The organism is Myroides sp. C15-4 (genome assembly GCF_050522745.1).
Taxonomy (GTDB): domain Bacteria; phylum Bacteroidota; class Bacteroidia; order Flavobacteriales; family Flavobacteriaceae; genus Flavobacterium.
Genome location: NZ_JBMVQX010000004.1, coordinates 115,343 through 172,291, shown reverse-complemented (window position 1 = coordinate 172,291; position 56,949 = coordinate 115,343). Strand labels below are relative to the sequence as shown.

Sequence of the window (56,949 nt, the reverse complement as noted above, 5' to 3'; positions counted from 1 at the left end):
TACATCAAAGACGATGGAACCGAAGGTACGATTGATTGGTCTTCCATCAACACCACCAACACTAGCTTTACGTTAGACGGTGATATGTTGACGGTAACAGATTCTGACGGAAACAAAGTACAGTTAGACGCAAAAGAAATTGCGGGTAACACAGCGTTTATTACAGAAGTAATTAATCAGTTAAAAGATAAATACGGAAACGTGTACTACGATGTAACGAATAACAAATATTATTACATCAAAGATGACGGAACGAAAGAAGAAGTTGATTTAGGTGGAGCAACCTTAGCTGGAGATGTAACGGGAGCAACAGGAGCAACAATTTTATCTAAAATTCAAGGAAATCCAGTAGTTGCCACAACAGTTACAGATGGACAAGCCTTGGTGTTTGATGGAACTTCTTGGGTACCAGGCACACCAGATGTTGATGTAACTAAGGTTATATCTGGTAAAGAGTTGAAATCTGATACATCAATTACAGTAACAGATGGCCCTGCGACTTTATTAAAAGAAGCAAGTATTAAAGTGGCAGATGGAGGAGTAACATCGACACATATCAAAGATGGAACAATACTTCCAGAAGATATTGCCGATTCTCCAGAACCAAATCAAGTATTGGTAACAAACGCTAGTAATGTTCCAGGTTGGGCAGATAAATCGACAGTAGCTGCTTCGCCATGGTTGGTACAAGGATCAACTACAGTTGCAACGTTGAATACACAAAACATTTACCAAACGGGTACAGTAGCGATTGGAGCAAGTCAGATTCCAGCTACAGACCCAACGGCAAAATTATTTGTGGCAGGAGATGTAGTGACAACAGGTAAATTCTTCACCACCAACTCAGTATATGCGGATTATGTGTTTGAGAAATATTTTACAGGAAGCTCAGATATCAAATTGACGTACGAGTTTAATACGTTAACAGATATAGCTCGATTTGTAAAAGAGAACCATCACTTGCCAGGGGTAACTCCAATTAGTGATTTACGCCAAAATGAGGGAGGCTATGGTTTTGACTTAACTAATTTATCTGTTGAATTATTAGAAAAAGTAGAAGAATTGTTCTTGCATACAATTGAGCAACAAGAACAAATTGATCAGTTGAAAAAAGAACAAGAAGCAGTTGCAAAACGCTTAGAGCTTATAGAAAAATTGATCGAAAAAAAATAATCAACTTGAGTAATTAACTTCTTCCTGAAAATTGCTTTTCAGGAAGAATTAAATGGAACAGCTATATGAGAAAATTATATATACTAGTATTTTTCCTGAGCGCTATGTTGGTTATAGGGCAAACACCAGGAGGAGTTACAGGAGTAAACATAGAATATTGGTTATCTGCTGATGAAGTGTTGAGCTCAACAGCTACCATCGCTGATGGAGCTAATGTTACAGCTTGGATGGATAAATCAGGTAATACGAGACATTTTGGTAATACAACAGGGTCTTATCCTCGTTATATTAAATCAGCGATGAACTTTCATGGTTCTGTTGAATTCTATAAGGATGAAGATGCTACGGATGAGACTAATGAAAGAAGAAAATTAGAATCACTTACCAATTTTCAAGTGGATGGGAATCGTTCGTATTTTGTTATTTGGGTTTCTCGTTTAGATAATGATGCTTATACAGGATCATCAAATAATGCAACTGTTTTTACCCTAGCCAGTGGTGGTGGGGATAATTATGGTTGGATTGGAGGAACGGGTTCCAATGCAACTAAATTATGGCATAGAACACGAGGTGGCGCAAATCTTTTTCATACCCAAACCAATGGCTATGGAATTGGAATAGCGATGATGCCTAACAAGACGGGAACCAACCAACGACAATACCTGAACGGATTGGCAAGTACAACAACAATGACAGGTCGTACAATGTATGGTACAGCACGTAAAAGTGTAATTGGAAATACTTCAGATGGAACATCACGTACGGATAACTACTATGGAGAGATTATGGAAGTCATTGTTTTATCTAAACCTGCAGGTTCTTCCGGTGTGTTTTTAACAAACGATGAATTAATAAAAATTAACACCCATCTAGCCATTAAGTATGGAGTCAGTTTAAATTCGACACAAAATTATGTGTTGTCTAATGGAACGTTAGTTTACAGTGGAATTCTACCAGGCTATACAGAATATAATACTGATATTTTCGGAATTGCTAGAGATGATAGCAGTGGATTGTATCAGAAACAAGCCATGAGTACAGACAATCCTGCTTTATCTATTTCGTTGGGTGATTTTCATGAAGTTAATGCGGAAAACCTCGCTACATTTCCTGATAAAAATGCACTGATGTTCGGTGGAAATGGAATGGATGGAAGTACCTCGTATAGTTATACAACTGGAACGAATTTTATGAACTATACGTTGCAAGTCCATACAGATCCAGTAACTGGAGTGGTGAAACAAGAAAAATTAACGACTTTATTTAATTATAAATTAAGAGCCAAAGCAACTGGTCAATCTTCTTTCACTGTTAATGCAAGGATTGGAATAGGAACGTGGTTATTAGTGAGTACGAATCCCAATTTTCCACCAAGCCAATCGCGCATTTATAAAGTAGTGGATGGAGTGGCGAAAGATGTGGTTATCAACGATGGAGATTACATCGGTTTTACCTCTGAATTTGTTGCACCAGGTGGGGTAAGTAATGGGTTGAGAATGTGGTTGAATGCGTCAAAGAAAAACACGCTGACTCTTGATAATAGAGGAGAGGTGGTAAACTGGGTAGACCACTCAGGTATGGGAACGACGTATAGAAAAAGAGGAGCAAATGGCTCTGCACCGTTGTACTTGGAATATGAAGAGCGAACAAACTTCCACCCAACACCTTACTTTAGAAAATGGGAAGATTATATGATCACTGATAAAGCTGCTATGTCAAAAGCAGTACCCAATGATGTCGCTTTCTATGCTGTAGTGAATCATAACTTTGAAAGTTCTACACGATCCTATTTTATTGGTTTTGGTCAGCAAACAATCGCAACAAACGCAAGAAGACCTTCTTTTGGGGTGTATAGAGGAAGTGCAAATAACATTGACGGATTAGGCCGCATTGGATCAACAGGTTTGAGTAATAGCCCAAGTCGATTGTTTAATACAGGCGCTACGACTATTGCAGGATATCATTGGAATGTGGGGAACTCCGTAACCTTTGAGTTCGATGGAGGGCATTCAGAGACTGTGTCGCATAGATACAATAACGTATTGATGAATGGACCCGGTATGTTAGGTTTAGGAAGTTCATCCAAGACCTATACTTTACAAGGGGTAATGCCAGAAGTAATTTTATATGAAGGAGTCTTAACTGCAAACGAAAAGTCAAGAATTAATTCTTACTTGGGAATTAAATATGCAATTACAATTAAATTAGGGAATCCAGGGGCTCAAAATTTTAACTATCTCCTGTCTAATAATACATCCATTTGGAATGGAAATAGTGCTGCAAACAGTAACTTCCACTATAATGTAGCTTCGGTCGTACGAGATGATGATGCGGATTTGTACAACTACCAAGCAAAATCAACTGATATCGGATCTATAGTACATATGGGGGTAGGAACTAAATTGGGAAGCGATCCTGCTTTAGGAGTAATTATCAAAGATAAGACTGCCATCACTTGGGGACATAATAATGCTTCTTTATCTCGATTTTCATTCGCCGGAAACCAACAAATTTGTGGAGAGCTAGATTCAAAAATAAGTGGAAGAATTTGGATGGTTGAAAACACAGACTTTGATCAAAGTATTCTAGTTCGTGCTGCTGATTCCAATTTCCCTTACAATGGTCCAAACTGGCAAGTATTCCTATTAGTTGCTGATTCACCAACAAAAATTATGGCCAATAATTGGGATCAAGTAATTCCAATGGACTTTATCTACGATGGACATCAGGCCAATTATAAATTCCCTAAAGATCGTTATACCTATTTTACTTTTGCTGCAAAAGCCTTACCTGGAATTTGTGAATCTTGTGATTTTCAAGGCGTAAAACGATTGGAATTTACTAAAAATAGTTGGGCAAAAGGGGCTACAGCACAAGTATTCAATTTAGGAGATGGTTTTACTGCTGATGTAAAAGTGAGTGTAGAATCACCTTCATCCTTGAGAAGCCGTTACCCTCGTCCTTCTACCTATCGCTCCTTGAGAGAATACAGACGTAGAGGAACAGGGGATAAAAAAATGGTGACAGAGGTTACCCTCAAACAAAATGGATCGTTAAAAGCAGCAGCTAGTACATTCGAAATATTTGAAGTAGATCGATATGGAAATCGATTCTCCAATATTGAAGTCTACGGTGTTTGTGGAAGTGGAATTATCCAGCCTAATTTGAGTTATGTTCATGCCAAACCGACTTATCGCATTGAAGGAGATCATGCAAGAGGAAATAAGTCCTCTAGCTATGCTTCACCAAAAGGTAGAATGTATGTGGAATTTGATGTACCTGTAGAGAAAATCTATGTTGTACACACCTTTACAGGAAGAGCTGGAGCAGGTAATATGCGCATGGGTATTGGACCAATGGATTTTTATTGTCTACCACCTGCGCCCGAACCAAATGAAGAAGGATTAATCTTTACAAAACAAGGCCCACCAGAAATGTTACTATGTGAAGAGGCTACGTATACGTTCCGCATTTCAAACGTGAATTGTGCACCTTATAAAGTGAACTTCTCCGATGTTTTACCAGCGGGAATGAAATGGGTAGGAGAATCTTTATCTATTGATGATTCAGCAGTAACAGAGGCAACAATTAATAATTATGCCCAGGGAAGTACCTTGAAAATCGACAACCTAGAGGTGCCAGGAACTTCCACGCTAACGTTCAGAGCAAAAGCTATTTTTGATTTGGATGCTGTAGAAGGAGTTTATGAAAATCGCGGTAAATTATCTTATCAACCAGTGGATGGTCCACCTCGAACAGTAGAACTATTGAGTTGTGATCGTTTATCAACGGGTTGTGAACCGACGAGAACCTTAGCAACAGGTGATCCAACAGAAAGACCTTTACCAGTTGAAGTGGTAAGTGCTCTCACAGATAAAGGATGTTATGTTGAAAACGATGTGGTTACAGTATCAGTTAAAGTAAAGAACCCTAATGCGTTTACTATTAGCGATATGATGGCTGAGTTTAATTACAATGAAGAGTTTACGTACGTAAATAATTCCCTGACTTCAGCCTCTCTTAACTTTGGTGGTTCCGTAATCGTGGATACGTCAGAGGTAGGTAGTTTGATTATTGAAGAGTTTGTATTACCTCCAGGTGAACATACCCTTACGTTTAAAGTAAAAGCACCAAATCAAGCTGGAATTGTAATGGAAGATATAGATCCGTCAAATCCTGCACTCGGACAGAAAGAAACCGCTTTGTACATTGATTTTGAATTGTTGAATGAATCAGATGATTTGTGTTTGAATGCAACAACATCAGAAGTGTATGGATCATTAGAGGTTGAATACTGTACTGTTTGTTATTACGATCCTGTAGAAGGAGATGGAGGAGATATCTTAGATTCAACAGGGTATTTGGCTGTAACAACACTACAACGACCAGATAAAACATGGATACCAAATCGCGGAAATGCGTTTGTTGTATTAGAATCAAAAACAAAAGGATTGGTAATCACGCGCTTAACAACAGTGCAAATTGAAAGATTGAACCCAGTTGAAGGAATGCTTGTTTACGATACAACAATAAACTGTCTGAAGATGTATAACGGAACCCAATGGGGCTGTTTAGATCAAGGATGTGTGGATGAATAGTTAATCAAAGTGGAAAAAAGAAGAGGCAATAACCCACGCTTTTTTCCACTAAACTAAATTAAAATTGCTATGACAAATATGAGATATAAACACTTTATTTTCCTCACCTTATTTTCGTGCTTTGGTATTTTTTCAGCTGTAGGACAGACGTCAATAGGAAAAAAAACAGTGGAAGGAACGGATGTTATCCTAGACTTTAAAGCCAATGAAAATAGAGGAATTATTTTACCTTGGGTGACCAAAGAATCGGATGTTACTGCACCTGTTGGAGGAACATTGATCTTTGACTCTAACGATAAAAAAGTAAAGTACTACAAAGCAGGAACAGAGGCCACTTGGGTGGATCTATCCATTAATACAGGAAATGTGGATTTGAGTATTCAACAAGCCTTTGGTGAAAATGCAGAGGCAAAACCAACCGTTATAGGAAGTCGTACATCAACCGCATCAGGTGTATTAGTTTTAGAATCAACTACAAAAGCAATGGTCTTGCCTAAAATGGAAAGTCCGCACCTGAATATTTTAAGTCCAAAAGCAGGAACGATGGCATTTGATACGGAATCCAAAATGTTGTGTGTTTTTAATGGCACAGAATGGTCCTTTTGGAAAGTAAATTAAAATTCCAAAAATCAAATAAAATGATTAATTTACAGGTTAAAAAAATTAGAAAAATGAAACATACACATTATACTATATGCCTCGTTATTGGTCTTTCTGGATTTATTGGACAAGCGCAAGATACAGGACAGCAAGTACTTGCAAACACAGGAGTCCTGTTCGTTTCTCCCAATGAAATTGTATCGACTCACTTTGATTTTACCAATACAGAAAGTGCTGAATTGATTAATGATGGAACCGTCTATTATTTTCGAAATTTTAACAATGACGGTTTTTATTCCTTTACAAGTCATCGAAAAACGAGTAAGGCAATTTTTACACGTTTGGGAAAAGAAGAAGGTAAGCAGTTGATCAGTGGCCAAGCGCTTTCCGATTTTTTCGATGTAGAATTGAATAATTCGACACCTATTTTGGCTTTTGATCTAAAAAATAATATAGGCGTTTTTGGAACACTAGATTTTCAAGATGGAATTATACGAATAGACGAAACGATTGATCCGATTCACCAATCATCAGTGGGGATGTTGAGTTTTCAACAGGGTGCTAAAACGATGAATGTTAGCGATCAGTCTCATGCTGAAGGAATGGTGGAAAAAATAGGAAAAGAACATTTTGAGTATCCCATCGGGGATGAGGCCCTTTTTCGTCCAGCGATTATCAGTGCACCGAAAGACATAAAAGATGCCATTGTGGCACAATATCGAGTAAAAGATGAGGCATTTTTTGCTACGCGCAAAAATACAACGGGGGTGATCAAGCAAGTCAATGATAAAGAATATTGGAAGTTAGATGCAAAACTAAAAGGGTCGGAAACGGTGATTTTGAGCCTTACTTGGGATGATCGTACCACACCGCCAGATTTGGTAAAAGACCCAGAAGGAGAATTGCATATTGTTCGCTGGGATGATAAACAACAACTTTGGGTTGACGAAGGAGGAGTAGTCGACATGTCTACGCGAACGGTGACAACGCCAACGACTATAAAAGACTTTGGTTACTTCACCCTTGCAACAGTGAAAGAAGATTGGATTCACGATGGAGATGTGGTGATCTATAATTTGGTTACACCAGATGGCGATGGTAAAAACGATTATTTCATTATTGACAACATTCGAAAATACCCAAATAATCGCGTTGAAGTTTACAACCGTTGGGGAGTAAAAGTATACGAAACTACGGGATATGATCCGAATGGGGACGGAAGTAGCAATGTATTTACAGGTTATTCTGATGGTAAAATCACAGTGGATAAAAAGAAAAAATTACCAAGTGGAACTTATTACTATATCGTTACCTATGAATACACAGATGCTAACGGTAGTCGAATGATTAAGAAAGCGGCTAATTTACATTTAGAGACCAATTAAACCACAAGAAAATGAAAGTAAGAAACACAATAAAAATGATCGTTCTTGGTGGGATAGGTTTGTTTTGTACTACGCAAACGTATGGTCAACAAGATCCGCAGTACACCCAGTATATGTATAACCATTCTAATATAAATCCCGCTTATGCAGGGAGTAGAGAAGGACTCAATATTTTTGGACTTTATCGCACCCAATGGGTAGGCTTGGAAGGAGCTCCTAAAACAGCTACTATTTCCATGAATACACCGCTAGGGGAATCGGGATTAGGCTTAGGAGTTAACTTTACCAACGACCACTTAGGGGTGATGGATGACAATACGCTATCCGTTGATTTATCCTATGCTATTGATTTGAACTACAACTATAAGTTGGCGTTTGGATTAAAAGGGTCAGCCAATTTATTAGATGTAAATTACAGCAAATTACACATTTACAATCCAACAGATCCAGTGGCAGAGGAGGATATAAAGAATGAATTTACCCCAAATATTGGTGCTGGATTGTTCTTGTACTCAGACAAAGCTTATGTGGGATTATCCGCGCCTAATTTGCTGACTAGAACGCGTTATGATGACAATGATGTACAAACCCTTCGTCAAAAAATGCATTTATATTTAACAGGAGGATATGTATTTGAGCTGAATCCCAGTTTAAAATTTAAACCCGCCACTATGATCAAAATGGAACAAGGTTCTCCTCTACAAGTTGATGTTTCAGCAAACTTTATGTTTGTAGATAAGTTTACTGTGGGAGCAGCCTATCGTTGGGATGCATCTGTTAGTGGGATGGTTGGTTTTCAAGTGTCAGAAAGTATTTTTGTCGGATATAGTTATGATGCAGAAACAAGTAAGTTGGCCCGTTATAATTCAGGATCACACGAAATATTTCTGCGTTTTAGTTTGTTTAATGGCTTCAAGCGCGTTGCTGCGCCGAGGTTCTTCTAAAAGCGCTTATTATGATAAAACAATGGATACAAATAGGAATACTAACCCTAACGCTTAGTATAGGTAGTATCGGATACAGTCAGATTAAACAAGAAAAACAGGCTGATAAGAGCTTCGATCGAACGGCCTATGTCAATGCAATTGAAATCTATGAACGCATGGCCGCTAATGGTTATGTCAACGGTTCTATCCTACAAAATTTAGCTGATGCGTACTATTTTAATGGCAAATTAGTAGAGGCAAATAAATGGTATACCGAGCTTTTTGAGGGCAGTTATGAGAATAAGAATCTTGGACAATTGCCTTCGGAATACTACTATCGTTACAGTCAGACGCTTAGAGCTGTTCAAAACTACGAAAAAGCACAAGAATTGATGAATCAGTTTGCGCTGTTGGAAAAGGAAGATATACGCGTAGAAGAGTATAATAAGAATCGCGAGTACTTGGCGCATATTGACAATCACTCCAATCGATACGATATTCGACTGCTCAATATCAGTAGCCCCTATTCTGATTATGGAGGAGCCATACTTGGCAATCAGCTGGTCTTTACTTCTGCACGTGAAACGGCACACGAAAGCAAAAATAAAATTCACTCCTGGACCAATGAACGCTACACGCGTTTATATACGGCAGTAGTTGATAAAAATGGAGTAGCCACACCAGAACTACTTCCTATGGGAGAAAACCACGAGGTAAATGATGCCACAGCCGTTTTTACAAGCGATGGAAAAACCATGTTCTTTACGCGTAATAATAGTAAACCCAGTGGAAAGAGCAAACAAAATAAAGCACATAATTCTTCTCTAAAGATATATAAGGCTGTAAAGCAAACGGATGGGTTGTGGGGACAAGTAGAGGAATTACCGTTTAATTCGGATAATTTCAATACTGCCCATCCGGCTTTAACGCCTGATGAAAAATGGTTGTACTTCGCTTCAGATCGAAAGGGAACCTTTGGTCAGTCTGATTTATTTCGCGTTGCACTTTATCCCAATGGAGGATATGGTCCCGTAGAAAATTTAGGCAAAGGCATCAATACAGAAGGACGTGAGAGTTTTCCTTTTATTTCTGCAGAGAATAAGTTGTACTTTGCTTCTGATGGGCATCCGGGATTAGGTGGTATGGATGTGTTTGTTGCACAATTATATCCTAACGGAAGCTTTGGTCCAGTGATCAATATGGGAGAACCCATCAACAGTAGCATGGATGATTTTGCCTTCTACTTTGATCCGAAAGAGAAAAAAGGCTTTGTTAGCTCTAATCGCACAGGAGGTAAAGGAGCGGATGATATTTATCTATTGGCAGAAAAACAGTGTAATCAAGCCATTCAAGGAAAAGTGTATGACTTAGATACCAATGAAATTTTAGCTGATGCGCGTATTGTTTTCTCTGATGCATTGTATCAAAAAAGCGATACCCTGCGCACCAATAGCAAAGGAGAATACCAAATTACAGGCTTGGCTTGTGGGATGAAGTACCGCATTAAAGCAGAAAAAGAAAAATACAATACCGTAGAGCTCGCGTTTACTATCAAAGAACAAACTGCAACTAAAACGGTAGATATCGGATTAGAACGCACAGAAAGACCGCTACAGGTAAATGATGATCTATTTAAACGCCTACAACTACAGCCCATTTATTTTGACTTCGATAAAGCGATCATCCGACAAGACGCAGCCATAGAGCTGATGAAGATTGTTGAAGTAATGCGCGAATATCCAACGATGAAAATTGATGTGCGCTCACATACAGACAGTAGAGGAAATGACAAGTATAATTTAAGTTTATCCGATCGTCGTGTCAAAGCTACAATCCAATGGATGGAACAGCAAGGCATTGAGGCGACTCGTTTAGCAGGACGTGGCTATGGCGAAACCCAGTTACTCAATAACTGTAGTAATGGTGTCCGTTGTTCTGAAGCGGAACACCAAGTCAATCGACGCAGTGAATTTATCATTATCGCAATGTAATAATCACAACAAAATTAGCCAATAGTCGTGACGAAAATCTTTTTAAAAATCTATTTTAAAAAGAAAAAATTCAGCTGTTCTATTTCTTTGAACAGCTGAATTGTTTTTTTATAGCAGTTCATTTTGCCATTTCTTGCATGTCGATTATAGGTCGATTGTATGCAGTGGCCTTGTATTTGGACTCTTTTAGGGTGATATTTATCATGCTATATTATATTGTTTAACTTAAAAGCAATGTGTTTTGTGATTATTTTGTTTATAATTACAAATATTTTGTTTAAATTTATGTAAAAAATTGCTTTAAAATGAAAAATAACCCTTTTGATCATTATGCATTGTTTGATAGCTATGGTAATAAGTATGATTTTATACTAATGGAAATTGAACAAGCGATACAGCTGGGAAGCTCTTACATTGAAGAGCTGAGTAAACAAGATTTTCTCAAGGTAATCTACATTACAGAAGGGGAGGGTGTTTACTATGCCGACTTAGAAGCTTTTGAAGTTAAAAAAGGCGATGTTTGTTTCGTAAGTAATTTTCATCAACACCATTGGAATTTTAGCAAGAGTATTAAAGGATATATTATTAACTTCAAATCGGTTTTTCTTACTAAATTCATTACCAATCACCTGTTTCTACAAGAACTCTCCTTCTTTAATCGCTTCACTACGCACAATATCTTGGAGAACAATTTCTCCGGTAATCGTGTAGAAAGCGCCATCCAAAGTATTTTACATGAATTAAAAATTGAAATACACAAAGATGTCAATTTGATTCGCATTTATTTATTGGAGATACTTTTTATTTGCAAACGCAAAATGGACCGAAAAAATGAATGTAGAAATGAAAGTGTCAATTCCAATATCATCATTGATCAGTTTGAGCAACTAATTGAAAATCACTTTTACGAATACAAATTTCCAAAAGAATATGCCAAGCATCTTGTCGTAACACCCAACTACCTCAATAGCATTTGCAGAAAGATGAGGGGAAAGTCGGCAGGAGATTTAATTCGCGATCGCATTTTATTGGAGAGTAAACGCTTGTTAATTTCGACTAACTTATCCGCTAGTGAAATAGCCTTTCGGCTCAATTTTAAAGACAGCTCTTATTTCACTCGCTTTTTTAAAAAATATGTGCACACTACGCCAGATGAGTATAGACGAAATAATTGAGTATCCAATGAAATCTTTAAGATGAAACTTGCACAACATAAAAAAAGCGAAACGCATCTACATGCGTTTCGCTTTTTTTATTCCAATGACGTTATATTTCTTCTTCCTGATCTTCTTCTAAGAAGGCAAGAAGTAAGGCTTGCATCGTTGGAAGAGATACAATTTGTGTATCTGGGTGTTGTTTTAGCCAATTCGCATTTAACAGGATCAAATCTTCTGTCGGAAAGTTGGAATCTTCTAGCAATTGCGCAATTTCCTTTCCTTTTTCAAGGGGATTTGCTAAGAACTTAGCAAGCTTAACTTTGCTGAAGAGTTTCATTTGTCGCATTTGTTTTTCAAAATAAGCCAAGTGCTCTACGGCGTTAATCGCCAGTAAACCCGATTGAATGATCTCAATTAGATCCAAATCCCATTTCGTCTTGTGGATAAAAGAAGCTAATCCTTCTTCTTTTACTGTATTGTAATAGTAATCCACACAATAACTAGCAAAAGCATCAGGGTGTAATTCATCATCACCCACATCGGAATGGCGCAAGTAATTGACTACAGATATATTGGAATGAATCACAGCAAGCGCTGTATCAGTAGCTATCGCGTCTTCAGACAATAAAATAGAAGGAAATTCTCTCATATTTAGTCATATTAAGACACAAAGGTACAGCAATTGACAGGCATATCATAGCAGTTTACCTCGATTTTGGGGACTGTGGATGATTTCTACATGTTTTCTACACTATAAATGAGGGAATCAAAATTAAAAAACCGCTGTACGTGTGATTAATGGGTTTTTTTTGTTAAAATTTATGTTTTTGTGGTACAAAAGAATGGTTTTTGTTCTACTAGTAGTAACTTAAAAAACATAGTATGATGAGAAAAGAAACAAAAAACACCAGAAAAACAGCTGGACAAACCAGCGTAATGCGAACAGTGATGTCGGGGGTAAAAATGCTATTCGTAGCTAGTTTAATTGCCTTTGTATCCTTAGCCTGTAGTAAGGACGATGATCCTGCAGATAACGATCTTTTTGTTGGAAAGTACAAAGGGCACATTACCTATACGAAAGGGGAAACGCATATAGATGCCAAAGACGGCAAAGTGGAAGTAGTCAAGGTGGGAAAAGATTATAATTTTATTTTTTCAGATGACATTCCCAACCTAACAGGAGTTCGATTTGAAAAAGACGGCGATCACACCGTGATTAATATTGGCTCAGATGAAGCACATTTGATCAAAATAGACGCGAGTACCTTGTTCATCGCTTATACAAAAGACGGTGAAATCTGGTCGGCGAATTGTACGAGATAATGGCTTTTTTGTCTAGAAAATGAGGAGGGATACGGTTTTCGTATCCCTTTTTATTTTATGGGAAGTTGCCTGTTTTTTGATAAAGGAAGCACAATGAACCTGTTTCTAGAGCAGGAGGTAGGGGCAACGAAGTCTTGGTCTTTTCATAACGCCTAGGTAATGCTTGGGTAACAGGAAAGAGATTGCTTTGCAAGAAACCTTTAAAAAACAAGACAACATGCAAAAAGCAGTTTTATTATTTTTCTTGATCACTGCACTTTCTTGGGCGCAAACCCCGAAGTCAGTGGTCTATCATCCCGTCAACGAATCATTTGTTCGCTTGGATACGCTGGCGTATACCGATTTGCCTTTGGGTGTTAAGCGCAATGGTCAACACAGTGCGGGATTGTACGTGGATTTTAAGACGAATGCCAAACAAATTAAGGCGAAGTGGTGTGTGAAACCGTCGGGGGTGTTTTCTTACCTCAGTGAAGTCAATCGACGAGGATTGGATTTGTATGCCGATGTAAATGGAACCTATCAATATGTGCGTTCCGGGTTTCCGAGTGCAAATTCTTCTTGTTCAGAAACGACAATTATAGATCAAATGGCAGGAGAATCCACAACTTATCGCTTGTATTTTCCCCTATATAGTGAATTAGAGCAGTTGGAAATAGGTGTGGAAGAAGGCGCAACTTTTGAAAGAATAACAACAGTTGTAGACCGACGTATTTTAGTGTATGGCTCTAGTATTACGCAAGGCGCATCAGCTAGCAGACCAGGTATGGCATATCCCGCTCAGTTGGAACGCAAGTATGGCTATGCGTTTCTCAACTATGGGTTTGGAGGAAGCGCCAAGATGGAGGCAGCAGTTGCGCGTTTGTTAGCGGATATTCCTTCTGTTGATTTGCTGCTTATGGACTGTGTGCCGAATAGTTCCGTCGATGAAATCAAGCAACGCACAGCGACGTTTGTCAAGTTATATCGAGAAAAGAATCCGACTGTTCCCATTGTTATGATTCCTTCTATAGTACGTGAAGTAGGTTATTTTAACACCGTTATTGGCGCACGTGTCACAGCTCAAAACAAGCAATTTAAAGCAGAATACGAGGCCCTGGTTCAGGCAGGCGTAAAGAACATCCATTATTTGGATGTTACTAACCTATTGGGAACAGATCACGAGGGTACTTCAGATGGTGTACATCCAACAGATTTGGGGTTTGCGCGTTGGCTAGATGTCGTTGAACCTCATTTAGAAGACTTGTTTAACCGTTATTTTTAATTTCATGTACAACAATCGTTTTATATATTTTACCTTTTGTTTTTTGTGTGCTATTGCCTTGTCCCTGACAGGGTGTAAAAGTGTAGGAGACAGGAATTTTCAAACAAAGGTAAAGGAAGACCCCCGTTGGCAAATAGAAGCAATTGCTCCGGATTTAACGCTATATAGCTTTGTCGGTCAGTATTATGCGCCCTATGACGCACATCAAACAGTTCGCGTGTTAGCGATGCCTAAAAACAGTCAAAAACTTCGCCTTGCGCTTTTGGATATCTTGCCTCAAGATAGTTTGTCTCAAGCGGTAACTGTAGATCCTAGTATTATCGCTGCAGTTAACGGAACATACTTTGAAAAATCACTGACCAAAGGAAGTTCCACGGCCTATTTAAAAATTAACAACACCTTGATCGACAGCGTAGAAGTTGATCAACAGAACCAATTTTATTGGAAACACGAAGGTGCGCTGTTTTTCAGTCAAGATCAAATGCGAATCGCTAGGGGAACCAATGCAACGTATGGTCAAGCAGAGGAAGCGAATATTATGTCCGGTTCGCCTATACTCATTGAGAACGGCCATCCTGTTGGAGCGACCTTTGTAAAAACGCCAGATCGCGATTTAACGCGTTTGCATTATGAGGATCCAGAACGACATCAAGGCGTTCGTCATCCTCGCACTGCCCTTGCTTTAACCTCTACCCATATTTTGCTCGTTGCAGTGGATGGGCGAAGTACAGTTGCTGCAGGGATGAGTGCAAAAGAGTTGACCCTGTTTCTTCAGCACTATTTTCCTGTAGAAGATGCTTTAAACCTAGATGGAGGTGGATCAACAACGATGTGGGTTGATGTCGAGCAGTTGCCTAATGCCAAACAGCTACCGAATGCCCATGGTGTACTCAATTATCCTTCGGATAATCGAAAAGAAGATCACTTGGGGCAGCGTCAATTGCGCAATGCCATTGTTATCAAAAAAGTAAAGTAATAGAATGAAAAAAGGCGTATTTCCATAGAAATACGCCTTGATATGATCAAAAGACACCCTTATATTTTGCGTCTCTTCATTTCGGTTTCAATTAAATCTAACTCGCGGTTTGTTTGCCCTTTTACAGAGGTATTCTCTTGTGCACGGCGAATTAAGTAAGGAATTACGTCGCGAACAGGTCCAAATGGAAGGTATTTTGCAACGTTGTAGTTTGCTTTAGCCAAGTTGAAACTAATGTTATCACTCATACCGTACAATTGACCAAAGAAAAGTCGTTTATCGTGATGAGCAATCTGGTGTTTTTCCATTAGTTCCATCACTAATTTTGAACTGTTTTCATTGTGTGTACCAGCGAATAACGCCATGCAATCCATGTTTTCCAACATAAAGGTTACAGCTGCGTCATAATTGATGTCTGTGGCTGCTTTGTCTACGCAAATGGGTGATTTATACCCTTTTTGAGCAGCGCGTTCTCTTTCAATTTCCATGTAGGCCCCGCGTACTACTTTCATACCAATGTGAAAACCTTCTGCTTTTGCAATCACGTGTAAGTCTTTTAAGAACTGCAAACGATCCCAACGATATAGCTGAGCTGTATTGTAAATCAACGCTTTTTCTTTGTTGTATTTGCGCATCATATCCAATACAATCGCATCTGCTGCATCTTGCATCCAGCTGTGTTCAGCGTCAATCAACAACAATACATCGTGATCATAGGCAAATTTACACGCCATGTTAAAACGGTACACAATGCGTTCCCATTCTTTTTCTTCTTCAGCCGTAAAAGGTTTCCCTTCTCCTTTTTTGACAAACATATCAAAACGCCCAAATCCAGTTGGTTTAAAAACCGCAAATGGAATGGCATCAGGTCTTCCTTTTGCTAATTCAATTGTTTTGATTGTCATGTTTAAAGCGGCATCAAACTGCTCTTCCGTCTCTTTTCCCTCTACAGAATAGTCCAACACTGAGGCAACACCACCTTGTTTGTACATCTTGTCCACCACACTTAAACAATCCTCTTCGTTGATTCCACCACAAAAGTGGTCGAAAACCGTAGACCGAATTAATCCTGTTACAGGTAAATGGGTTTTGATGGCAAAATTAGCTAAGGATGATCCCATTTTTACAAGAACGGGTTTGCTAATCATTTTGAATAAAAAATGAGCTCTCTTCAACTCTTTATTATTCTTAAGTGCGAAGGCTACTTCTGTATTGTTAAATAAGTTTTTCATTATTTAGTAATAATAAATGTTAGGCAAATATACTGACTCTTTTACTTTTAATTCAATTTTTTCTCCTTTACTTTGTGTGGAAATTGAAAGTAAATGATAAAAGTAGAAACACCGGATTATCCTATTTATTTTGGCGTAGAAGGGTATGCTAGCTTAGGAGCGTATATCAATGAAAAACAGTACAGTAAGCTGCTGATTCTAACCGATTCAACGTGTAATGAACTTTGTTTGCCTCATTTTTTAGCTCACTTACCCACCACAGTTCCCTTTGAGATTGTTGAAATTGAACCTGGAGAAACAGCCAAAAACCTGACAACATGCGAAGGCGTATGGGCAGCCATGCTCGAGTTAGGACTAGACAGGTATAGCGCTGTAATTACTGTAGGTGGAGGCGTAGTCTCTGATTTAGGAGGATTTGTGGCTTCTGTTTACATGAGGGGTATTGATTGTTTTATTGTCCCTACTACCTTATTAGCTATGGTAGATGCTTCTATTGGTGGAAAAACAGGTGTTGACCTAGACGCTGCTAAAAACTGCATTGGATCTTTTGCGATGCCCAAAATGGTGGTTGTTGATGCACAATACCTAGAAACACTAGAGCCTCGAGAACTCAAATCAGGTTATGCGGAAATGTTGAAACACGGATTGATCTACGATGAAAGCTATTTCAATCACTTAAAAGATATCGCGCAAGTGGATTTTGGAGATATCGAAACGCTTATCTATCACGCCGTATCCATCAAAAGCCAAATCGTACAGGAAGATCCACAAGAACAAGGATTACGCAAGATATTGAACTTCGGACATAGCGTCGGACATGCTGTTGAAAGCTACTATTTGACAAATCCAAATAAAGAGCGTATGTTACATGGGGAAGCCATCGCAATCGGAATGGTCATTGAATCTTATATTTCAACTGTTATTTTGGGGTTAAATCAAACAATTTATCAAGGAATAAAAGAATCAATTCAGTATATTTATGGAAAACAAATATTCTCCAACTCAGAGGTAGAAGAAATCCTAACCTGGCTAAAGTTTGATAAGAAAAATAGAGCCGGTGAGATTCGAATGGTTTTATTGTCAAAAATAGGGGTTGCTTCTTATGATGTGGAGGTTACTAAAGAGTTGATAACGAAAGGGTTTGAAGATTATTTAAAATAGTCATGAATTTACGAATCTTTTTATTATTTGGATTTAATATTTTGTTACATTTGCCCTCGTGAAAATAGATGTTTTATATATTAGATTATGTGTTTCATCTCGAAGAAACATCAGGCGTTTTGTAAGAAAACAAAAGGCAAATTTTGTATATACGATTATTAAATATTCAAAGGAAGCTTTGAACTCATTTCGTTTTCGACATAAGCTACCCATTGTATTTGCCAATATTAGAGTTTGAAAAGCGGTTTCATCACCGTTTAGATTAAAAAAAATTAATAACTTTTAAAATTGACTTTTCAAATGAACACAAAATACGTTGATTTAATCAATCAAACTTTTTATTTCCCTCAAGAGGAGTTTAAATTAAATAAGGACAATCTTCAATTTCACAATATTGATTTAATGGGGCTAGTTGAAAAATACGGTACTCCTTTAAAATTTACTTATTTACCTAAGATTTCAGATAATATTGCTAAGGCTAAAGGCATCTTTAGAAAAGCAATGGAAAAAAATAAATACAAAGGCAATTATTACTACTGCTATTGTACGAAAAGCTCGCATTTTTCCTATGTGTTAAACGAAGCCTTCAAAAATGATATACACGTAGAAACTTCGTCTGCATTTGACGTGAATATTGTGGAGAATTTATTGGATACAGGTAAAATAAACAAAGATACTTTCGTGATTTGTAACGGATTCAAGCGTTCACAATACATTGATAATATTGCGAATTTGATCAACAACAAGCACGAGAAAACAATTCCAATTATCGACAACTACGAAGAATTGGAGCTATTGCAAGACCAAATTGAAAAGAAATTCAAAATCGGTATCCGCATCGCTTCAGAAGAATCGCCTAAGTTTGAATTCTATACGTCTCGTTTGGGAATTGGATATAAGAGTATTTTGCCTTTTTACAGAAAGCAAATTGCAGAAAATCCAAAAGTAGAATTGAAAATGCTTCACTTCTTCATTAATACTGGTATCCGCGATACGGCGTATTACTGGAATGAGCTAGTGAAATGTTTGAAAGTGTATATCACCCTCAAAAAAGAATGTCCTACATTAGACAGCTTGAATATTGGTGGTGGTTTCCCAATCAAAGACTCGTTGGCTTTTGAATTTGACTATCAGTATATGGTAGATGAAATCATCAATCAAATTAAAATTGTTTGTGAGGAAGCAGAAGTAGATGTGCCTAATATCTTTACTGAATTTGGATCCTATACCGTGGGAGAAAGTGGAGGAGCAATCTATGAAATTCTGTACCAAAAACAACAAAATGACAGAGAGAAATGGAATATGATTGACTCTTCATTCATTACAACATTACCGGATTCTTGGGCAATTAACAAAAGATTTATTATGTTGCCAATTAATCGCTGGAACGATGCTTATGAGCGCATTTTGTTAGGGGGATTAACGTGTGATAGCGATGATTATTACAACTCAGAACAAAACTTAAACGCGATCTATTTGCCAAAGTACAACAAAGAGAAGCCGCTGTATATCGGGTTCTTTAATACAGGAGCATACCAAGATACAATCGGAGGATTTGGTGGAATTCACCACTGTTTAATTCCACAGCCGAAACACATCTTAATTGATAAGGATGAAAATGGAATTATCGCTTCTGAATTGTTCTCTGAACAACAAACAGCAGAACAAGTATTAGAAATATTAGGTTACAACAGAAATAAATAAACAATAAAATATAAAAGATTAATAAAATGAGTAAAGGACCAATTAGTCAGTTTATTGAGCATCAATATAGACACTTTAATGCAGCTGCATTAGTAGATGCTGCAAAAGGATATGAATTGCATTTAGCAGAAGGTGGAAAAATGTTAATCTCTATGGGAGGAGCAATGAGTACTGCAGAATTAGGTATTTCATTAGCTGAAATGATCCGTCAAGATAAAGTTCATTTTATCTCTTGTACAGGAGCTAACTTAGAGGAAGACGTAATGAACTTAGTAGCGCATTCACACTACAAACGTGTGCCGAACTACAGAGACTTAACGCCAGAACAAGAAAGAGAATTATTAGACAATCACTATAACCGTGTAACAGATACGTGTATTCCTGAAGAAGAAGCATTCCGTCGTTTACAAAAACACTTAGAAGACGTATGGCATGCTGCTGAAGCAAAAGGAGAGCGCTATTTTCCACATGAATTCTTATATCAAGTAGTGAATTCAGGTGTGTTAGAGCAATACTACGAAATCGATCCTAAAGATTCTTGGATTGTGGCAGCGGCGGAGAAAAACTTGCCTATCGTTGTACCAGGATGGGAAGATTCAACTTGTGGTAATATCTTTACTTCAAACGTAATCAAAGGAAAGTTAAACGTTCATACCGTAAAATCAGGAATTGAGTACATGATCTACTTAACCGAGTGGTACCGTGCAAATTCAGGTGGTAAAGGTGTTGGTTTCTTCCAAATTGCAGGAGGTATCTCAGGAGATTTCCCTATTTGTGTCGTGCCAATGATGTACCAAGATTTAGAGTGGGAAGATGTTCCATTCTGGGCGTATTTCTGTCAAATCTCTGATTCTACAACTTCATATGGTTCTTACTCAGGTGCTGTGCCAAATGAGAAAATCACATGGGGTAAATTGGATGTAGACACACCAAAATATGTAATTGAGTCAGACGCAACAATTGTGGCTCCATTGGTATTTGCCTATATTCTAGGTCATTAATGAATAGAAAAAAATCTCAATAAAATATCCGTATTTTATTTGTTAATTAGGATTTAGCTATTACATTTGAAAACGAAATAAAGCAATAAATATAAAATGAAGAGAGTAATTGTTGATTATGCGAAATTAACAAACGAAATTTTGACACTTTTGGTGGAGAAATTTCCTGATGGTTATGACGACTCAGATATTATTCGTTTTAAAAATATTAAAAACGAAACTGTAGAAGCTGTAGAAGTAAGAACAGAAGACACTATCTATTTAGTTAAAGTAAGTACTAAGTTAGCCGATCGTATCGAAAATTTCGATGACGAAGATGAAGACGATTTTGTAGATCCTGCAGATGATTCTTTAGATGCATTGAAAGACTTAGAAATTGCTGACGAAGAAGATTAACAGTTTCAAGCAAAATAAAACATAAAAGCTATCGCATTGCGATAGCTTTTTTTTTGGAAAACCCTAAATTCAAAACCTATGATATTCAATACACTTGAAATTAAAAAGATTGAAAATAAGCAATATCCCATGGATTTATTGCTGTTAGCAGATGAAACTGTAGAGGCAATTGAGAAATACCTATATGATAGTGCTGTATACAGTGTTTGGAATGGAGGAGAAGAAATTGCCGTGTTCTGTTTGTATGCCCATGGACAAAAAACGATGGAAATTAAGAATATTGCAGTAAGTGTAGCCTATCAAAATAAAAGACTAGGGGGGTTTTTGATTCATGAAATAAAACAAATGGCCATGGAACAAGGCTTTACTGCTCTGATTGTTGGAACAGCTGATACAGGTGATGCCCAAATTCGATTTTATGAACGCAATGGATTTGTGCGCTATGATAAACGAGAAAACTTCTTTATTGATAATTATCCTGAACCTATTTTTGAGAATGGAAAACAGCTGGTGGATATGGTGTTGTTGAAAATAGAGTTGTGAGAGGTGAGAGGTGAGATGTGAGAGGTGAGTTGTGAGAGGTGAGTTGTGAGAGGTGAGAGGTGAGAGGTGAGTGAGAGGTGAGATGGCTGTGGTTTTGGTGAGAGAGCAAAGAGCAAACAACAATGAACAAAGAACAAAGAGCAAATCGAAGCGTAGCGTAGATTCATCGAACACCAAAACAAATATAAACTAGGTGAGATAAAGAACAAAGAGCAAAGAACAAAAAAGCCAAACAACGAAAAAAAGAGGGTTTCTGTAAAAAAATGAATATATTTGCAACCAGTTTAAAAAGACAATAAGTTACTAAAAATATGAAAGCAGGTATTGTAGGATTGCCTAATGTTGGAAAATCAACACTATTCAATTGTTTATCAAACGCTAAAGCGCAAAGTGCTAACTTCCCATTCTGTACAATTGAGCCCAATGTAGGGGTTGTAAACGTGCCAGACCCTCGTTTATTAAAATTAGAAGAATTGGTGAATCCAGAACGCGTTTTGCCCGCAACAGTTGAGATCGTAGATATCGCTGGATTGGTGAAAGGAGCAAGTAAAGGAGAAGGGTTAGGAAATCAATTCCTTGGAAATATCCGCGAGTGTAATGCGATTATCCATGTTTTGCGTTGTTTTGATAACGACAATATCGTTCACGTTGATGGAAAAGTAAATCCAATTCGCGACAAAGAAACCATTGATATTGAGTTGCAGTTGAAAGACTTAGAAACCGTTGAAAAACGCTTAGAAAAAGTAAAAAAAGCAGCTAAAACAGGAAATAAAGAAGCGCAAGTAGAGGCGGATTTATTAGATCGTATTAGAGAGACTTTGCTAGAGGGAAAATCAGCTCGTGTGGTAGAAGCTAAAAACCAAGACGAAGAAGAGTTGTTGGAAGCATTCCAATTGATTACAACTAAACCTGTATTGTATGTATGTAATGTAGATGAAGGAGCAGCAGTAAATGGAAATGCCTATGTAGAGCAAGTAAGAGAATTGGTGAAAGATGAAAATGCAGAGGTAATTGTATTGGCTGTTGGAACCGAAGCTGATATCACTGAACTTGAAACATTTGAAGAGCGCCAGATGTTCTTGGAAGACTTAGGTCTTGAAGAGCCTGGATCATCAAAACTAATCCGTTCAGCTTATAAATTGTTGAAATTACAAACGTATTTTACAGCAGGAGTAAAAGAAGTAAGAGCGTGGACGATTAACGTAGGAGATACAGCACCGCAAGCAGCAGGAGTGATCCATACCGATTTCGAAAAGGGATTCATTCGCGCAGAAGTTATTGCGTATGATGACTATGTAGCTTTTGGTTCAGAAGCAAAAGTGAAAGAAGCTGGAAAGCTTAGAGTAGAAGGAAAAGAATATATCGTAAAAGATGGAGATGTGATGCACTTCCGTTTTAACGTATAAAAAAATAAGAAATTAAATTTTAAAAAAGAGAGGTTCTATGAGCCTCTCTTTTTTTGTATATTTAAGGGTTAAATGATTTTATTTTTTAAAATATGCTACAAAAATTCGCACGTTTTTTAAAGGTGCTTGTGTTAGGTTTACTTATTTTTGTTGCAGTTTATGTCGGAGGTTTTTACGCCTTGTCTTTGGTGCCGTCAACAGGTTATTCCCTAGAAGAGCAGGAAAAAGAGCAGGACACAACAGAAAAAATTGTTGTTTATCTGTCTACCAATGGAGTACACACAGATTTTGTAGTGCCTGTTACGACGGAGGTATTGGATTGGCATACGCGAATTGCAGTGCCTTCAAAGGCTATTCGATGGTTGGCATTTGGTTGGGGAGATCGCGGGTTTTATATTGATACGCCTACATGGAGTGATCTGAGCGTTTCTACGGCTTTGACCGCACTTTCGGGCATTGGAGAATCAGCGATGCATGTCTCAGCCTATACGCAAATAGTAGAAGACGAAGATGTTGTTCCGTTGACTTTGACTCCAAAAGAATATCAAGCGCTGGTTCAGTATATTGATGCTAGTTTTGAAAAAAGCGAAAACAAATACCAACGCATTGAAGTAGAGGGGTATGGAGCTTATGATGCATTCTATCAAGCGCGAGGAAGCTACAGCTTGTTTTATACCTGTAATACTTGGGTAAACCAAGGATTGAAGCAAATTAATCAAAAAGCAGCCTTGTGGACCTTGCACGATCAAGGCATATTTAGGCATTATAAATAAGTATGATTCAAAATATACCGTTTAAAAAAATTGGCGAGTTGTTTAAAAAGTCGGTCATGGACTTCCTAGACGATCGCGCTACTAAATTTAGCGCAGCCTTGTCCTATTACACCATTTTTGCACTGCCACCTTTAATCATTTTAATTATTTCCGCTTCAGGTTTTTTTCTCGAAGAAAAAGACGTGGCTTCTTTTTTCTATGAACAGATCGCTGAGCTAGTAGGACCTAATACCGCCCAAGAAGTACAAAATGCAATGAATAACGTAACGCTAAATCGCTCTGGAGTTTTGCCAACGATTATTGGTGTGGCCATGTTGTTGTTTAGTGCCTCAGGTGTATTTGCAGAAATACAAAGTTCCATCAACTATATTTGGGGATTTATCGCCAAACCCGAGAAGAGTATTATCCGTCTGGTGAAAAATCGATTGCTTTCGTTTGCTATGATCGCCTCTGTAGGCTTCTTGTTGTTAGTCAGTCTATTAATTAATTCGCTGGCGAGTATTTTATACGACTATCTCGCTGAGTTTTTTGCAGAATCTACCATCTATCTCGTTAAGGTATTAAACAATGCGATTGTGTTTGTTATCATTACGTTACTTTTTACAACCATCTTCAAAACACTGCCAAACGGAATCATTCGCTTGAAAGATGCCTTTGTTGGTGCTGCCTTTACCGCAGTCTTATTTATGATTGGTAAATTTGGTATTGGTGTCTATCTAGGTACAACAGCAACGTCTTCCTTATACGGGGCCGCAGGATCTATTATAGTAATGTTAATGTGGGTCTACTATTCGGCTATGATTTTGTATTTTGGAGCAGAATTTACCAAAAATTATGCTTTGTTGTTTGGCGAGCGAATCAGACCAGGTCAGTTTTCTTTAGAAATTGACAAAAATGCCATCAAAAAGACGGAAGAATAGAAAGTTTAACATGCAAAAAAACGGTATTTACAAATTTTTATCATTTTTATTTTACCTTAAATAGTAGTATTTTAGCACAAATTCCAACAATTTATATGCAAAATCAAAATCAGTATACTGAAGACAATATTCGTTCTTTAGATTGGAAAGAACATATCCGTATGCGTCCGGGTATGTATATCGGTAAGCTTGGTGATGGATCGTCTCCTGATGATGGGATTTATATCCTGATTAAGGAGGTAATTGACAATAGTATTGATGAGTTTGTGATGGGCACAGGAAAAACTATTGAAGTTACCTTAAAAGACAAGATGGTAACGGTTCGTGACTTTGGACGCGGTATTCCACTGGGAAAGGTGATCGATGTGGTATCGAAAATGAACACAGGAGGAAAGTATGACTCAAAAGCATTTAAAAAATCAGTTGGTCTGAATGGTGTAGGTACAAAAGCAGTAAATGCACTGTCGACTTATTTCCGCGTGGTTTCTGTTCGTGATAATCAACAAAAAGCCGCTGATTTCTCAGCAGGGGACTTGGTGAGCGAAGAAGAACTTGTCGAAACAACCAAACGCAAGGGAACAAAAGTATCCTTTATTGCGGATGAGAAAATCTTTAAAAATTACAAGTACCGCAAGGAGTATATTGAGCGCATGCTCAAAAACTATTGTTACCTGAACAAAGGACTGACGATCATCTTCAATGGTGAGAAGTTCTTTTCAGAGAATGGATTAAAAGACTTACTAAACGAAAATATTAACGCAGAAGATCAAGTGTACCCAATCATTCACTTGACGGGTGATGATATTGAAGTGGCTATTACACATAGTAAAAGTCAGTATTCCGAAGAGTACTATTCGTTTGTCAATGGACAAAATACTACACAAGGTGGAACGCATCTAGGCGCATTTAGAGAAGCTGTAGTGCGTACATTAAAGGAATTCTACAACAAAAACTTTGAGGCGTCTGATATTCGTAAGTCTATCGTAGCGGCAATTTCTGTCAAGGTGGAAGAGCCTGTATTTGAATCCCAAACCAAAACCAAATTGGGATCAACCGATATGGGACCTGATTTGCCAACGGTGCGTACGTTTGTGAATGACTTTGTTAAAACACAGTTAGATAACTATTTACATAAGAATCCAGAAATTGCCGATGCTTTATTGCGCAAGATCTTGCAAGCCGAACGCGAACGCAAAGAATTATCTGGTATTCGAAAAATAGCCAAAGAACGCGCAAAAAAAGCGAGCTTACACAACCGTAAACTGCGCGATTGTCGCGTGCATTTTACCGATATCAAAAACCCACGATACCTAGAGAGTACGCTGTTTATTACAGAAGGGGATTCGGCATCGGGATCGATTACAAAATCTAGAGATGTCAACACACAAGCCGTATTTAGTTTGCGTGGTAAACCACTGAATTCCTACGGGATGACCAAAAAGATTGTGTACGAAAATGAAGAATTTAACTTGCTTCAAGCTGCACTGGATATTGAAGAGGATTTCGAAAGCTTGCGCTACAACAATATCGTTATCGCTACCGATGCCGATGTCGATGGAATGCACATTCGCTTGTTGTTGATTACGTTTTTTTTGCAATTTTTCCCTGAATTAATCAAAGAAGGCCATTTGTATATCCTACAAACACCTTTGTTTCGTGTAAGAAATAAAAAAGAAACCATCTATTGCTATAGCGAGGAAGAACGAGTTACAGCCATTGAAAAGCTGAAACCAAAACCTGAAATCACGCGATTCAAAGGATTAGGGGAAATTTCTCCTGATGAATTTCAACACTTTATCGGAGAGAGCATCCGCTTAGATCCAGTAATGTTAGATAAAGCCATGTCCATCGAAAAAATGTTGGAGTTTTATATGGGTAAAAATACCCCAGATAGACAGGAATTTATCATTGATAATTTGAAAGTTGAACTTGATGTTGTAGAAGAATAGACTATGAGCACTGAAGATAATTTGAATGACGATAATTTGAACGATGATATCCAATCAAATAACCTTGAAAACGGGGAGTTTGTAGAAGATCATACGGAATTACAAGAAGAGGAAGAAAAAGAGACGATTACCAAAGTTACAGGCATGTACAAAGAGTGGTTCTTGGACTATGCTTCGTACGTAATTTTAGAACGTGCTGTGCCGGCGATTGAGGATGGGTTTAAACCTGTGCAACGCCGTATTATGCACTCAATGAAAGAATTGGATGACGGTCGATACAATAAAGTTGCGAATGTTGTAGGGCATACGATGCAGTATCACCCACATGGAGATGCGAGTATCGGAGATGCTATGGTACAGCTGGGACAAAAAGAGTTGTTGATCGATATGCAAGGTAACTGGGGAAACATCCTAACAGGGGATGGGGCTGCAGCTTCGCGTTATATTGAAGCGCGTTTGAGTAAATTCGCACTCGAAGTCTTGTATTCTCCCAAAATTACCGAGTGGCAATCTTCCTATGATGGACGTCGAAATGAACCAATTAATCTACCTGTAAAGTTTCCCTTGCTCCTAGCACAAGGAGCTGAAGGTATTGCAGTGGGACTTTCAACCAAAGTATTACCCCATAACTTTATTGAATTAATCGACGCTTCAGTCAAAATATTAAAAGGAAAACCTTTTACCTTATATCCTGATTTTCCTACAGAGGGAATTGCTGATGTATCTGCTTATAACGATGGGTTGAGAGGTGGACGTGTACGTGTACGTGCGCGCATATCTCAGATGGATAAGAATACATTGGTTATTACGCAAATTCCTTTTTCAACAACTACGACTTCTTTGATCGATAGTATCTTAAAAGCCAATGAAAAAGGAAAACTGAAAATTAGAAAAATTGAAGATAATACCGCGGCTAGTGTTGAAATTTTAATTCACCTACCACCAGGAACATCGCCAGATAAAACGATTGACGCCCTCTATGCATTTACTGCTTGTGAAACGTCAATTGCGCCTTTGGCGTGTATTATTCAAGATAATAAGCCACTCTTCATCGGCGTTTCTGAGATGCTGAGACGTTCAACACATCAAACGGTTGACTTGCTGAGACAAGAGCTGGAAATTGAACTACAAGAGCTGGAAGAAAGATGGCATTTTCTCTCGTTAGAGCGCATTTTTATTGAAAATAGAATCTACCGTGCCATTGAAGAAGAAGAAACATGGGAAGGCGTTCTTAAGGCGATTGACGAAGGACTTAAACCGTTTGTTGTCAACCTGAAAAGAGCCGTTACACAAGAAGATATCGTCAAGCTGACAGAAATTCGAATCAAGCGTATTTCTCGTTTTGACATCGATAAAGCCAATCAGTTGATCGAAGCACTAGAAGCAGATATCGAAAAAGTAAAATACAACTTGGAACACCTTGTTGATTTTACTATTAAGTATTTCACTAGTTTGAAAGAAAAATACGGTAAAGGAAGAGAGCGCAAAACAGAGTTGAGAAGCTTTGATACGATTGAAGCGACTAAAGTGGTCTTGCGCAATACCAAGTTGTATGTCAATAGACAGGAGGGCTTCTTTGGAACTTCCTTGCGCAAAGATGAATATGTTTGCGACTGTTCGGATATTGACGATATTATCGTTTTCCTACGCGATGGATCTATGGTGATTTCTAAAGTAGAAGAGAAGCGCTTTGTCGGTAAGGATATTATTCACATTGATGTATTTGCCAAAAATGACAAACGCACCATTTATAACTTGATTTACCGCGATGGAAAATCAGGACCTTCCTATATTAAGCGCTTTAATGTGATGAGCATTACCCGTGATAAAGTATATGATTTAACACAGGGAAACACAGGATCACAGGTGTTGTATTTTTCTGCAAATCCAAATGGTGAAGCAGAGGTCGTGACCATTTTATTGCGCCAATTGAGCAACGTGAAAAAGCTAAAATTTGATCTTGATTTTGCCGATTTATTGATAAAAGGACGAATTGCTAAAGGAAATTTAGTAACAAAATACGCCATCAAGAAAATCGAATTGAAAGAAAAGGGAATCTCAACTTTGCGTCCGCGTAAAATCTGGTATGATGATACGGTTAGACGATTAAACGTAGAAGGTAGAGGAGAGCTCTTGGGCGAATTCAAACCAGAAGATCGCTTGATGATTATTACCCAAAGCGGAAAGATTAAAACAGTAGTTCCTGAATTGACTACGCATTTTGAAGAGGATATGATCGTCTTGGAAAAGTGGAAACCAACGAAACCTGTTTCTGCTATTTATTACGATGGAGAAAAAGCGAGATACTATGTAAAACGCTTTATGGTTGAGAATGAAAATAGGGAAGATAGCTTTATTTCTGAACACGAAAACTCAAAATTAGAATTGATTTCTACCGATTATCGTCCGGTAGTAGAGGTTGTTTTTGCTAAGGTAAAAGGAGTGCAAAAAGAAAATTTAGTTATTGATTTAGAGCAGTTTATAACGATTAAGGGAATTAAAGCTTTAGGTAATCAACTCACTGCGGATAAGGTGAAGCAAATTGACCATTTGGAATCATTGCCTTATGAAGAAGAAGAGGAAGCCGAAGAAGAAACAATAAATTACGATTTGGAAAATCTACCCGATGTCAATATTGATGAGGATGGTCAAAGTAGTTTGTTTTAGATCGTGATTAAAGGAATGCCTAAGGGTAAAAAGCAAATAAATAATAGGCAAAGTATATGAAGGAGAAAACGTTTAGACAAATTTTAGGATTAGCCCTGATCACTTCTTGTGGTGCTTATGCGCAATCCCCATCAAAAGACAATTTATTCGACAATGAAGAAATTCACTCCTTGTCTGAACGATGGGATTTAGATCCAGCAGCGAAGGGAAAAACCTTTGCGATTTCTCCGTATAAACCCATTTATGTATTACCTGCTCGCTGGTCTAATCGTCCCAATGATCAGCCGTTTAGCTACAGTGAACATATGGGAAGACCCGATGCCATTGATTATAATGAAACAGAAATCCGCTTCCAGCTAAGTTTTAAAACTAAAATAGTAGAGGGACTTTTATTTGGCAAAGGGGATATCTGGTTGGCTTTTACGCAAACGGCGAATTGGCAAGCGTATAACGAAAAAGTTTCAAGGCCCTTTCGCGAGTTGAACTATGAGCCAGAAGTGATTTTTAATTATCCATTGGATTTGTCCTTGCATAATTTAAAATTCAAAATGGCTGGATTGGCGTTTAATCACCAATCGAATGGAAAGAGTGAACCTACTTCCAGAAGTTGGAACCGCTTAGTTTTTCACCTAGGGATGGAGTATAAGGATTGGACTTTTATGGTTAAACCTTGGATGCGATTGAAAGAGAAAAACAAAAGTGATGATAATGCAAGTATTAGTGAATACTATGGAAAAGGGGAGCTAACAGTTGCGTATCAACGAAATGGACAAGTGTTTACGTTTATGATGCGAAATAATATGCGCTTGAATGACCATTACAAAGGATTTCACGAATTTACCTATACGTATCCCATTAAGAATAACTTAAAGGCTTTTTTTGTAATCAACAATGGGTATGGAGAGTCCTTGATTGACTACAATTGGAATCAAACGACAATAGGGGTAGGAATATCTTTAATGGAATGGTATTAAATAGATAAAAAAAGGAGCGCTTTTGAGCGCTCCTTTTTTTATCGGTATTTTAGGTTGAATATAGATTTGTTTGCGTTTAGCACTATTTTTATTTTTGCATATCCTGCTGTTTGGCTGCTTTTTTTAGGGAAAACACCAAGTAGCACAAGAAAATTAAAAAGGCTAGAAATGAAAACCAATTCACTTGTATCGACCAAAGGTGTTCGATATCTAACTGATAGATTCCGTAAACTAACAGAAAAAGAACAAGATAGGTGGTGATTTTTTCGAATTTTTTATTCATACTAGTAAAATTAAATCGTCATAGAAAATAAAGCGCGGTCTGGTTTGTTGCGTTGTAAACGCAAATCCAACGCCATACAGATGTTGCGAACAAAAGCACGTCCCAATTTGTTCACCGTAATGACGTGATCGTTGATGGTGATCAATTGGTCCTTTTCCATTTCTTTCAGTTCTTCCAACATAGGATCGAAATCAATTAAATGCAAATCGCTGGACAAATCTGTTTTTAGATCGCACATTAAATGTAGGATATGTTTTCTAATTATCAAATCTTCTTCATTTAAAATGTGACCTTTGACTACGGGAATTTCATTTTTTTCCAGTAAAGCATAGTAAGCCTCAATGTTTTTCTCATTTTGAGCAAAAGCGGTCCAACTATCACTAATTGAAGAAACTCCTAATCCGATCATAACATCGGTTTTAGATGATGTATACCCCATGAAATTACGGTGAATACTGTTGGTATTCATCGCTTTGTACAAGCTGTCTGTTTTAAGTGCAAAGTGATCCATACCAATTTCAATATACCCTTTTTCTTCTAAAAGGTTTTTGCCTATTTCATAGAGCTTTCTCTTTTCCTCATCTTTAGGTACATCCTCATCCTTAAACCCGCGTTGCCCATTGCCTTTAATCCAAGGTACATGCGCATAGCTGTAAAAAGCCAAGCGATCTGGAGATAGTGATTTGGTTTTTTCAATGGTGTCCACAACGTGATCAATGGTTTGGAAAGGCAAGCCAAAAATAATATCATGTGAAATAGAGGTATACCCCATTTCCTTGGCCCAAAGAGTTACTTTAGCGACATCGTGAAACGTTTGATTACGATTTATGGCCTTTTGTATCTCGCGATTATAATCTTGTACGCCAAAGCTAACTCTTCGAAAACCGAGGTTGTATAAAGTTTGCAAATGCTCTCTTGTTGTATTATTTGGATGTCCTTCAAAACTGAATTCATACTGCTCTGCTTTCTCACCACGAGCTAAGATTCCCTCAATTAAGGTTTGTAAATGTTTAGGAGTGAAAAAAGTAGGAGTGCCTCCACCTAGGTGTATCTCTTTGATTCGAGGCTTGTCTTCTAATAAGGCACAGTACAAGGCCCATTCTTTTAATACCGCTTGTATATAGGGAATCTCCACTTCATGACGCTTGGTAATGTGCTTGTGACATCCACAAAACGTACACAGACTCTCACAGTACGGCAAGTGAATATATAAACTGATACCTTCACTTTGATTGGTTTGATCAAAGGTCTCTTTGACACTTTTTAGCCATTTATCACGAGAAAAACTCGTTTCATCCCAATAGGGAACCGTAGGATAACTCGTGTATCTCGGACCAGGTACATTGTATTTTTGAATTAGAGGGGTAGCCATTTTTCGTATATTTGTAACAAATGTAACAGGAATAAGGAATAGTAATCCTGATATTTGTCACTTGATTAAAAATATTTAGATGAAATATACAATGAAAAATATTATTTTAACAGCTACATTAGTAATGTTGTCTTTTTTTAAGGGTAATGCTCAAGAGGTTAATGCGAAAGAATTGGTGGATCCCGTGGCATTTGAAAAGCAGGTTACCGCAAAAAAAGTACAACTCATTGACGTGAGAACCCCAAAGGAATATCAAGAGGGTACTATTTTTAATGCCATCAATATAAATTTTTTGGGCGATGACTTTGATACAAAAATCACAAAATTAGATGTAACACAACCAGTTTACATCTTTTGTCAATCAGGAAAACGCAGTGCCGCAGCTGCGAAAAAAATGCAAGATGCAGGATTTCAGGTCATAGAGTTGGCAGGAGGCTATAAAGCGTGGAAGGCAGAAAAAGACTAGGTTAATTTATCAATTATTTAAGAATTAGCAAGGCTAGATGATTGAAAAAATTGTTATTTTTGAAAAAAAGGTAAAGTATGGATATAGCATCATTTGGAAGTTTTTTAAGAACATTAGTCATCATTGTGGTGATCTATTATGCTTTTAAATTTGCGATGCGTTATTTATTTCCACTTTTTGTCTATAAAATGGCAAAAAAAGTAGAACGAAATTTTCAACAGCAACAGCAAGATTTTTATCAACAAAATAGAACAGCACAAGAGGAACCTGATTTTAACAATCAGAATACGTCAACAGGGAAAGATAAATTTCCGCGATCAACAAAAGTTGTTGGCGAATACATTGATTTCGAAGAAGTTGAAAAGAAATAGTTTTATGCGTAATGCATAATACGTAAAATAGAAAAAGAGGGTGTCCCAAAAGGTCACTCTCTTTTGTTTTATATAAAACAGGACATTTTCTTAGATTAGGCGCAAGAGCCATTCGTCCAACTTCAATTTCGACCAGTTCTCATCTTCTAAGGGTAAACCTAGTCAAGTAGTTGAAGGATATCCGAAAGATGAATCAGAAACAGATGACTGGCGTGCAGAAGCCATTTTTACCTCAATTTTAGGAGATCATAAGGATAGCGATACAAGGAGGAATGGCTGTGGAAAAAAGTTTTATTCTACAAAAGGGATTGTAAGGGGATTGTAAGGGGTTTGTAAGGGGAAACATTGGTAAAAAGGCCTTAAACCCTTGTTGGTATTAACTTACCCTAAACAAACCCTTTACAAGCACTCCATTAAACCGTATCAAAGTGCTGAAATTCAATTGATTGAGGTTGTTTAATTTGAAAAGAAAGGAAAAAAACACCTTATTTGGCCCATAAGGGGAAGAGAATGAAGGAGATTGTCCTTGTTATTCTTCTTTTTTAGACGTTCACCCATTTCCCTTCACCCATTTCCCTTCACCATTAACCACTCACCACTCACCACTCACCACTCACCACTCACCACTCACCACTCACCACTCACCACTCACCACTCACCACTCACCATTCACCACTCACCACTCACCATTCACCACTCACCATTCACCACTCACCATTCACCACTCACAAAAAAATCCTCCCATATAAGCCTAAAATTACTTACTTTAGCTAATTGAACAGAATTCAATCACAGCAAAGTAGTTTTATAGCATGAATGCAGTAAAAAAATATGTGCCTCATCTCTTGGTGTTGGTCGGTTTTATCGTCGTAGCCTTACTTTATTTTTCACCCGTTTTACAGAACAAGGTAATATACCAATCTGATATTGTACAATATACGGGGATGGCAAAAGAACAAAACAATTTTAGAGCGGAATTTAATGCCGAGCCTTATTGGACCAATAGTGCCTTTGGTGGTATGCCCACTTATCAATTAGGTGCTAAATATCCGTATAATTTTGTGAAGCACTTAGATACAGCTATTCGTTTTTTACCGCGTCCTGCAGACTATTTGTTTTTGTATTTCTTGGGATTTTATGCCTTACTGCTCGTTTTGGGCATTCGCCCTTTAAAAGCATTTATTGGATCCTTAGCTTTCGGATTCTCCACCTATTTAATTATCATTTTAGGGGTTGGACACAATGCTAAAGCGCATGCAATTGCTTATATGCCCATGGTTGTAGCAGGGGTATTACTCGTATTTCGAAAGAAATATGTAGCAGGAGGGATTCTAACTGTTGTTGCTGCTGCGTTAGAAATTAGCGCCAATCACTTCCAAATGACGTATTATTTGTTGTTGTTTTTATTGGTATTGGCTATTGCCTATACCTACCAGTATTGCAAAGCAAAAGATTGGAAAGGATTGGGAATTGCTTATGCTATTTTAGTTGGTTCAGCTGTTTTGAGCATTGGAGCGAATGCAACAAATATTATGGCAACAGCAGAGTATACGAAGTTTAGTACGCGAAGTGCTAGTGAATTGACGTATGAGCCAGATGGATCGTCAAAAACCTCTTCCAATGCAATGAGTTATGACTATATTACAGAATATAGCTATGGAATTTTTGAAAGTTTAAATTTAATTTCACCGCGTTTAACTGGTGGTGCCAACAACGAGAAATTAGAGGCAGATAATGCAATCTATCGCTATTTAACTTCGATTGGAGCCAACCCACAACAAGCCAAAGAAATGAGTGCACAAGCACCTACGTATTGGGGAGATCAGCCTATTGTAGCTGCACCTGCTTATATTGGGGCCGTGGTATTTTTCTTATTTGTATTGGGGATGTTTACCGAAAAGAGAAATTTAAAGTATATTTTCTTCGTTGGTGCTTTATTGGCGTTGGTGCTCTCTTGGGGTAAGAATTTTGCCTTTGTCACGAATTTCTTCATCAATTTTGTACCCATGTACAATAAATTTAGAGCCGTTTCTTCCATTCAAGTGATCTTGGAAATGTGTGTGCCTGTACTCGCTGTACTAGGACTGTATAACTTCTTCAAGTTAGAGCAAAAACAACAACTAAGTGCCTTAAAGAAAACGAGTTTTATTGCGGGAGGTTTATTAGTCTTCCTATTTTTAATTAAGGGAACTTTGTCTTTTACAGGCTTAAATGACGAGTATTACCGCAATGCTTATGGTGAAATTGGACCTGGGTTTATCCGTGCTTTAATCGAAGAACGAAAAGCGATGTATACCCATGATTTAATTCGCTCTTTTCTTTTAATATTGGCCGCTGCTGTGGTGTTATTTGCTTTTGCTAAAGACAAATTAAAAGAGATGTACGCCCTTGTGATTATCGGCGTGTTACTAGTAGGGGATTTAGTTATGGTAGACCGCAAGTATGTCAATGATGATTCTTTTGTTTCGGCAAGAAAAATGGAGGATCCTTTTGATATTACGCAAGCAGATAAGCAGATTTTAAACGATCCTGCTCACTTTAGAGTATTTGATGCTCAAGGCGGATTAAATAGCGCTAAAGCGTCCTATTTTCATTATTCGCTAGGGGGATATCACGCAGCAAAACCAAGGAGAATTCAACAATTGGCAGACTATCAATTGAACCAAAATCCCATGACGGTTTTCAATATGATGAACGTAAAGTACATCATACAACCTGATGAAGAGGGACGTAGTGTAGCCATGTTAAATAATGAAGCCAATGGAAATGCTTGGTTTGTGTCAACAGTTGAAAAAGTAACAACCGCAGACCAAGAGATGCAAGCTTTGGGTAAAGTAAACACCAAAACAACAGCTGTGTTGAATACACAGGAGTTTCAACAAGCGATTAAAGATACTTATACCGTTGATTCATTAGCTAGTATTCAGTTGGTTTCTTATAAAGCCAATCAATTAAAATACGAATCAACCAATACCCAAGAGGGATTGGCTGTGTTTTCTGAAATCTATTACCCACAGGGATGGATTGCTAAAGTGGATGGGCAAGAGGTGCCTATCGTAGCTGTAGACTATGTCTTGCGTGCCATTGCTGTACCAGAAGGAAAACACACCATTGAATTTACTTTTGATCCTCAAGTGATAAAAACAGGTAGTCGAATTGCTTTGGCTAGTTCGCTGTTGATTTTACTTGTGTCTCTTGGAGCAGTGGGGTGGACCATGAAAAAAAGAAAAGAAAAATAAAAGTGATTTATTGTTGCTTGAAATGGAAAAGAAAAAAGAAAAGAAAAAAGTACTCATCCTTTGTTATTACTGGCCTCCCGCAGGAGGACCAGGCGTACAGCGATGGTTAAAATTCGTCAAGTATTTGCCTGATTTTGACATAGAACCGATTGTATATGTACCCGATGGTGCAAGCTATCCCTTGATTGATACTAAATTAGAACAGGAGGTTAGTCCAACCGTGACTATCTTGCGGCATCCAATTAAAGAACCGTATTCGCTAGCGAAGAAGTTAATGGGACAACGTGCGCAAACGATGAGTTCTGGCATGATTCCACAAGTTCGAAATCAAACGAAATGGGATAAATTACTGTTGTGGATTCGCGGAAATATGTTTATTCCCGATGCACGTGTAGGCTGGGTAAACCCCTCTATAGCGTACCTTAATACCTACTTAGCACAACATCCTGATATTGATACGATCATCACAACAGGCCCTCCGCATAGTATTCATTTGATCGGGTTGGGGTTGAAGAAAAAAAGAGCAATTAAATGGGTAGCTGATTTCAGAGATCCTTGGACTACAATAGGTTATCATAAAGAGCTTAAACTATCGCATAAAGCAAAAGAAAAGCATTTAGCTTTAGAAAAAGAGGTGCTTACTACAGCTGATCAATTAATTGTTACGAGTAAAACTACACGTAAAGAATTTGAAACCAAAACAACAAAACCCATTGCAATTATCACCAATGGATATGACATTAGCAATTTTGGTAAGGTATCACTAGACGAGAAATTTACATTGGCGCATATTGGTTCTTTTTTGTCTAATCGAAATCCACGCGTATTATGGAAAGCTATTAGTGAGTTAAGAAGAGAAAACAAAGCGTTTAAAGCTGCTTTTGAGCTTAAATTAATCGGAAAGATCAGTGATGAAATTCTCCATACACTAGCAGAATTTAAACTGTTGGACTGTACGGATAATAGAGGTTATGTCGATAACGAAGAGGCTTTGCGACAAATGCGTGCTTCTCAGGTGTTGCTGTTGGTTGAGATAGATTCCGATGATACGAAAGCCATTATTCCTGGAAAACTCTTTGAATATATGGCGGCGGAACGCCCTATTTTAGCAATCGGACCAGAAGAATCTGATTTCTTCGAAATCATCCAGCAAACCAATGTAGGACGCAATGCACTATACAGTGAAAAAGATAAGATCTGCGAAATTTTAATGCAGTATTTTGAACAATATCAAAATAACCAACTCAAAGTACACGCCATGGGCTTACAATATTTTGGACGTAAACGCTTGACGGAACGCTTGGTGAGTGTGTTGCATGGTTAACGGTTTAGTAAATAGAAAACAATAAAAAAGCTTGAGGTAATCCTCAAGCTTTTTTGTTTATGGTATGTTTCTTCTAGGTTAGGAAATTTCACTTACTCATTTCAGCTAGTTTATATTTTGTTTTGGTGATCGATGAACCCTACGCTGCATTACGGTTTCTCATTTTGGAATCATTTTTGTTCAGATTTATCAAATGAAAAAACAAATGAGAAAACAAATGAGAAATAAGCGATATAGAATGGCTATTGCTATTGAATGGTATAGTAGTAAATCAACTTACAGGTTGATTTTATGAAAATTGTTAGTATCTTTGAAGACAAATTATGGGCCTTTCATTACGAGGGCGAGGAATATAATGAATATGATCGATTGATGGAGTTGTGGACTGATATGGACTATTTGTTTACCTTTTTAAAGCAGAATGAAAAAGATATTCCAAGGGAGGTTAGCTTAGAAGAAATGGCAATGAATATACGTTCTGATGTAGAAATAATTGACGATACTTTAGTAGCGATTGCATCGACCAAAGAGAGTCGTTTATCGCACTTTTTTAAACCACTCTACAATAGGGAATATCACGCTCGAGTGCTTTCCTTGCAAAAAGGAAGGGAAGATTGTTTGAGAATATATGCCATTAAAATTGATACAAATACGTTTGTTATTACGGGGGGAGCAATAAAGTTGTCCTTACAGCATTTGATGCAAGAACGTAAACATACAACTGAAGAACTAAATAAATTAAATAGAGCATATGCCTATTTAAGTGGAGGAAATATCATAGATGAAGATTCTTTTTTTGAATTCTTAAACGAATAAAAAATGTTAAATAAAGAAAAATTTATAGCACTTGCTTCATCAGAAGAGACAAATACACTAGATCGTGCCAAAGCACGTGTGGCAAACAGAGAATTGCATCGGGTTTCTCAGAAAATTGCTTTGCATATACTCAGTCGTTTAGCTGTGTTAGGATGGAAACAAAAAGATCTAGCAGAAAAAATGGCTGTTACACCTCAACAGGTGAGTAAATGGGTAAAAGGAAAAGAAAATTTTACACTAGATACCTTGATCAGACTTAGTCATGTACTTTCGTGTAATTTATTTCAAGCGATACCAGAAGATATTGTTTTGAGTGGTGATAGATGATGGCTTTCGGTTAGCAGTTAACGGTTAACAGAAAAGAAAAGCTTGAGGTAATCCTCAAGCTTTTTTTATTGGTAATTTGTTCCCATTTCCCATTTCCCTTCTCCCATTTCTACTCTTCACCACTCACCATTCACCACTCACCATTCACCACTCACCATTCACCACTCACCATTCACCAAAAAGAAACTTCTTTTTTTATTTCAATTTATTTTTTAAAAACTGTCCTGTACTTGAGGCTTTAATTTTTACAATTTCTTCTGGTGTTCCAAAAGCGATCAATTCACCGCCTTTTTCACCACCTTCTGGACCGATATCCACAATATAATCCGCGCATTTAATCAGATCTAAATTGTGTTCAATGACGATGATGGAATGTCCTTTATCGATAAGCGCATTGAATGCGGTAAGCAATTTATTGATGTCGTGAAAGTGCAAGCCCGTTGTTGGTTCATCAAAGACAAAGAGTACTTTTTCACGGGTTGATCCCGCTAATAGGAAAGAAGCCAGTTTGATGCGTTGTGCTTCTCCTCCAGAAAGGGTAGAAGAGGATTGTCCCAATTGAACATATCCCAGTCCCACATCCTGTAGGGGCTGCAAACGCGTTGCGATTTTCGTTTGATTGTATTGCTTGAAGAAAGCCAAAGCATCGTCTATAGTCATGCGAAGAATATCATCAATGTTTTTGCCTTCAAAATTCACTTCAAGTACTTCTTTTTTAAAGCGTTTTCCATGACAAGCTTCACATTCGAGGTGAACATCCGCCATGAATTGCATTTCCACGGTTACACTTCCTTCGCCTTTACACACCTCACATCGACCACCATCGACGTTAAATGAAAAATGCTTCGGTTGATAGCCTCTTAATTTGGATGTATTTTGCTTGGCATAGAGGTCTCGAATTTCATCATAGGCCTTGATATAGGTCACTGGATTTGAACGTGAACTTCGACCAATAGGGTTCTGATCAACATACTCAATTTGCTTGATGTGATCAAATTTCCCCTCTAATGCTGTAAATTGTCCTGGTTTATCGCTTAGTCCTGTTAATTTCTTTTGTAAAGCAGGAAATAAAATACGCTTAACAAGTGTACTTTTTCCGCTTCCAGACACACCCGTAATAACTGTTAAACAGTCTAAGGGAAAGCGAACATCAATATTTTTTAAATTGTGTTCCCTTGCGCCAATAATATCAATATAGTGTTTGTATGTTCTTCTTTTCTTAGGTACTTCAATCGCTCTTGTTCCATTGAGGTATTGCGCCGTTAAGGAATCGGATTTTAAAATTTCCGCTAGCGTTCCTTGGGCCACTAATTCACCGCCAAAAGTACCTGCTTCCGGACCAATATCAATAATTTGATCTGCTGCCTGCATGATTTCCTCATCGTGTTCTACAATGATAACGGTATTACCTAACGCTTGCAGTTGTTTTAAAACGTGAATTAATTTTTCACCATCTTTAGGGTGCAATCCGATACTAGGTTCATCGAGAATATACATGGATCCAACTAAACTACTACCCAACGAAGTCGCCAAGTTAATACGCTGTGATTCTCCACCTGATAAGGTCGATGAATTTCGATTCAGGGTTAGGTAGGATAATCCTACGTTCAATAAAAAGCCCAATCGATTGTTTATTTCGATTAACAAGCGTTTGGCTACTTGTTGTTCATAATCCGTGAGTTTGAGTTCTTGGAAGAAGATCAATAATTTTTCGATTGGCATATCAACCAAATCTGAAACGGTTTTTCCACCTATTTTGACGTAATCTGCTTCTTTTCTCAAGCGTTTTCCCTTACACGTAGGACATTTTGTTTTTCCTCTATATCTCGATAGTAAGACGCGATTTTGAATTTTGTAATTCTTTTCTTCTAGCTCTTGAAAAAAGGCATCTAATCCTGTAAAAAACTCATTTCCTTCCCAAATTAGTGCTTTTTCTTCGGCTGTTAGTTGAAAAATAGGTCGGTGAATAGGGAAGTCAAACTTATAAGCATGTTGAACGAGTTGATCGCGGTACCATCCCATAGATTCTCCACGCCATGGAAAAACGGCATTTTCATAAACAGAAAGTCCCGTATTGGGAAATACCAATTCTTCATCAATGCCAATGACATTGCCATATCCATCACAAGTAGGACAGGCTCCATACGGATTGTTAAAGCTAAATAAGTGAATATTGGGTTCTAAGAATGAAAGTCCATCGAGTTCAAATCGATTGCTGAATTCATAGCGTTTATCTCCGTCTAAAGCGCGAACAAAACAAGTACCTTTTCCTTCAAAAAAGGCTGTTTCTACTGCATCACTTAATCGATTGTAGAATTCATCCGTGTCTTTAACCACAATACGGTCAATAATGAGTACTACCTCATCCAACGGAAACTGATTGATGAGTTCGGGTTCTAAACTTAAAAATTCGTCTAAACGAACCATTTCACCTTTTACCCATAAACGCGCATATCCTTGTTTGAGCAAAACCGCTAAGTGTTCTGATAATGTTCGATCTTCATCAAAAAGTAAAGGCGCTAGCAACAGCCACTTACTATCTAAATAAAAAGTTTTGATTAGGGAAGTCACATCGGTCACCGTATCTTTCTTAACTTCCTGTCCCGATAGAGGAGAGTAGGTATGACCAATTCGCGCAAAGAGCAATTTGATGTAATCGTAAATCTCCGTTGAAGTTCCTACAGTGGATCGAGCATTGGTTGTATTTACCTTTTGTTCAATCGCGATCGCAGGTGCAATTCCCTTGATATATTCTACTTTAGGCTTGTCAATTCGACCTAAGAATTGACGTGCATAGGACGAGAGACTCTCCACATAACGACGTTGTCCTTCTGCATATAGCGTATCAAAAGCCAAAGAAGATTTTCCAGAACCAGAAAGTCCTGTTACGACAACCATCTGATTTCTGGGAATCACAACATCGATGTGTTTTAGATTATGTAGATGTGCTCCTTTAATGATAATGTTTTTCTTGGGATCTAGTTTAGAAAAATCGATTTTAGACATACGATATTTTGGTGTTTAGTAGACAAAAATACGCTTTTATCTTCGTTTTTGAAAAGCTTTAGGGTTCCAAAAAATAAATATATTGTTTAACATTTTTTTTATATTCTTGTTTTTAACAAATATTTTTGTATATATTTGTAACACTCAATACATAAAAATCAATTGCCTATATAACAAAAGTACTTTTTAGATCACAATAGAATAGCTAAAAAAAGAATTTTGTTATGGAATTAAGTCAATTACCAGATGCTACCCTCGTACAGCATTATAGAAGGGGCAATGAAAACGCACTTGAAGTTTTAATTAAAAGGCATCAAGCCAAAATTTTCGGATTTATTTTTAGTAAATTGGACGATGTTGAATTAACTAATGACATCTTTCAAGATACCTTTATCAAAGTAATCAACACCCTTAAAACAGGAAAATATAACGAAGAAGGTAAATTTATTTCGTGGGTGATGCGTATTGCACACAATTTAATCATGGATCACTATCGACGTGAAAAACGCACGGTTATCCACAATGATACGGAACAGACCCCCTTTTTTAGTTTTTTAAAAGACGATAGCGAAACCGTAGAAGAACTGTTGATCCAAAATCAAATTACAGAAGATTTACAACAATTGATACTCGAATTGCCGCAAGATCAGCAGGAAGTTATTCGCATGCGTTTATATCAAGATTTGAGCTTTAAGGAAATAGCAGAAGCAACCGATGTTAGTATTAATACCGCTTTGGGTAGAATGCGTTATGCTATTATTAACTTGAGAAGAATGCTCGACAAAAAACAAATATCATTAAGTGTATAATAATGTTGCATTTGACTCGTTATAAAAGAGGAATATAACAGATCTTTTATGAAGAAAAACTACAAAACTCTTTTAAACGTAACAGATGCGAAGTTACCACAACCCGAATTAATTGAAAAGCTACTGGCGTATTCTAAATTTTGGTCTGAACTGGCTTTCAGTGAATTTGTGGAATCGAATCTGAAAAAATCAAAAGTAAATTAAAAAAAAAGCATCGATTATTTCGATGCTTTTTTTTCTTGTTTTTTATAGTATTCGTTGAGTACTGTTTTACGTCCAATCACACTGGTAATAATATCAAGTTCTAATTTCCATGCACGAGCAGGAGAGTACTGTCGGCCATACCAAACCAGTTGCAGGTGTAACTTGTTCCAATGTTCTTTGGGAAATAAGCGCTTGGCGTCTTTTTCTGTTTGTTGTACACTTTTCCCATTGGAGAACCCCCAACGATACAACAAGCGGTGAATATGAGTATCTACGGGAAAAGCTGGAATATCAAATGCCTGCGCCATCACAACTGAAGCTGTTTTATGCCCCACTGCGGGTAATCGCTCCAAAGCCTCCATATCAGCAGGTACTTCTCCATTGTGTTCCTCAATTAAGATTTTAGACAGTCCATAAATGCCCTTACTCTTCATCGGAGATAGCCCACATGGGCGAATAATATCTTGAATTTCCTCTACCGTCAATTTTACCATATCGTAGGGATTATCTGCCTTTGCAAATAGGATAGGCGTTATTTTATTGACGCGTTCATCTGTACATTGTGCAGATAGTAATACCGCAATCAATAAAGTATAGGCGTCTTTGTGGTCTAAAGGAACCGGAATTTCAGGATATAAAGCATCTAAGGTTTCGAGTACAAAGTTTACTTTTTCAGTTTTAGTCATGATAATTAGTCAATAAAGAAGAATCCTCTTTTGTGTTTCATACAAAGATCGCTAAAAAAATATGATTTTTTAGGGAAACTTCCCAGGAAGAAGTAATCGCCCTAGCTGCTCGAATACAGTATCTACCAGAATATCTCGATCGCATCTTTGATCGCGATTTTAGCCTACGCAGTACACCTAGAGAAGGAAGAGGCCTTGGATTGATATTAGCAAGGAAATAGTTGAAGTTCAAGGAGGAAGCATTCTCGTAAGTAGCGAATATGGCGTTAGAAGCCCATTTGTTTTACTTTTTAAACATTAATTTTTCTGTTATTAATTATTTAATTAAATTTTTTTAAACTTTACTCAAAAGTTTAACGTCATTAAAACTTGTATTTTGTTGTTTTTGAGGCGTTTAGTATGTTTAGGTATATTGTTTTTTTAGCTTATTGTGTTTGTTTTACTAGTTTTGGGTAGTGTTATTTAAAAACAAGGTTGTGAAAAAGAAAATGCTACTACAGCTAGGATCATACCTATTGTTTAGTGTAGGCTGTGTTTTTATGTTGTAGGTTGCTCCTCCTCATCAAAAATACAGCAGAAGTGCAAAATTTAAAAGTGATATACTTTTAAATGATTTGAGTTCAGGTAGTTATACAAGAGAGGGGGTGAGGTTTTCTCCGTTTGTACTATTGACGTTTTAGGGGAATGTAATTCAAATCAAGCTAGGGCTTTAATGTAAAGCCCTAGCTTTTTTTATAGCTTTAAATATTAATTGCAGGTTGTCCATCTGCCATGCGTTAGGTCTTTTTCAGTACTTTAGCAAAAGTTGGGTGCGCATAGTCCTGAGCCAATTACTACAAGGTCAAATTTTTCCATTGTCTTGTCTAGTACAATTATACGCTTTCAATTACTAATGCCGTTGCACCACCACCACCGTTGCAAATCGCTGCCACGCCATATCGTTTATTCTCTTGGTGTAAGGCATGGAGTAAGGTAACCAAGATACGTGCTCCTGAAGCGCCAATAGGATGTCCTAGAGCAACAGCACCTCCATAGATATTTATGCGATCTAGTGGTATATCCAACAGTTCAACCATGGAGAGTGGTACAGATGCATAGGCCTCGTTAATTTCAAATAAATCGATATCTGCTACCGTGAGACTTGCTTGTTGTAAGGCTTTTGGAATTGCTAAAGCAGGAGCGGTCGTAAACCACAGCGGATCATGTGCTGCATCGGCATAGGACAAAATCTTCGCTATTGGTTTTAATTGATACTGTTGCACAGCTTCGGAAGAAGCCAAGAGGAGTAGGGCTGCACCATCGTTTAAATTACTGGCATTGGCAGCGGTTAAACGTCCTTCTTCTTCGAAAACAGGACGTAAATGAGGCATTTTTTCTGGAATGATTTTGTAAATATCTTCATCTACAACAATAGCCTCTGGTTTGGAGCGATCACGAGAAGCAATCGGTACAATCTCTGCTTTGAATTTACCCTCTTCGGTTGCTTTTTGCGCTTTTGTATAGGAACTCAAGGCGTAGTGATCGAGCTCTTCTCGTGAAAAATTAAAATGGCGAATTCCTATTTCAGCGGCATTTCCCATGTGACAGTGGTGATAAGCATCGGTCAATCCGTCGTTTAACTCACCACTCACCATTCACCACTCACCATTCACCACTCACCCCTAATAACTCATCAAATTCAGGGATACTTTTGCCTTGGTTCATTGCGTACCTTTCGATTTTGAAAAATTGCTTACTTAAAAGATGGACGTATTATTTGCCTTAGATCCCCATGTTAGAGATGAAAATCGAGGGATGCTATTCACTGATTATATTGCTGCAACCGAGCCTAGTAAAACGGTTGTTGTTGAAAAAGAAAAGCCAGAAGAAGCACTGTCCTTCGTTTCTGCATTCGCTCACTGTGATCTAATCAATTCTATTCAGTAAGTCGATGAATCAATTAGCAGAAATTTTCGAAAGCGAATCCCAAGAGAAAGCATATTTTATATTTGTAACGGTTGCCTTAAAAATGGTTGAAAAAATCTATGTCAATTTACCCAAAACGATACAGCAAATCGCTGACGATGCTCGGGAGTATTGGACCAATAAGCAGCAAGAACACCTCACGGAGGCGCATTTAAAACAACACGATCTCTTTATTTCTAAATTGCGAATGAAGAACCCCAAACGTTATGAAATAGATCAGAATTTGGATTTAAAATTGGTACAATTGGTCTTAATGCCCAGCATTCAAGAGAACTACTTTGACTATTACCTCGATTGGATGTATGAAGTAGGCCATCGATTGGGATTTACCAACCAAGAGCTAGAGACCTTAATTGAGGAGACGATCGCAGCGGATAGCCGTAAACTGTGAACTGTTTTCACTACCTTTGTGGCAAAGGAAATGATCTATGGAAAATAAGGGAATTCCGATCTACAATATTTGCAACTTAATTGGAACGGATAATCTGTTACAGGATTGTGTGGTATATCGTTTAGAGGAGTATATTTCGGACCGACCAACGCTGGTTTCTTCTCCTCATCGCCATGCTTTTTATCAAATTTTGTTTATAACAGAAGGAGAGGGGCTTCACTTTATTGATTTTAAGAAATTTTCCATTGAAAATCACTGCTTATTTTTTTTAAATGCTTCTCAAGTACACAAATGGGAATTTAAACCGGGAACAAAGGGATTCTTGATCAATTTTAATGAGAATTTCCTGCGTACTTTTCTGGTTAATCCCAATTACCTTCAGGAGTTTTCCTTTTTTACGGGTGATGTAGAATACTCCAAGTTTTCTTGTGAGAAGTGTTATGAGGTTTTGCATACTAAGTTTGAAAAAATTTATAGGGCTTATACCCAAAAACAGCCCTTGTATGAAGACTTTATGCGCGTTTTGATGTTGGAATTATTTTTGGAAACCCAGCTGTTTTTGGTTAAAAAGACAGAAGCTACTGCGGAGCATCAAGAAATCAATAGTGCCCATTTTATCATTAAGAATTTCGAAAAATTAGTGGAACAACATTTTATTGCTAAACGATTACCTGGTGAATATGCTGATTTGCTGTTTGTTACACCTAATCATCTCAATGCTTTATGCAAGAAAGTATTGGGTATAACAGCAGGTGAAGTTATACGCAATCGCATGGTCTTAGAGTGTAAACGACTATTAGTCAATGTAGATGTATCCATTAGTGAAATTGCTTATGAACTCAACTTTAAGAATAGCGCTTATTTCTCCCGCTTCTTTAAAAAAAATACGGGATTATCACCTGATGAATTTCGAAAAATAAACTAAGTATTGATTTGTGAAATACAAATCCATTTTGTTTTCCCACCTCAATTGATTAGTATAAAGAACACCATGTTTTGTATAATATTTTCCAGAAGCTAGGCCTCTAACTTTGTTGAAAAATAATACAATATGGATTTTCCTTTATTTCATTTAGACTGGCTGAATGATCGCTTTCTGATCGCTGTGATTGCGATTATTCACGTATTTATCAACCACGGATTGGCCGTGGGTTTTATTCCTTATATTACTTTATTAGAACAGCAAGGTGTCGTTAAGAGTGGTCCGCAAGAGGTAACAGACCTCGAATGGGATAAGATGGTACAGCGCATGATGATGGTTGGCTTTGTGATCACCACCACCGTGGGTGCCATGACAGGCGTGGGCATTTGGTTCTCTGCGGCACTTATTAGTCCCAATTCTATTGGTAGTTTGATCCGTGTCTTTTATTGGGGTTGGTTTACCGAATGGGTGGTCTTTGTGCTTGAAGTTGTTTTTATTATGATTTATTTTCTCACGTGGAAAAATTCCAACAAATCCCTTCGTGCTAAACAACGTCATATCCGATTTGGCTGGTTCTTAGCTGCTTTCTCTTGGCTAACGATGGCTATTATTGTAGCGATTTTAGGATTTATGATGGACCCCGGTAATTGGATCGATGATCATTCCTTACTCAATGGATTAACCAATCCCATTTACCTTCCACAGTTACTTTTTAGAACTCCGACAGCTATGGTTGTGGCAGGTGCTTTTGGCTTCTTATTAATCATGCTGTTTAGCAAGAAAAACAGCCCGATTCGAAAACCCGCTTTGAAAACTACAGCCATTTGGACTTTATTGTGGTTGCCTTTATCTATTCTAGCAGCGATCAATTACTATCGCGTAATTCCAGAAGCTATGACGGCTAATATGAGTACAGCCGTAGGAACGATGGATTTTGAACAGTACTATAATCTCCTGAAATACATCATCCTTATTGCGACAAGTTCACTCGCCTTATTGGCTATTTGGACCTTGATTAAACCCAAAAAAGTCAATTTGGTACTCGTGATTATTCCCTTTGTGCTTTCCCTTGGTTTCTTGGGTATTTTTGAACGCGTTAGGGAGTTCATCCGAAAACCTTATGTGATTGGAAATTATATGTATTCCAATTTAATACGCGAAGAAGATTATCCTTTACTCCAACGCGATGGTGTACTTCAACACGCCACGTATACGTCCATCACTGAAATTACGGAATCAAATAAATTAGAAGCAGGACGGGATGTCTTTATGATTGCATGTTCCCGTTGTCATACCAGCCAAGGGATTAATTCGATTATTTATGTTTTTGAAAAAATGTATGGTGTAGGTAAGCCCTTGGATATCAATTCGATGAAAGCCTATATCCCCAATATGCACAACGGCCGAACCTATATGCCACCGTATCCGGGAAATGAAGCTGAACTAGATGCGTTGGCGCATTATATCTTTTATTTACAACAAAGTGGAGCAACACTAGAAGGAGCCCAAAGTATTGGAGCTACAGTTAATCCCAATCACACAGTTGAAAAATTTATTGAAAACAAACTAAAAAATTCCTCAAATGAATAATACACCACTACCCAAAGATATTCCCCTTGATTTACCACTACCTGAATGGTTACTCGTCCTTTTGCTTGTCGTTTCATTTCTCGCTCATATTTTATTTGTCAACCTGATGGTTGGTGGTTCTATTGCCACTTTATGGGCGGAAATTAAGGGGTTAAAAAACAAAGAATACGATACGTTGGCTAAAGAAATTGCCGCTACCATAACGGTTAATAAATCGATTGCAGTTGTGTTGGGTGTTGCGCCTTTACTGAGTATTAATACGCTGTATACCGTTTATTTTTACACCGCCAATTCACTAACTGGAATTATGTGGATTCTCATTATTCCCTTAGTTGCTATCGTATTTTTATTGACCTATTTACACAAGTACACCTGGGAAGCTATGCACAAAATGAAAGTACTTCACATTTCCATTAATGTACTGGCTGTACTTTTGTTTTTGTTTATTCCGTTGATTTTTTTAGTTAATGTTAATTTAATGCTCTTTCCCGAAAAATGGATGAGTGTAAGCGGTTTTTTATCTGCCTTAACCTTGCCGAATGTCTTTCCGAGGTATTTTCATTTTTTAGGAGCTTCTTTGGCAATCACAGGACTGTTTATTAGCTGGTATATGGGACGAAAGAATTATCCTTTTGAGGAGTATTTTACTGTATTTACTCGTGCAAAAGTGAAGCGAATAGGTTATCAAATGGCCTTAGGTGCTTCGGTAGCGCAATTTTTATTTGGTCCATTGGTACTGGTTACTTTACCTGCGAAAGGATTTAGTTGGAGTATGCTGGGCATTATCTTTACGGGAGTGGCTATTGCGGCTTATGCAATTTACTATATGATTAAAACTCTTAGGGGAACAGATGATCAACTCGATCGCTATTTCAAACGCATCGTTGTGGCAATGAGTATTGTCGTGCTCTTTATGGGCAGTGGTCGACACGTATATCGAGCCAATGCTATACAGCCCCATCGCGAATTAATGGCAGAAAAAACGGCTGCCTTTGAAGCCGCTTCTAAGGCAGCGAGAGAGGAAGCCATAAACCAAAAGGAACACGAGAGCCAAGCCCTTGCCACAGCAGAAGCTTCCGGTGATTTAACCGCTAAAGGAAAGGCTGTATTTAATTCGTATTGTGCAGCTTGTCACAAGGAAAAAACACCCCTAGTTGGTCCTCCTGTTACCGAAATGAAAGAAATTTATACCAATCACAAGGAGGAGTTGATTCAGTGGATTAGAAATCCAGGTAAAAAACGAGCGGATGCTCCTCAAATGCCGCCATTTCCGCAAATTAGTGCAACCGATATGGAAGATTTAACGCAGTATATTTTAACCATTTAAAAAAGGAAAACCATGATTATGACCCTAGCCGTTTTGGTTATTGTCGCTATTTTAATTCTTTCTGGAGTATTAGCGACTAAGCTGTTACAAGTGTACTTGTATACCACCAAAGACAAAGACATGTGGAAGAAAGAAATTAAAGAAGAAACAGCGTATGAGTTTATTAAAGGACTGTATTAGTTCTACTGTATAGTCTTTATTTGATTTTTTGAGAAGAAGAGGGAGCCTTGGGGCTCTCTTCTTTTTTATTATTCTTTTAATGACATACCTCTTTATTTGGAGAACAATACCCTCCTTTAACATCGAGTAGAGTGTAGGGAAAGAGAATAAGTCGCATCATAATCACGGAAGAATAGCAGTGTATTATTGTTTGTTTTTGGTCTACTTTTGTGTTTTTAACGCAATAAATTGATTGTAAAATTAATGACACTGTGATTTGATTTTTATTTTAATCTATTTTTTTTGTTATTTTTAAAATAAAATTTACTTTAGGCTCATTTGTTAGTTTAATTGAGCCTTAAATATTTAAAAACGATAGATATGCGTAAATGGTTTTTTTTAGTTGTTTGTTTTTTCCCTCTTGTGTCATTGGCTCAGATGGGAATGGAAATCAATAGTACTCCTCAAGAATATGTAGATCACATTGTGACCACTTGGGGAATAGATAAGGATAAAATCGTCTATGTTACAGATGAAACCTCTTTGTTTAAATTAAGTAGAAATATACAAGGATCACTCTTATCCTTTGCACAAGGGGCCTTATCAACCAGTGCGGATCTTTTGGATGGAAAAGTTAAAGAATCAGGCAAGCGAAAAAAATCAGCATGTGGGTTGTCTTTGAATAATCTGGATATTGACAACATCAAAAAAAAGTTGAAAAAGGGTAAGAATTATCAAAAGTTGACATTGAAACGCATGTCAGATAATAGCGAGTATACGATAGGTGAAGCGCTTACCACCGTTATGATCTATACGCAAAAGTTTGATTACGTCATCAATGATTATTTTGAAGTGATCAAAAAACTGGCTGAAGAAGATGTTGATTATATAATTCTTACGTTCGATGATGAGATCACTCGACAAATACCTGGTGCACTTAGTAATAAATAGCGTTATTCTAGATTATTCTAGAAAATAATTATAAGAACGAGAGATAAAAACCCCGCCTTTTTAGGTGGGGTTTTATTTTATATCTTATCAATTTCCAAGCCTTTTACGCGAATTTGCTAACTGCTTCGATAGCAAAGTAGTTCTGTTGTTTTTTTCTAACCTATCGTGTAACCATTGACAAATGAATCGAAGCTAAATTAAAGTAAACCACCTGAAAGAGAAAGTATCTATTTTCTTTAGACTATTGCCTCCATTCTCCTTTTAGTTCAAAGGACTTTCTACAAGATACAGACTAAACCCGACCATTTGTACTAAAGGAACACTAGGTTTTGGAAAGAAATGGCAGTATCATGCTGAGCATACACCCCATAGGATCGCCCTTTCCTAACGTATGACTTGCATGATTACTCTATTTGCTCCTTTTTTTTATGCGTTTTTTTACGGTATATCGCTTGTTTTTTTTCGTTTTTGTTAAAATAACTTACCTTTTTTTGATGGATTCCTAGTTTAAGTTTTAATTTAAACTAGGATATCGGTTATTTTATCATTTGATCTACTATAAAGCTTGCTTTTAATATAAAATTAATACAAAACCCGTATATTTATCTTAATTTTTTAGATGTTAAAACTAAAAGTAACATAGTGTTAAATTTAAAAAAAACAGGATGCTGTTCACACGAGGTTGTTTTGTTCTTTTATTTAGCGTTTCAGTTTAAAAATAAAAGAAATAAATCGCTCCATGTAGACTTTTTGATAAAAAAAAGAAATTGGCACAATGTTTTTCTTATAGTAGAAGAGAATTAATTTTTTAAGCAGTAGAATGGAAATAAATAGTTGTTTATGAAAAAAAATGTACTTTCAGTAGCCTTACTTATGATGTCGGGATTTGCGTTTGCCCAAGTGGGAATTGGGACGGCAAATCCGAACCCAGCGGCTTTATTAGATGTTGAAGCCACTAAGGGAAGCTTTAAAGGTGTGTTGATTCCAAGGATTCCCCTAGAGTCAGCTACTAGTAATGGAGGAATGACAGGAGGACAAACGCCAAATAGTTTGCTTGTCTTTAATACAACATCCAATCAAGAGTTAAAACCAGGCTACTATTTTTGGTTTGACAAACAATGGGTTCGCTTGTTGTCTTCTAGCGATGATTTTTTAAAAGAGGTAGCTGTAAATGAAGAGCTGGCGGTTAATTTGACAGATCAAACACTCTTTTTACGCGATACAAAACAAGGGGTTGTTTCTGTACCTCTAGCTGATATTAATATTGTGACTACACTTGAGTCAAATGGACAAGGAAAATACATTTATACTTCAGAAGATCAGACGACTACAGTTATTGATGTAACAGCTGATGTAATTGAGAATATACAGACGATTATCAATGAAGAAGGCGTAATTAACGAAATTATTCAATCAATTTCGGTGAACGCTAAGGCATTAACTGGAGATGAGAGTATTGAAGTAGTTGGTGGAGAAAAAGCTGTATTGACAGCTGCGTCTTTGAGTATTAGACCTTCAAGTATTACCACAGCAAAGATAGCACCTGGGGGTGCTAAACAATTGTTGATCACGGACGAAAATAGCACGGTGAAATGGGTCGATGCATCGGATGAGGTTATTCAAGAAGCTTTTGAGTTTAATGAAAAAGTTACCTTATTAGTAGATGGAGGTGATGGTACATTTACCTATTATAATGAAAAGGGTGTTGATGCTGATGGAAATCCCATTACAGGGCAAGGCGTAAAATTTGATGCCAATACGTTGCGTATCGAAAAAACAGCAGATAATACGTATGCCTTTTTCGATAAGTCTGATGATACAACACCGATAGCCATTATTGATGTGGCGGGAAGTGTAATTGAGAATATTACTGAAATTATCAACGATACGACTGTTCAAAATGATATTTACACCGCAGTAGCTGCACAAGGAAAAGCGGCTACAGCTGCTGATGGATCGATTCAAGTGGACAATGGCGATCAAGCAGTATTAAATGCCATGCAACTATCCGTTGCCAATGCGGGAATTACCACAGCAAAGATAGCACCAGGAGGTGCTAAACAATTGTTGGTTACGGACGAAAATGGCACGGTGAAATGGGTTGATGCATCGGATGAGGTTATTCAAGAAGCTTTTGAGTTTAATGAAAAAGTTACCTTATTAGTAGATGGAGGCGATGGTACATTTACCTATTATAATGAAAAGGGTATTGATGCTGATGGAAATCCCGTTACAGGGCAAGGCGTAAAATTTGATGCCAATACGTTGCGTATCGAGAAAACAGCAGATAATACGTATGCCTTTTTCGATAAGTCTGATGATACAACACCGATAGCCATTATTGATGTGGCGGGAAGTGTAATTGAGAATATTACTGAAATTATCAACGATACGACTGTTCAAAATGATATTTACACCGCAGTAGCTGCACAAGGAAAAGCGGCTACAGCTGCTGATGGATCGATTCAAGTGGACAATGGCGATCAAGCAGTATTAAATGCCATGCAACTATCCGTTGCCAATGCGGGAATTACCACAGCAAAGATAGCACCAGGAGGTGCTAAACAATTGTTGGTTACGGACGAAAATGGCACGGTGAAATGGGTTGATGCATCGGATGAGGTTATTCAAGAAGCTTTTGAGTTTAATGAAAAAGTTACCTTATTAGTAGATGGAGGCGATGGTACATTTACCTATTATAATGAAAAGGGTATTGATGCTGATGGAAATCCCATTACAGGACAAGGCGTAAAATTTGATGCCAATACCTTAAATATTAAAGAGAGAGAAGGAGCATCAGGAAAGGGAATTTACGACTTTTACGACGGAAAAACATCGCAACAAAGCCCGTTAATGACGATTAATACACGTGCTAAAGCTATTATTTTTGAAAATAATTCAACGTCGATTCCAGGGGATAATCTTCAGGATGTTGTCAATCAGCTTATTACCAAGGTAGAGCAAGCGCAGGGTACGCTTTCACCCATATTAGGAGAAGGAATTTTAATCAATGAGCAGTCTCAAGTAAATGATGCTGTATTAAAGGAACTTACGTTGAGCTTGGCAGAGGCTGCTGTAACAGAGACAAAATTAGCAGATGAAGCAGTAACCTCGTACAAATTAAAAAATAAAGCGGTTACCTTAGATAAGATTAATCCAGGAAGAGACCAGTATATTTTAGTAACTAAAGAAGGTAAAGCCCAATGGGTGCCAGCTACGGATAGTATTATACAAGAAGTAGTGAAACAACATGAGGTGATTACACTCATTGAAAATAACGGAAACGGGACGTATTCGTATTACAATGAGGATAGTATTGATGCTACGGGAGCACCGATTCCAGCGAAAGGGATATTACTAGATGCAAATACCCTGAGTATTTCAGAACAACCAAAGGGGACCTATATCTTTACTGATGGTACCTTTACACAAACGGGACTGCCTTTAGCCACTATTGATATTGCAGGAACAGTCATTGAAAATATTACTGAAATACTAAATGATTCAATCGTTCAACAGGATATTTATACCACAGTTGCAGCCCAAGGAAAACCTGCTACAGCAGCAGATGGGTCAATTCAAGTAGATCAGGGCGATCAAGCGGTATTGAATGCTATGCAACTATCTGTTGCCAATGCAGGAATAACAACGGCTAAGATTGCACCGGGAGGTAACAAGCAATTATTGGTGACCAATGAAGCAGGTACAGTTGCTTGGGTAGATGTAACAGATGAGGTAATACAAGAGGCCTTTGCCTTCAACGAAAAAATTACTCTACTCGTTGATGGAGGCGATGGGACTTTTACCTACTATAACGAGAAGGGGATTGATGCTGATGGGGATCCTATTACAGGACAAGGCGTAAAATTTGATGCCAATACGTTGCGCATTGATAAAACAGCAGAGAATACGTATGCTTTTTACGATAAATCCAATCCAACAACCCCTATAGCTGTTATTGATGTGGCGGGGAGTGTGATTGAAAATATCACCGAAATCTTAAATGATACTACTGTTCAGAACGATATTTATACCGCAGTAGCCGCACAAGGAAAGGCGGTTACTTCACCAGATACATCGATTACAATAGGCGGAACGGCAGATAAAGCAGCACTTCATGCATTGGAGTTGAGTATTGCAACGGCTGGGGTTTCTACCACTGCCTTAGCACCCAAAGCCGTAACAACAGAAAAAATTCAAGGGGGAACACAAGGTCAATTTTTGGTAACACCTACGGATGGGGTTGCTCAATGGATGAGTTTAGCAGATGATCCAATTAAAGAACTTTTAGCATTAAATCAAGCCATTACAGAATTGATTGATCATAAAGATGGAACGTTTACCTACTTTAATGAGGGAGATTACGATGCTAATGGCGATCGAAAATCAACTGCAGTAGGAACGACATTTAGTGCTAATACGTTACGTGTAGCGGAACTCAATGACCCTCAATCTGGGCAAGCAACTGGTGTATATGCCTTTTATGATTTGTCACAAGAGGATCCCATTGCAACGATTAATGTAGCAGGAACAGTCATTGAAAATATTACAACCATCCTCACTGAAGAAGAAGTACAGAATCAGATTTTTGCTACAGTAGCAGCAAAAGGAAAAAAAATACACAGCAATGACAATTCCATTGCAATCACAGGTGGAAATAAAGCAGCACTTAGTGAGGTCATTGTCAACATCCAACAAGAGGGAGTAAAAACCAATCACCTGGCATCTGGTGCCGTTACAACAGACAAAATCAATGCATTAGGGGTAGACCCAGGCGCTGTTTTGACTGCTGATGGATTAGGCCAGGCAGCTTTTGAAACACCTTCAAATGTTGTTAGACCTGCCATGCAAGGAGACTTAGAAGGAGAAGCTGGTGTAATTAACATTGTTGGAGGAGGTGAAAATGTGCTATTTGGCGATACCACAAAAAAGGTAACCATTGCCATTAATTCAGGTGGAATAACAGGTACGCATATTGGATCTGAAACCATTGGAAATCAAAACATTAAAAACAAAACAATTGAGGTTCAAAAGCTAGATGCAACGGGAGCAACCGCAGGCCATGTTGCTACGGTAAATGCAAATGGTACAGTTAGTTATCAGCCCGTAACCCCTGCGGTTATTGGGGATAAAGGTGATATCACAACCGATGGAATTGTTTCTGTAAGTGATGGCATAGGGAAAGTACTGGATGATGTAGTTTTGGGAATTACTGATCAGTCTATTGTTCCGAGTAAACTAGATGCTACTGGTGCTATAGAAGGCGCTGTTGCAATGGCAAATGGAGATGGAACTGTAACATATAAACCCTTGGAGGCTACGGCTATTACAGCTAAGGGAAATATTACAACCGATGGAATTGTAACTGTTGATAATGGTACAGGAAAAGTGCTAGCCGATGTTGTACTAGGAATTGAAGATGGAGGAATTACCAATGATAAAATTGCCTTAAATACGCTAACAATAGATAAGTTATCTGCAGGAAATGAACCTCCTAGCCGCGTGCTAGTGATTGATGAGAACCGAGAAATAAAATGGGGAGAATTAGACGATGTCGTAACCGATGCGGCAGGTAATTTGACTACGGATGGTATTATTGAATTGCAAAATGGAAATGGAGTTAACTCTCTTTTTAACGATGTAAAGCTGGGGATTAAAGAAGGAAGCATCACCAATACTGAATTACAAGATCAAACCATTCAGATAGGAAAATTGAACAGTGCAGGAGCTGTTTCGGGTATGGTTATGGTTACCAACGCCAATGGAGGGTTTACTTACGTTGATCGAGAGAGTATTGTACAAGCAGGAGAAGATTTAACCTTGAGTAATGAGCTGGAATTCTTAGCAGGGAGTAATGGAGTTTCTGCCGTACTCGCTGATACTAAAATAGGAGTTAAGGATCAGGGAATTACCGAAGCTAAATTAGCTGATGGGGCTGTAACAACAGCTAAAATTTCTGCTGTAGGAGAAGATGAAAATGCTGTATTAACCGCAGACGGATTAGGAAATGTAGCCTATAAAAAAATCAACACCACTGCTTTTGAAGGCGCAGAAGCTGACCTGAAATCGGATGGGTCTATAACAATTCCACTTAATAATAAAGCGGTTCTAAGGGAAACAACCCTTGCAATTGCGAATCAAGGGGTTGAAAATAAACACATTAAGGATCAGACAGTTACTGCAACGAAGATTGATGCACAAACTGCTGCTCCAGGTGCCGTATTAACCGCAGATGGAAGTGGAAAAGCTGTTTTTCAGCGCTTAGAAGAAGTGGCTTTAACACAAGGACAAGCGGTAACTTCATCTGATGGATCTATAGCTGTACCTCAAGGGAATAAAGCTGTTTTACAAGCGATGGATATTAGCGTGGCTGATGGAGGAATTACCAATGAAAAAATAGAGGCCAAAGCCGTAACAGAAGACAAAATAGGAAGCAATAAAGCTGCCGGTTTTGTTTTAACTTCTGATGGAGAAGGTGGCGCTGAATTTAAAACACTTGGGCAAGTTATTGGCAATAATGGAAAAGCTATCATTGGAGAAGCTGCTATTGCTGTGACAGGAGGTGAGCATGCTGCCTTAGCTGATGTAACCCTAGATGTTAAAAATGGAGGAATTACAGCCGCTA

General features: G+C 37.8%; 42 protein-coding genes and 2 pseudogenes (1 of these 44 running past the window's edge). 37 read left to right on the top strand and 7 right to left on the bottom strand.

The window, feature by feature from the left end:
• The 7 genes and pseudogenes from ACPDHL_RS03415 to ACPDHL_RS03385 all read left to right on the top strand — a co-directional run.
• Positions 1-1,173: pseudogene (locus tag ACPDHL_RS03415) on the top strand (hypothetical protein); the annotation flags it as partial.
• A 65-nt stretch (positions 1,174-1,238) separates the two neighbouring features.
• Complete coding sequence (locus ACPDHL_RS03410; RefSeq protein ID WP_430531403.1) at positions 1,239-5,771, top strand: hypothetical protein; 4,533 nt, start codon at positions 1,239-1,241, stop codon at positions 5,769-5,771.
• 69 nt (positions 5,772-5,840) lie between these two features.
• On the top strand, positions 5,841-6,389 hold the full coding sequence (locus tag ACPDHL_RS03405) for a hypothetical protein (protein WP_430531402.1): 549 nt from the start codon (positions 5,841-5,843) through the stop codon (positions 6,387-6,389).
• A gap of 53 nt (positions 6,390-6,442) precedes the next feature.
• Positions 6,443-7,756: a gliding motility-associated C-terminal domain-containing protein gene (locus tag ACPDHL_RS03400; RefSeq protein WP_430531401.1), complete on the top strand. Its 1,314-nt coding sequence runs from the start codon at positions 6,443-6,445 to the stop codon at positions 7,754-7,756.
• 11 nt (positions 7,757-7,767) lie between these two features.
• Positions 7,768-8,700: a PorP/SprF family type IX secretion system membrane protein gene (locus ACPDHL_RS03395; RefSeq protein WP_430531400.1), complete on the top strand. Its 933-nt coding sequence runs from the start codon at positions 7,768-7,770 to the stop codon at positions 8,698-8,700.
• Between the two features lie 11 nt (positions 8,701-8,711).
• Entirely contained in the window at positions 8,712-10,673 is a 1,962-nt protein-coding gene (locus ACPDHL_RS03390; protein ID WP_430531399.1) for an OmpA family protein, read from the top strand.
• Between the two features lie 305 nt (positions 10,674-10,978).
• Complete coding sequence (locus ACPDHL_RS03385) at positions 10,979-11,848, top strand: AraC family transcriptional regulator (RefSeq protein ID WP_430531398.1); 870 nt, start codon at positions 10,979-10,981, stop codon at positions 11,846-11,848.
• A 91-nt stretch (positions 11,849-11,939) separates the two neighbouring features.
• Here the strand turns inward: ACPDHL_RS03385 and ACPDHL_RS03380 are convergent, their stop codons facing one another.
• Positions 11,940-12,479, bottom strand: coding sequence for a DMP19 family protein (locus tag ACPDHL_RS03380; RefSeq protein ID WP_430531397.1), 540 nt, complete (start codon positions 12,477-12,479; stop codon positions 11,940-11,942).
• A gap of 287 nt (positions 12,480-12,766) precedes the next feature.
• On the opposite strand from ACPDHL_RS03380, the gene ACPDHL_RS03375 reads away from it, so the two are divergent.
• The 3 genes from ACPDHL_RS03375 (at position 12,767) to ACPDHL_RS03365 (ending at position 15,390) form a co-directional block, all read left to right on the top strand.
• Positions 12,767-13,153 (top strand): hypothetical protein, encoded by a 387-nt coding sequence (locus ACPDHL_RS03375; protein WP_430531405.1) that lies wholly within the window; start codon positions 12,767-12,769, stop codon positions 13,151-13,153.
• A gap of 217 nt (positions 13,154-13,370) precedes the next feature.
• On the top strand, positions 13,371-14,414 hold the full coding sequence (locus ACPDHL_RS03370) for an SGNH/GDSL hydrolase family protein (protein WP_430531396.1): 1,044 nt from the start codon (positions 13,371-13,373) through the stop codon (positions 14,412-14,414).
• A gap of 4 nt (positions 14,415-14,418) precedes the next feature.
• Positions 14,419-15,390: a phosphodiester glycosidase family protein gene (locus ACPDHL_RS03365; RefSeq protein WP_430531395.1), complete on the top strand. Its 972-nt coding sequence runs from the start codon at positions 14,419-14,421 to the stop codon at positions 15,388-15,390.
• Between the two features lie 59 nt (positions 15,391-15,449).
• Here ACPDHL_RS03365 and ACPDHL_RS03360 read toward each other — a convergent pair whose 3' ends face one another.
• Complete coding sequence (locus tag ACPDHL_RS03360; protein ID WP_430531394.1) at positions 15,450-16,622, bottom strand: proline dehydrogenase family protein; 1,173 nt, start codon at positions 16,620-16,622, stop codon at positions 15,450-15,452.
• A gap of 93 nt (positions 16,623-16,715) precedes the next feature.
• On the opposite strand from ACPDHL_RS03360, the gene aroB reads away from it, so the two are divergent.
• From aroB to ACPDHL_RS03305, 11 genes and pseudogenes are all read left to right on the top strand, one after another.
• Positions 16,716-17,783, top strand: a complete 1,068-nt coding sequence (aroB, locus tag ACPDHL_RS03355) for a 3-dehydroquinate synthase (protein ID WP_430531393.1) — start codon at positions 16,716-16,718, stop codon at positions 17,781-17,783.
• A gap of 300 nt (positions 17,784-18,083) precedes the next feature.
• Positions 18,084-19,487, top strand: a complete 1,404-nt coding sequence (locus ACPDHL_RS03350) for an arginine decarboxylase (RefSeq protein WP_430531392.1) — start codon at positions 18,084-18,086, stop codon at positions 19,485-19,487.
• A gap of 26 nt (positions 19,488-19,513) precedes the next feature.
• A complete protein-coding gene (locus ACPDHL_RS03345) occupies positions 19,514-20,488 on the top strand; it encodes a deoxyhypusine synthase family protein (RefSeq protein WP_182627697.1) in 975 nt (324 codons plus the stop codon).
• Between the two features lie 96 nt (positions 20,489-20,584).
• Positions 20,585-20,881 (top strand): annotated as a pseudogene (locus tag ACPDHL_RS03340) (DNA primase); the annotation flags it as partial.
• Positions 20,882-20,962: 81 nt separating this feature from the next.
• Positions 20,963-21,427 (top strand): GNAT family N-acetyltransferase, encoded by a 465-nt coding sequence (locus ACPDHL_RS03335; RefSeq protein ID WP_430531391.1) that lies wholly within the window; start codon positions 20,963-20,965, stop codon positions 21,425-21,427.
• A 311-nt stretch (positions 21,428-21,738) separates the two neighbouring features.
• Positions 21,739-22,833: a redox-regulated ATPase YchF gene (ychF, locus tag ACPDHL_RS03330; protein WP_430531390.1), complete on the top strand. Its 1,095-nt coding sequence runs from the start codon at positions 21,739-21,741 to the stop codon at positions 22,831-22,833.
• A gap of 92 nt (positions 22,834-22,925) precedes the next feature.
• On the top strand, positions 22,926-23,606 hold the full coding sequence (locus ACPDHL_RS03325) for a TIGR02117 family protein (RefSeq protein WP_430531389.1): 681 nt from the start codon (positions 22,926-22,928) through the stop codon (positions 23,604-23,606).
• Between the two features lie 5 nt (positions 23,607-23,611).
• Positions 23,612-24,526, top strand: coding sequence for a YihY/virulence factor BrkB family protein (locus ACPDHL_RS03320; RefSeq protein WP_430531404.1), 915 nt, complete (start codon positions 23,612-23,614; stop codon positions 24,524-24,526).
• A gap of 95 nt (positions 24,527-24,621) precedes the next feature.
• Positions 24,622-26,475: a DNA topoisomerase IV subunit B gene (locus tag ACPDHL_RS03315; protein WP_430531388.1), complete on the top strand. Its 1,854-nt coding sequence runs from the start codon at positions 24,622-24,624 to the stop codon at positions 26,473-26,475.
• Positions 26,476-26,478: 3 nt separating this feature from the next.
• The gene (locus tag ACPDHL_RS03310; protein ID WP_430531387.1) at positions 26,479-29,142 is read left to right on the top strand and encodes a DNA gyrase/topoisomerase IV subunit A; all 2,664 of its coding nucleotides are present in this window, start codon (positions 26,479-26,481) and stop codon (positions 29,140-29,142) included.
• Positions 29,143-29,198: 56 nt separating this feature from the next.
• Complete coding sequence (locus ACPDHL_RS03305; RefSeq protein WP_430531386.1) at positions 29,199-30,116, top strand: phospholipase A; 918 nt, start codon at positions 29,199-29,201, stop codon at positions 30,114-30,116.
• Positions 30,117-30,204: 88 nt separating this feature from the next.
• Here the strand turns inward: ACPDHL_RS03305 and ACPDHL_RS03300 are convergent, their stop codons facing one another.
• Complete coding sequence (locus ACPDHL_RS03300; RefSeq protein WP_430531385.1) at positions 30,205-30,399, bottom strand: hypothetical protein; 195 nt, start codon at positions 30,397-30,399, stop codon at positions 30,205-30,207.
• Between the two features lie 10 nt (positions 30,400-30,409).
• On the bottom strand, positions 30,410-31,771 hold the full coding sequence (gene hemN, locus ACPDHL_RS03295) for an oxygen-independent coproporphyrinogen III oxidase (RefSeq protein ID WP_430531384.1): 1,362 nt from the start codon (positions 31,769-31,771) through the stop codon (positions 30,410-30,412).
• Between the two features lie 79 nt (positions 31,772-31,850).
• On the opposite strand from hemN, the gene ACPDHL_RS03290 reads away from it, so the two are divergent.
• The 6 genes from ACPDHL_RS03290 (at position 31,851) to ACPDHL_RS03265 (ending at position 38,314) form a co-directional block, all read left to right on the top strand.
• Positions 31,851-32,237: a rhodanese-like domain-containing protein gene (locus ACPDHL_RS03290; protein WP_430531383.1), complete on the top strand. Its 387-nt coding sequence runs from the start codon at positions 31,851-31,853 to the stop codon at positions 32,235-32,237.
• 77 nt (positions 32,238-32,314) lie between these two features.
• Positions 32,315-32,608: a DUF4834 family protein gene (locus ACPDHL_RS03285; protein WP_430531382.1), complete on the top strand. Its 294-nt coding sequence runs from the start codon at positions 32,315-32,317 to the stop codon at positions 32,606-32,608.
• 812 nt (positions 32,609-33,420) lie between these two features.
• A complete protein-coding gene (locus ACPDHL_RS03280) occupies positions 33,421-35,847 on the top strand; it encodes a YfhO family protein (RefSeq protein ID WP_430531381.1) in 2,427 nt (808 codons plus the stop codon).
• A 22-nt stretch (positions 35,848-35,869) separates the two neighbouring features.
• Positions 35,870-37,171: a glycosyltransferase family 4 protein gene (locus tag ACPDHL_RS03275; RefSeq protein WP_430531380.1), complete on the top strand. Its 1,302-nt coding sequence runs from the start codon at positions 35,870-35,872 to the stop codon at positions 37,169-37,171.
• A gap of 291 nt (positions 37,172-37,462) precedes the next feature.
• Positions 37,463-37,987: a hypothetical protein gene (locus ACPDHL_RS03270; protein ID WP_430531379.1), complete on the top strand. Its 525-nt coding sequence runs from the start codon at positions 37,463-37,465 to the stop codon at positions 37,985-37,987.
• A 3-nt stretch (positions 37,988-37,990) separates the two neighbouring features.
• Entirely contained in the window at positions 37,991-38,314 is a 324-nt protein-coding gene (locus ACPDHL_RS03265) for a helix-turn-helix transcriptional regulator (RefSeq protein ID WP_430531378.1), read from the top strand.
• A gap of 195 nt (positions 38,315-38,509) precedes the next feature.
• Here ACPDHL_RS03265 and uvrA read toward each other — a convergent pair whose 3' ends face one another.
• Positions 38,510-41,320, bottom strand: coding sequence for an excinuclease ABC subunit UvrA (gene uvrA / locus ACPDHL_RS03260; protein WP_430531377.1), 2,811 nt, complete (start codon positions 41,318-41,320; stop codon positions 38,510-38,512).
• Between the two features lie 224 nt (positions 41,321-41,544).
• On the opposite strand from uvrA, the gene ACPDHL_RS03255 reads away from it, so the two are divergent.
• Together ACPDHL_RS03255 and ACPDHL_RS03250 are read left to right on the top strand one after the other, a co-directional pair.
• Positions 41,545-42,129 (top strand): sigma-70 family RNA polymerase sigma factor, encoded by a 585-nt coding sequence (locus ACPDHL_RS03255; RefSeq protein ID WP_430531376.1) that lies wholly within the window; start codon positions 41,545-41,547, stop codon positions 42,127-42,129.
• Between the two features lie 48 nt (positions 42,130-42,177).
• Positions 42,178-42,333 carry a hypothetical protein gene (locus tag ACPDHL_RS03250; protein ID WP_430531375.1) on the top strand — a complete coding sequence of 52 codons (156 nt, stop codon included), beginning with the start codon at positions 42,178-42,180 and terminating at the stop codon, positions 42,331-42,333.
• A gap of 14 nt (positions 42,334-42,347) precedes the next feature.
• Here ACPDHL_RS03250 and ACPDHL_RS03245 read toward each other — a convergent pair whose 3' ends face one another.
• The gene (locus ACPDHL_RS03245; protein ID WP_430531374.1) at positions 42,348-43,019 is read right to left on the bottom strand and encodes an endonuclease III domain-containing protein; all 672 of its coding nucleotides are present in this window, start codon (positions 43,017-43,019) and stop codon (positions 42,348-42,350) included.
• 872 nt (positions 43,020-43,891) lie between these two features.
• A complete protein-coding gene (locus ACPDHL_RS03240; protein WP_430531373.1) occupies positions 43,892-44,653 on the bottom strand; it encodes a thiolase family protein in 762 nt (253 codons plus the stop codon).
• Between the two features lie 109 nt (positions 44,654-44,762).
• On the opposite strand from ACPDHL_RS03240, the gene ACPDHL_RS03235 reads away from it, so the two are divergent.
• From ACPDHL_RS03235 to ACPDHL_RS03200, 8 genes are all read left to right on the top strand, one after another.
• Complete coding sequence (locus ACPDHL_RS03235) at positions 44,763-44,945, top strand: hypothetical protein (protein ID WP_430531372.1); 183 nt, start codon at positions 44,763-44,765, stop codon at positions 44,943-44,945.
• Between the two features lie 4 nt (positions 44,946-44,949).
• A complete protein-coding gene (locus ACPDHL_RS03230; protein ID WP_430531371.1) occupies positions 44,950-45,375 on the top strand; it encodes a hypothetical protein in 426 nt (141 codons plus the stop codon).
• A 37-nt stretch (positions 45,376-45,412) separates the two neighbouring features.
• A complete protein-coding gene (locus ACPDHL_RS03225) occupies positions 45,413-46,300 on the top strand; it encodes a helix-turn-helix domain-containing protein (RefSeq protein WP_430531370.1) in 888 nt (295 codons plus the stop codon).
• 126 nt (positions 46,301-46,426) lie between these two features.
• Positions 46,427-47,887 carry a c-type cytochrome gene (locus ACPDHL_RS03220; RefSeq protein ID WP_430531369.1) on the top strand — a complete coding sequence of 487 codons (1,461 nt, stop codon included), beginning with the start codon at positions 46,427-46,429 and terminating at the stop codon, positions 47,885-47,887.
• Complete coding sequence (locus ACPDHL_RS03215; protein ID WP_430531368.1) at positions 47,880-49,214, top strand: c-type cytochrome; 1,335 nt, start codon at positions 47,880-47,882, stop codon at positions 49,212-49,214. The genes ACPDHL_RS03220 and ACPDHL_RS03215 overlap by 8 nt, the downstream gene beginning before the upstream one ends.
• Positions 49,215-49,226: 12 nt before the next feature.
• Positions 49,227-49,394 carry a hypothetical protein gene (locus tag ACPDHL_RS03210; RefSeq protein WP_430531367.1) on the top strand — a complete coding sequence of 56 codons (168 nt, stop codon included), beginning with the start codon at positions 49,227-49,229 and terminating at the stop codon, positions 49,392-49,394.
• Positions 49,395-49,754: 360 nt separating this feature from the next.
• Positions 49,755-50,324: a hypothetical protein gene (locus ACPDHL_RS03205; RefSeq protein ID WP_430531366.1), complete on the top strand. Its 570-nt coding sequence runs from the start codon at positions 49,755-49,757 to the stop codon at positions 50,322-50,324.
• Between the two features lie 840 nt (positions 50,325-51,164).
• Positions 51,165-56,949 carry the 5' portion of a beta strand repeat-containing protein gene (locus ACPDHL_RS03200; RefSeq protein ID WP_430531365.1) on the top strand. 4,541 nt of this gene lie beyond the right edge of the window, so 5,785 of the gene's 10,326 nt are visible here — the first part of the coding sequence; its start codon is at positions 51,165-51,167; its stop codon lies beyond the right edge, outside the window.

Excerpts from the sequence above, each read along its gene's own strand:
- uvrA (WP_430531377.1), bottom strand. The coding sequence starts at position 41,320 with ATGTCTAAAATCGATTTTTCTAAACTAGATCCCAAGAAAAACATTATC.
- ACPDHL_RS03225 (WP_430531370.1), top strand. The coding sequence starts at position 45,413 with ATGGAAAATAAGGGAATTCCGATCTACAATATTTGCAACTTAATTGGA.
- ACPDHL_RS03235 (WP_430531372.1), top strand. The coding sequence starts at position 44,763 with ATGGACGTATTATTTGCCTTAGATCCCCATGTTAGAGATGAAAATCGA.
- ACPDHL_RS03380 (WP_430531397.1), bottom strand. The coding sequence starts at position 12,479 with ATGAGAGAATTTCCTTCTATTTTATTGTCTGAAGACGCGATAGCTACT.
- ACPDHL_RS03310 (WP_430531387.1), top strand. The coding sequence starts at position 26,479 with ATGAGCACTGAAGATAATTTGAATGACGATAATTTGAACGATGATATC.
- ACPDHL_RS03395 (WP_430531400.1), top strand. The coding sequence starts at position 7,768 with ATGAAAGTAAGAAACACAATAAAAATGATCGTTCTTGGTGGGATAGGT.
- ACPDHL_RS03210 (WP_430531367.1), top strand. The coding sequence starts at position 49,227 with ATGATTATGACCCTAGCCGTTTTGGTTATTGTCGCTATTTTAATTCTT.
- ACPDHL_RS03325 (WP_430531389.1), top strand. The coding sequence starts at position 22,926 with ATGCTACAAAAATTCGCACGTTTTTTAAAGGTGCTTGTGTTAGGTTTA.
- ACPDHL_RS03350 (WP_430531392.1), top strand. The coding sequence starts at position 18,084 with ATGAACACAAAATACGTTGATTTAATCAATCAAACTTTTTATTTCCCT.
- ACPDHL_RS03275 (WP_430531380.1), top strand. The coding sequence starts at position 35,870 with ATGGAAAAGAAAAAAGAAAAGAAAAAAGTACTCATCCTTTGTTATTAC.
- ACPDHL_RS03255 (WP_430531376.1), top strand. The coding sequence starts at position 41,545 with ATGGAATTAAGTCAATTACCAGATGCTACCCTCGTACAGCATTATAGA.
- ACPDHL_RS03390 (WP_430531399.1), top strand. The coding sequence starts at position 8,712 with ATGATAAAACAATGGATACAAATAGGAATACTAACCCTAACGCTTAGT.
- ACPDHL_RS03370 (WP_430531396.1), top strand. The coding sequence starts at position 13,371 with ATGCAAAAAGCAGTTTTATTATTTTTCTTGATCACTGCACTTTCTTGG.
- hemN (WP_430531384.1), bottom strand. The coding sequence starts at position 31,771 with ATGGCTACCCCTCTAATTCAAAAATACAATGTACCTGGTCCGAGATAC.
- ACPDHL_RS03230 (WP_430531371.1), top strand. The coding sequence starts at position 44,950 with ATGAATCAATTAGCAGAAATTTTCGAAAGCGAATCCCAAGAGAAAGCA.
- ACPDHL_RS03385 (WP_430531398.1), top strand. The coding sequence starts at position 10,979 with ATGAAAAATAACCCTTTTGATCATTATGCATTGTTTGATAGCTATGGT.
- aroB (WP_430531393.1), top strand. The coding sequence starts at position 16,716 with ATGATAAAAGTAGAAACACCGGATTATCCTATTTATTTTGGCGTAGAA.
- ACPDHL_RS03280 (WP_430531381.1), top strand. The coding sequence starts at position 33,421 with ATGAATGCAGTAAAAAAATATGTGCCTCATCTCTTGGTGTTGGTCGGT.
- ACPDHL_RS03360 (WP_430531394.1), bottom strand. The coding sequence starts at position 16,622 with ATGAAAAACTTATTTAACAATACAGAAGTAGCCTTCGCACTTAAGAAT.
- ACPDHL_RS03345 (WP_182627697.1), top strand. The coding sequence starts at position 19,514 with ATGAGTAAAGGACCAATTAGTCAGTTTATTGAGCATCAATATAGACAC.
- ACPDHL_RS03335 (WP_430531391.1), top strand. The coding sequence starts at position 20,963 with ATGATATTCAATACACTTGAAATTAAAAAGATTGAAAATAAGCAATAT.
- ACPDHL_RS03305 (WP_430531386.1), top strand. The coding sequence starts at position 29,199 with ATGAAGGAGAAAACGTTTAGACAAATTTTAGGATTAGCCCTGATCACT.
- ACPDHL_RS03405 (WP_430531402.1), top strand. The coding sequence starts at position 5,841 with ATGACAAATATGAGATATAAACACTTTATTTTCCTCACCTTATTTTCG.
- ACPDHL_RS03290 (WP_430531383.1), top strand. The coding sequence starts at position 31,851 with ATGAAATATACAATGAAAAATATTATTTTAACAGCTACATTAGTAATG.
- ACPDHL_RS03240 (WP_430531373.1), bottom strand. The coding sequence starts at position 44,653 with ATGGTGAGTGGTGAGTTAAACGACGGATTGACCGATGCTTATCACCAC.
- ACPDHL_RS03245 (WP_430531374.1), bottom strand. The coding sequence starts at position 43,019 with ATGACTAAAACTGAAAAAGTAAACTTTGTACTCGAAACCTTAGATGCT.
- ACPDHL_RS03205 (WP_430531366.1), top strand. The coding sequence starts at position 49,755 with ATGCGTAAATGGTTTTTTTTAGTTGTTTGTTTTTTCCCTCTTGTGTCA.
- ychF (WP_430531390.1), top strand. The coding sequence starts at position 21,739 with ATGAAAGCAGGTATTGTAGGATTGCCTAATGTTGGAAAATCAACACTA.
- ACPDHL_RS03250 (WP_430531375.1), top strand. The coding sequence starts at position 42,178 with ATGAAGAAAAACTACAAAACTCTTTTAAACGTAACAGATGCGAAGTTA.
- ACPDHL_RS03220 (WP_430531369.1), top strand. The coding sequence starts at position 46,427 with ATGGATTTTCCTTTATTTCATTTAGACTGGCTGAATGATCGCTTTCTG.
- ACPDHL_RS03265 (WP_430531378.1), top strand. The coding sequence starts at position 37,991 with ATGTTAAATAAAGAAAAATTTATAGCACTTGCTTCATCAGAAGAGACA.
- ACPDHL_RS03215 (WP_430531368.1), top strand. The coding sequence starts at position 47,880 with ATGAATAATACACCACTACCCAAAGATATTCCCCTTGATTTACCACTA.
- ACPDHL_RS03375 (WP_430531405.1), top strand. The coding sequence starts at position 12,767 with ATGCGAACAGTGATGTCGGGGGTAAAAATGCTATTCGTAGCTAGTTTA.
- ACPDHL_RS03410 (WP_430531403.1), top strand. The coding sequence starts at position 1,239 with ATGAGAAAATTATATATACTAGTATTTTTCCTGAGCGCTATGTTGGTT.
- ACPDHL_RS03315 (WP_430531388.1), top strand. The coding sequence starts at position 24,622 with ATGCAAAATCAAAATCAGTATACTGAAGACAATATTCGTTCTTTAGAT.
- ACPDHL_RS03285 (WP_430531382.1), top strand. The coding sequence starts at position 32,315 with ATGGATATAGCATCATTTGGAAGTTTTTTAAGAACATTAGTCATCATT.
- ACPDHL_RS03270 (WP_430531379.1), top strand. The coding sequence starts at position 37,463 with ATGAAAATTGTTAGTATCTTTGAAGACAAATTATGGGCCTTTCATTAC.
- ACPDHL_RS03400 (WP_430531401.1), top strand. The coding sequence starts at position 6,443 with ATGAAACATACACATTATACTATATGCCTCGTTATTGGTCTTTCTGGA.
- ACPDHL_RS03300 (WP_430531385.1), bottom strand. The coding sequence starts at position 30,399 with ATGAATAAAAAATTCGAAAAAATCACCACCTATCTTGTTCTTTTTCTG.
- ACPDHL_RS03365 (WP_430531395.1), top strand. The coding sequence starts at position 14,419 with ATGTACAACAATCGTTTTATATATTTTACCTTTTGTTTTTTGTGTGCT.